The 51,427-nt window shown below is 58.2% G+C and carries 49 protein-coding genes and 6 pseudogenes; 23 read left to right on the top strand and 32 right to left on the bottom strand.

The annotated features are described in order from the left end of the window. Positions 1 to 149: 149 nt before the first annotated feature. Positions 150 to 575, top strand: a complete 426-nt coding sequence (locus AC0L3U_RS35655) for a transposase (RefSeq protein WP_374762373.1) — start codon at positions 150 to 152, stop codon at positions 573 to 575. A 31-nt stretch (positions 576 to 606) separates the two neighbouring features. Here AC0L3U_RS35655 and AC0L3U_RS35650 read toward each other — a convergent pair. The 4 genes and pseudogenes from AC0L3U_RS35650 to AC0L3U_RS35635 form a co-directional block, all read right to left on the bottom strand. Beyond that, positions 607 to 1,388: pseudogene (locus AC0L3U_RS35650) on the bottom strand (IS630 family transposase); the annotation flags it as partial. A 304-nt stretch (positions 1,389 to 1,692) separates the two neighbouring features. Continuing rightward, entirely contained in the window at positions 1,693 to 2,988 is a 1,296-nt protein-coding gene (dctA, locus tag AC0L3U_RS35645; protein ID WP_259218632.1) for a C4-dicarboxylate transporter DctA, read from the bottom strand. 541 nt (positions 2,989 to 3,529) lie between these two features. Then, positions 3,530 to 4,744, bottom strand: a complete 1,215-nt coding sequence (locus tag AC0L3U_RS35640) for a TlpA disulfide reductase family protein (protein ID WP_259217527.1) — start codon at positions 4,742 to 4,744, stop codon at positions 3,530 to 3,532. Between the two features lie 222 nt (positions 4,745 to 4,966). Further along, positions 4,967 to 5,248, bottom strand: a complete 282-nt coding sequence (locus AC0L3U_RS35635) for a hypothetical protein (protein WP_259217528.1) — start codon at positions 5,246 to 5,248, stop codon at positions 4,967 to 4,969. Positions 5,249 to 5,481: 233 nt separating this feature from the next. Between AC0L3U_RS35635 and AC0L3U_RS35630 the strand changes: the two genes are divergently transcribed. Both AC0L3U_RS35630 and AC0L3U_RS35625 read left to right on the top strand, forming a co-directional pair. Continuing rightward, entirely contained in the window at positions 5,482 to 5,637 is a 156-nt protein-coding gene (locus tag AC0L3U_RS35630; protein ID WP_204513371.1) for a hypothetical protein, read from the top strand. Positions 5,638 to 5,647: 10 nt separating this feature from the next. Beyond that, positions 5,648 to 5,812, top strand: coding sequence for a hypothetical protein (locus AC0L3U_RS35625; RefSeq protein ID WP_204513370.1), 165 nt, complete (start codon positions 5,648 to 5,650; stop codon positions 5,810 to 5,812). Positions 5,813 to 9,506: 3,694 nt separating this feature from the next. Here the strand turns inward: AC0L3U_RS35625 and AC0L3U_RS35620 are convergent. The 3 genes and pseudogenes from AC0L3U_RS35620 to AC0L3U_RS35610 all read right to left on the bottom strand — a co-directional run. Continuing rightward, positions 9,507 to 9,740, bottom strand: a pseudogene (locus AC0L3U_RS35620) (tyrosine-type recombinase/integrase); the annotation flags it as partial. Between the two features lie 92 nt (positions 9,741 to 9,832). After that, a complete protein-coding gene (locus tag AC0L3U_RS35615) occupies positions 9,833 to 10,087 on the bottom strand; it encodes a hypothetical protein (RefSeq protein ID WP_456652759.1) in 255 nt (84 codons plus the stop codon). Positions 10,088 to 10,469: 382 nt separating this feature from the next. Beyond that, a complete protein-coding gene (locus AC0L3U_RS35610) occupies positions 10,470 to 11,198 on the bottom strand; it encodes a hypothetical protein (protein ID WP_259217529.1) in 729 nt (242 codons plus the stop codon). A gap of 1,162 nt (positions 11,199 to 12,360) precedes the next feature. On the opposite strand from AC0L3U_RS35610, the gene AC0L3U_RS35605 reads away from it, so the two are divergent. Both AC0L3U_RS35605 and AC0L3U_RS35600 read left to right on the top strand, forming a co-directional pair. Next, positions 12,361 to 12,513: a hypothetical protein gene (locus tag AC0L3U_RS35605; RefSeq protein ID WP_219682157.1), complete on the top strand. Its 153-nt coding sequence runs from the start codon at positions 12,361 to 12,363 to the stop codon at positions 12,511 to 12,513. Between the two features lie 4 nt (positions 12,514 to 12,517). Next, positions 12,518 to 13,291: a YkgJ family cysteine cluster protein gene (locus AC0L3U_RS35600; protein ID WP_259217530.1), complete on the top strand. Its 774-nt coding sequence runs from the start codon at positions 12,518 to 12,520 to the stop codon at positions 13,289 to 13,291. Between the two features lie 49 nt (positions 13,292 to 13,340). Here the strand turns inward: AC0L3U_RS35600 and AC0L3U_RS35595 are convergent, their stop codons facing one another. The 6 genes from AC0L3U_RS35595 to AC0L3U_RS35570 form a co-directional block, all read right to left on the bottom strand. Continuing rightward, the gene (locus AC0L3U_RS35595; RefSeq protein ID WP_259217531.1) at positions 13,341 to 13,634 is read right to left on the bottom strand and encodes a hypothetical protein; all 294 of its coding nucleotides are present in this window, start codon (positions 13,632 to 13,634) and stop codon (positions 13,341 to 13,343) included. Between the two features lie 422 nt (positions 13,635 to 14,056). After that, positions 14,057 to 14,443 (bottom strand): LysR family transcriptional regulator, encoded by a 387-nt coding sequence (locus tag AC0L3U_RS35590; RefSeq protein WP_259217532.1) that lies wholly within the window; start codon positions 14,441 to 14,443, stop codon positions 14,057 to 14,059. A 373-nt stretch (positions 14,444 to 14,816) separates the two neighbouring features. Further along, entirely contained in the window at positions 14,817 to 16,163 is a 1,347-nt protein-coding gene (locus AC0L3U_RS35585) for an alpha/beta hydrolase (protein WP_259217533.1), read from the bottom strand. 11 nt (positions 16,164 to 16,174) lie between these two features. Then, positions 16,175 to 17,329, bottom strand: a complete 1,155-nt coding sequence (locus AC0L3U_RS35580; protein ID WP_259217534.1) for a S1 family peptidase — start codon at positions 17,327 to 17,329, stop codon at positions 16,175 to 16,177. 20 nt (positions 17,330 to 17,349) lie between these two features. Next, complete coding sequence (locus AC0L3U_RS35575) at positions 17,350 to 17,925, bottom strand: M12 family metallopeptidase (protein WP_231189440.1); 576 nt, start codon at positions 17,923 to 17,925, stop codon at positions 17,350 to 17,352. Between the two features lie 103 nt (positions 17,926 to 18,028). Further along, positions 18,029 to 19,111 carry a hypothetical protein gene (locus AC0L3U_RS35570; protein ID WP_204513360.1) on the bottom strand — a complete coding sequence of 361 codons (1,083 nt, stop codon included), beginning with the start codon at positions 19,109 to 19,111 and terminating at the stop codon, positions 18,029 to 18,031. A gap of 95 nt (positions 19,112 to 19,206) precedes the next feature. Here AC0L3U_RS35570 and AC0L3U_RS35565 point away from each other — a divergent pair, with 95 nt between their 5' ends. From AC0L3U_RS35565 to AC0L3U_RS35555, 3 genes are all read left to right on the top strand, one after another. Then, complete coding sequence (locus AC0L3U_RS35565; protein ID WP_259217535.1) at positions 19,207 to 20,724, top strand: carbon-nitrogen hydrolase family protein; 1,518 nt, start codon at positions 19,207 to 19,209, stop codon at positions 20,722 to 20,724. A 74-nt stretch (positions 20,725 to 20,798) separates the two neighbouring features. After that, complete coding sequence (locus AC0L3U_RS35560) at positions 20,799 to 21,752, top strand: helix-turn-helix domain-containing protein (RefSeq protein WP_204513358.1); 954 nt, start codon at positions 20,799 to 20,801, stop codon at positions 21,750 to 21,752. Then, a complete protein-coding gene (locus tag AC0L3U_RS35555) occupies positions 21,742 to 22,185 on the top strand; it encodes a hypothetical protein (protein WP_085351816.1) in 444 nt (147 codons plus the stop codon). The genes AC0L3U_RS35560 and AC0L3U_RS35555 overlap by 11 nt, the downstream gene beginning before the upstream one ends. A gap of 284 nt (positions 22,186 to 22,469) precedes the next feature. On the opposite strand, the gene AC0L3U_RS35550 is transcribed toward AC0L3U_RS35555, so the two are convergent. Further along, the gene (locus AC0L3U_RS35550; RefSeq protein ID WP_204513356.1) at positions 22,470 to 23,426 is read right to left on the bottom strand and encodes a response regulator; all 957 of its coding nucleotides are present in this window, start codon (positions 23,424 to 23,426) and stop codon (positions 22,470 to 22,472) included. A 1,187-nt stretch (positions 23,427 to 24,613) separates the two neighbouring features. Between AC0L3U_RS35550 and AC0L3U_RS35545 the strand changes: the two genes are divergently transcribed. Continuing rightward, complete coding sequence (locus tag AC0L3U_RS35545) at positions 24,614 to 25,504, top strand: radical SAM/SPASM domain-containing protein (protein ID WP_259217540.1); 891 nt, start codon at positions 24,614 to 24,616, stop codon at positions 25,502 to 25,504. Between the two features lie 91 nt (positions 25,505 to 25,595). After that, complete coding sequence (gene sugE / locus AC0L3U_RS35540; RefSeq protein ID WP_219682360.1) at positions 25,596 to 25,910, top strand: quaternary ammonium compound efflux SMR transporter SugE; 315 nt, start codon at positions 25,596 to 25,598, stop codon at positions 25,908 to 25,910. Positions 25,911 to 26,573: 663 nt separating this feature from the next. Here the strand turns inward: sugE and AC0L3U_RS35535 are convergent. From AC0L3U_RS35535 to AC0L3U_RS35525, 3 genes are all read right to left on the bottom strand, one after another. Next, positions 26,574 to 27,095, bottom strand: a complete 522-nt coding sequence (locus AC0L3U_RS35535; protein ID WP_259217541.1) for a thermonuclease family protein — start codon at positions 27,093 to 27,095, stop codon at positions 26,574 to 26,576. Further along, positions 27,083 to 27,478, bottom strand: a complete 396-nt coding sequence (locus AC0L3U_RS35530; RefSeq protein ID WP_219682358.1) for an SAM-dependent methyltransferase — start codon at positions 27,476 to 27,478, stop codon at positions 27,083 to 27,085. Before AC0L3U_RS35530 ends, AC0L3U_RS35535 begins: the two co-directional genes overlap by 13 nt. 67 nt (positions 27,479 to 27,545) lie before the next feature. Then, positions 27,546 to 28,289, bottom strand: coding sequence for an energy-coupling factor ABC transporter permease (locus AC0L3U_RS35525; RefSeq protein WP_246648894.1), 744 nt, complete (start codon positions 28,287 to 28,289; stop codon positions 27,546 to 27,548). Between the two features lie 375 nt (positions 28,290 to 28,664). Here AC0L3U_RS35525 and AC0L3U_RS35520 point away from each other — a divergent pair. Next, positions 28,665 to 29,026, top strand: a pseudogene (locus AC0L3U_RS35520) (RMD1 family protein); the annotation flags it as partial. Between the two features lie 823 nt (positions 29,027 to 29,849). Here AC0L3U_RS35520 and AC0L3U_RS35515 read toward each other — a convergent pair. The 4 genes from AC0L3U_RS35515 to AC0L3U_RS35500 form a co-directional block, all read right to left on the bottom strand. After that, on the bottom strand, positions 29,850 to 30,380 hold the full coding sequence (locus AC0L3U_RS35515) for a hypothetical protein (protein WP_246648893.1): 531 nt from the start codon (positions 30,378 to 30,380) through the stop codon (positions 29,850 to 29,852). A 573-nt stretch (positions 30,381 to 30,953) separates the two neighbouring features. Continuing rightward, positions 30,954 to 31,250 carry a ferredoxin family protein gene (locus AC0L3U_RS35510; RefSeq protein ID WP_085383486.1) on the bottom strand — a complete coding sequence of 99 codons (297 nt, stop codon included), beginning with the start codon at positions 31,248 to 31,250 and terminating at the stop codon, positions 30,954 to 30,956. 40 nt (positions 31,251 to 31,290) lie between these two features. Beyond that, the gene (locus AC0L3U_RS35505; RefSeq protein ID WP_204513351.1) at positions 31,291 to 32,598 is read right to left on the bottom strand and encodes an FAD-binding protein; all 1,308 of its coding nucleotides are present in this window, start codon (positions 32,596 to 32,598) and stop codon (positions 31,291 to 31,293) included. A gap of 11 nt (positions 32,599 to 32,609) precedes the next feature. Then, positions 32,610 to 33,725, bottom strand: a complete 1,116-nt coding sequence (locus tag AC0L3U_RS35500; RefSeq protein ID WP_374762368.1) for an electron transfer flavoprotein subunit alpha/FixB family protein — start codon at positions 33,723 to 33,725, stop codon at positions 32,610 to 32,612. 321 nt (positions 33,726 to 34,046) lie between these two features. On the opposite strand from AC0L3U_RS35500, the gene AC0L3U_RS35495 reads away from it, so the two are divergent. Next, positions 34,047 to 34,730, top strand: a complete 684-nt coding sequence (locus AC0L3U_RS35495) for a hypothetical protein (RefSeq protein WP_259217544.1) — start codon at positions 34,047 to 34,049, stop codon at positions 34,728 to 34,730. Positions 34,731 to 34,876: 146 nt separating this feature from the next. Here the strand turns inward: AC0L3U_RS35495 and nifW are convergent, their stop codons facing one another. The 4 genes from nifW to nifH form a co-directional block, all read right to left on the bottom strand. Continuing rightward, positions 34,877 to 35,209 carry a nitrogenase stabilizing/protective protein NifW gene (nifW, locus tag AC0L3U_RS35490; protein ID WP_219682356.1) on the bottom strand — a complete coding sequence of 111 codons (333 nt, stop codon included), beginning with the start codon at positions 35,207 to 35,209 and terminating at the stop codon, positions 34,877 to 34,879. A 50-nt stretch (positions 35,210 to 35,259) separates the two neighbouring features. Then, entirely contained in the window at positions 35,260 to 35,679 is a 420-nt protein-coding gene (locus AC0L3U_RS35485; protein ID WP_219682355.1) for a hypothetical protein, read from the bottom strand. A 227-nt stretch (positions 35,680 to 35,906) separates the two neighbouring features. Then, positions 35,907 to 36,635 (bottom strand): nitrogen fixation protein NifQ, encoded by a 729-nt coding sequence (locus tag AC0L3U_RS35480; protein WP_259217545.1) that lies wholly within the window; start codon positions 36,633 to 36,635, stop codon positions 35,907 to 35,909. Between the two features lie 66 nt (positions 36,636 to 36,701). Further along, positions 36,702 to 37,592 carry a nitrogenase iron protein gene (gene nifH / locus AC0L3U_RS35475; RefSeq protein WP_007600043.1) on the bottom strand — a complete coding sequence of 297 codons (891 nt, stop codon included), beginning with the start codon at positions 37,590 to 37,592 and terminating at the stop codon, positions 36,702 to 36,704. 534 nt (positions 37,593 to 38,126) lie between these two features. Here nifH and AC0L3U_RS35470 point away from each other — a divergent pair. Next, positions 38,127 to 38,681: a peroxiredoxin gene (locus AC0L3U_RS35470; protein WP_219682354.1), complete on the top strand. Its 555-nt coding sequence runs from the start codon at positions 38,127 to 38,129 to the stop codon at positions 38,679 to 38,681. A 122-nt stretch (positions 38,682 to 38,803) separates the two neighbouring features. After that, positions 38,804 to 39,217 (top strand): PIN domain-containing protein, encoded by a 414-nt coding sequence (locus AC0L3U_RS35465; protein ID WP_259217546.1) that lies wholly within the window; start codon positions 38,804 to 38,806, stop codon positions 39,215 to 39,217. Between the two features lie 210 nt (positions 39,218 to 39,427). Here AC0L3U_RS35465 and AC0L3U_RS35460 read toward each other — a convergent pair. Continuing rightward, positions 39,428 to 40,577, bottom strand: a pseudogene (locus tag AC0L3U_RS35460) (IS701 family transposase); the annotation flags it as partial. 215 nt (positions 40,578 to 40,792) lie between these two features. Here AC0L3U_RS35460 and AC0L3U_RS35455 point away from each other — a divergent pair. Continuing rightward, positions 40,793 to 40,960: a hypothetical protein gene (locus AC0L3U_RS35455; protein ID WP_219682353.1), complete on the top strand. Its 168-nt coding sequence runs from the start codon at positions 40,793 to 40,795 to the stop codon at positions 40,958 to 40,960. Positions 40,961 to 41,013: 53 nt separating this feature from the next. On the opposite strand, the gene AC0L3U_RS35450 is transcribed toward AC0L3U_RS35455, so the two are convergent. From AC0L3U_RS35450 to AC0L3U_RS35440, 3 genes are all read right to left on the bottom strand, one after another. After that, the gene (locus AC0L3U_RS35450) at positions 41,014 to 41,310 is read right to left on the bottom strand and encodes an ABC transporter permease (protein ID WP_246648890.1); all 297 of its coding nucleotides are present in this window, start codon (positions 41,308 to 41,310) and stop codon (positions 41,014 to 41,016) included. Next, entirely contained in the window at positions 41,274 to 41,447 is a 174-nt protein-coding gene (locus AC0L3U_RS35445; RefSeq protein WP_246648889.1) for a hypothetical protein, read from the bottom strand. The genes AC0L3U_RS35450 and AC0L3U_RS35445 overlap by 37 nt, the downstream gene beginning before the upstream one ends. A 725-nt stretch (positions 41,448 to 42,172) precedes the next feature. Continuing rightward, the gene (locus AC0L3U_RS35440; RefSeq protein WP_259217549.1) at positions 42,173 to 42,598 is read right to left on the bottom strand and encodes a hypothetical protein; all 426 of its coding nucleotides are present in this window, start codon (positions 42,596 to 42,598) and stop codon (positions 42,173 to 42,175) included. A gap of 16 nt (positions 42,599 to 42,614) precedes the next feature. Here AC0L3U_RS35440 and AC0L3U_RS35435 point away from each other — a divergent pair, with 16 nt between their 5' ends. Further along, positions 42,615 to 42,824, top strand: a complete 210-nt coding sequence (locus tag AC0L3U_RS35435; protein WP_259217550.1) for a hypothetical protein — start codon at positions 42,615 to 42,617, stop codon at positions 42,822 to 42,824. A gap of 45 nt (positions 42,825 to 42,869) precedes the next feature. Here AC0L3U_RS35435 and AC0L3U_RS35430 read toward each other — a convergent pair whose 3' ends face one another. From AC0L3U_RS35430 to aepX, 3 genes are all read right to left on the bottom strand, one after another. Further along, positions 42,870 to 42,992, bottom strand: a complete 123-nt coding sequence (locus tag AC0L3U_RS35430) for a hypothetical protein (protein WP_259217551.1) — start codon at positions 42,990 to 42,992, stop codon at positions 42,870 to 42,872. Positions 42,993 to 43,044: 52 nt separating this feature from the next. Continuing rightward, positions 43,045 to 43,824: a glycerophosphodiester phosphodiesterase family protein gene (locus tag AC0L3U_RS35425; protein WP_259217552.1), complete on the bottom strand. Its 780-nt coding sequence runs from the start codon at positions 43,822 to 43,824 to the stop codon at positions 43,045 to 43,047. Between the two features lie 315 nt (positions 43,825 to 44,139). Beyond that, positions 44,140 to 45,000 carry a phosphoenolpyruvate mutase gene (gene aepX / locus AC0L3U_RS35420; protein ID WP_259218636.1) on the bottom strand — a complete coding sequence of 287 codons (861 nt, stop codon included), beginning with the start codon at positions 44,998 to 45,000 and terminating at the stop codon, positions 44,140 to 44,142. Between the two features lie 185 nt (positions 45,001 to 45,185). Here aepX and AC0L3U_RS35415 point away from each other — a divergent pair. The 7 genes and pseudogenes from AC0L3U_RS35415 to AC0L3U_RS35385 form a co-directional block, all read left to right on the top strand. Then, positions 45,186 to 45,464, top strand: a pseudogene (locus tag AC0L3U_RS35415) (transposase); the annotation flags it as partial. Positions 45,465 to 45,518: 54 nt separating this feature from the next. Next, positions 45,519 to 45,968, top strand: a pseudogene (locus tag AC0L3U_RS35410) (transposase); the annotation flags it as partial. Positions 45,969 to 46,556: 588 nt separating this feature from the next. Then, positions 46,557 to 47,765, top strand: a complete 1,209-nt coding sequence (locus AC0L3U_RS35405) for a pyridoxal phosphate-dependent aminotransferase (protein WP_259217553.1) — start codon at positions 46,557 to 46,559, stop codon at positions 47,763 to 47,765. 25 nt (positions 47,766 to 47,790) lie between these two features. Further along, on the top strand, positions 47,791 to 48,567 hold the full coding sequence (locus tag AC0L3U_RS35400) for a phosphocholine cytidylyltransferase family protein (RefSeq protein ID WP_259217554.1): 777 nt from the start codon (positions 47,791 to 47,793) through the stop codon (positions 48,565 to 48,567). Next, positions 48,564 to 49,202 (top strand): CDP-alcohol phosphatidyltransferase family protein, encoded by a 639-nt coding sequence (locus AC0L3U_RS35395; protein WP_085398500.1) that lies wholly within the window; start codon positions 48,564 to 48,566, stop codon positions 49,200 to 49,202. Before AC0L3U_RS35400 ends, AC0L3U_RS35395 begins: the two co-directional genes overlap by 4 nt. Further along, complete coding sequence (locus AC0L3U_RS35390; protein ID WP_085398499.1) at positions 49,199 to 50,371, top strand: aminotransferase-like domain-containing protein; 1,173 nt, start codon at positions 49,199 to 49,201, stop codon at positions 50,369 to 50,371. Before AC0L3U_RS35395 ends, AC0L3U_RS35390 begins: the two co-directional genes overlap by 4 nt. Before the next feature lie 35 nt (positions 50,372 to 50,406). After that, positions 50,407 to 51,249 carry a class I SAM-dependent methyltransferase gene (locus tag AC0L3U_RS35385; protein WP_259217555.1) on the top strand — a complete coding sequence of 281 codons (843 nt, stop codon included), beginning with the start codon at positions 50,407 to 50,409 and terminating at the stop codon, positions 51,247 to 51,249. Positions 51,250 to 51,427 lie beyond the last annotated feature (178 nt).

The raw sequence follows: 51,427 nt of genomic DNA, 5'->3' as shown, positions 1-51,427 counted from the left end.
ACTTCCGCCGTATCCTCGCCTGGCTCAGAGAACTCTTGTGCCTCTTCATGATCCAGCTATGGCATACGCTTGCCTGTCCAGTCCCGCTCAATTCGGCTTCTTAACGGAAGTGAGTACAAACGTCACGGCACGCTCAGCCTGTTGGCGGGATTGACCTGCTCACCGGGAAGGTCCACGCGCTCGTCAAAGACCGCCACCGCAGCCGAGAGTTCATAGAATTCCTCAAGCTCCTCGATGCCGCCTATCCGGCCAGGGCCGCGATCAAGTTGATCCTCGATAATCATTCCGCCCACATATCGAGAGAAACCAGAGCCTGGCTCGACACACGACCGGCAGGCCACTTCCAGTTTACCTTCACGCCCGAGCACGGCTCCTGGCTCAACCCATCGAGGGCTTCTTCTCCAAGTTCGCCCGCTCAGTCCTGCGTCACATCCGGGCTACATCAAAGTATGAACTCAAGGAGCGCATCATGGCCGAAATCGACGACGTCAATCGCCATCCCGTCGTCTATACTTGGTCCTACAAGCTCTCCGACGCCGCCTGATATGATTCGAACCAAGCAAACGCTGACCTAGTCACGTGAGTCTAAAGTTCGCCACATAAAGTCTACTGGGCTTTGTGGCAGAACCGTTTGACGGAAGCCAATATCTGGTCTGCGGACCTGGTCCATTTGCAGGACTTCGGGTTTCTGTTGTGCAGGACGACGAAGGTACGGATGTCGGTCTCGAGCCGCCATGCGAAGGTATGAACACCCTCGCTGGATCTGCTTTCTGTTGAGTTCAGCGAACCAGCGCTCCACCTGATTGATCCATGATGCGGAAGTCGGCGTGAAGTGAGCATGCCAGCGCGGCCGGCGGGAGCCATGCTTTGTCTTGTGGGTTGCGTAGTCATCCATGACGATATGGACATCGAGCCCTTCGGGGACTTGGGCATCGTCCTCTTTGAGGCACTTCAAGAACTCGACGGCCCGTGACTCTTGTAGCATTTGCTGATGATAAACCCCGAGGCGACATCGAGTCCGGCAAACAGCGTGGTCGTGCCATGCCGCACATACCTGTGCGTACGACGTTCCGGTACGCCAGACATCGGTAAGACCGGTTGCTCGCGATCAAGTGCCTGGATTTGGCTTTTCTCATCCATGCTAAGGGACAGGGCTCGGTTCGGCGGAGACAGGTAAAGGGCGACGAGATCGCGTACCTGAATGTCTGGCTACGGTGTGGCTGCAAGACGAACGCCGCCCACATTCGGCAAATCGTGGTGTGGGAAAAGCCAGTTTCCTCAGCCATTGAGCGGATCGACCAGTGCGTCGCGTCGACCGGCATCGTGCGCAACGTCCGCTCGATTACGGCAGCAACCTCATCGTCGTTGATGGTTCGAGGGAGGCCGGGGGGGCCTCGTCGAGAGCGGCGCAATGGTAAACTCCGGACCCGAAGGGCTGTCTGGAACACCACCGCAAGCGTAGTGATACCTGCACCATCACCCGAGAATCTGGCCGCCCTACTACTGCACGACTCGCAACCTAAAATGGAGACCTTCAAAGACTGATCTCTAGTCCGCAATTACAGCAACGTCTGGAAATCTCAACGCCTTTCGCTGGGCGCTCCCGGACAGAATTGAGCTGCGACTTTGCTGGCCCGCGCATTGTGTTGGCGACGGCATTGGCCGTCGCAGGGCCCAGCTGAGCTCGCATATCTACTTGAGCTGCGCGTGTAGCGAGACATGATCGAGTTCGCCTTCCCACCAGGACACAAACACCGCGGCAATACCGTTTCCGATGATGTTGGTAAGCGCACGCACCTCGCTCATGAACTTATCGATCGAGAATACGATGGCAATGCCAGGGACAAGTTCAGGACTGACCACAGTCAATGTCGCGGCCAGGGTGACAAAGCCGGCACCGGTAACACCGCTTGCGCCTTTGGAGGTGAGCATCGCCACAATGAGTATCGTGAGCTGCTGGCCGAAATTGAGATCGACCCCGAGCGCTTGCGCGATGAACAAGGTCGCCAACGTCATGTAAATGTTCGTCCCATCCAAATTGAAAGAGTATCCTGTCGGCACTACTAGGCCGACGACCGCCTTCGAACAGCCGAGCCGCTCCAGCTTTTCCATCAACTGCGGCAGCGCGCTTTCGGACGACGATGTTCCAAGCACGATCAGCAGCTCATCCTTGATATACCCGATGAACTTTAGAATAGAAAATCCTACCAAGCGCGCGATCAGGCCAAGCACAATGATCACGAAGAGCCCGGCTGTCACGTAAAACAGGGCAACCAATCCGAGGAGTTTACCGAGCGCGGACGGTCCGAATTCGCCGATAGTGTAGGCCATGGCTCCGAACGCCCCGATTGGCGCTGCCTTCATTACGATCCTGATGACTCCAAACACCGCTTGCGCAGCATCGTCAACCAGACCGCGCATCCGCTTACCCCCCTCCCCAAGCGCCATCAGCGAGAACCCGAATAGGATGGCAAACAGTAGCACCTGGAGCACGTCACCTCGGGCCAAGGCGCCAACTACACTATCTGGAATGATATTGAGGAGGAAATCGACCGTCTTCTGCGCTTCCGCCGTCTTGACGTAGTTGGCTACGGCCGCGGCATCCCCCTTGGGAGCGAGCCCATGACCGACCTGAGCGAGATTGCCCATGAAAAGACCCAGGATGAGCGCGAAGGTTGATACGATCTCGAAGTAAAGTAGCGCCTTGACGCCGACTCGGCCGACCTTTCGTGCATCCTGAACATGCGAAATTCCGGAGACAACAGTGCAGAAGATGATCGGCGCGATCACCATCTTGATCAGCTTGATGAATCCATCACCAAGCGCTTTGACCCAGCTACTCGTCCCCACAGCGGGCCATAGCCAGCCAACGAGAATGCCAATCAGGATCGCTATGAGCACCTGGACGTAAAGCACTTTGTACCAGGGCCCAGATTTCCGGAACAAGGCGGCGGCTTTGACAGAGCGGCGCTGGCGCTGATTGTACATCATGGTCGACCCGGCGCTGTGCTCGCAAAGAGGGTGCTCATTAAAGGTACAGCTTCGCTCAGTGTTCCTGCACCGGCGGGCGCAGGGGAATCCGACGGCTCTGAACAGCACAGTCCAGAGCCACGGACTGGCGCCTCTCCCGAATCGGCTTGCCGTCCAAGCGGAACGAAGTTCTGAACCGCTTCCGACAGCAGCGATAGAAAGTAGAGAAAGTTTCCTTGAGAGCTGGAAAGCATCAGCGTCACCACCCATTTCTATTTTTTAGTTGTTCGAAGATGCCATCCAGCATCTTCTAGGACGCCAATCTTAGCAGCCGCCGACCACTCTTCACTTCAGCAGGCACTCTCGCCGTTATCGCGTCGGAGCGCGGCCAACCTTGAGGAAACATTCGCCATAAAGAACTTATGGTGGTGCGGCCTCGCCTGCGTTCACCGGCTCGCGACTCCTGTCCTCACTTCATGTGAATGCCCCGGCATTCCCAAGAGGTTTCGATTTCGATCGCAAAACCACGAGGCCGAAAAGACATGCCAAGCAGCATTGCTCACGCTGCCTCCCTTGGCGATCTCGGTTCCGGTTTTTCGAGAGCCGTGTTTTGCGGGGCTGAACAGCACTCCTCGTAAGAGAGCTTCTCACTCCTGTAGCTCGCCAACGCCTGGAGAGAGCACTGCACGACGTCCCGTTTCGCTAGATCCGAGGCAGGCGCTGCATCCAGCCATCTCAGCGCCACCTCGACCAATTCGATCGCGCGGTCCCTCTTACCGGTCTCGTAATAGTACTGAGCGACCGCCCCGTACGACAGGAACTTCGCGCCGTCGCTGCCGCGGGGCGGATTCGCCGCCAGGATGTGTTCGGAGAGCTCCTTGCCCATGGCAAAGCGCTCCGCATGTGGAAAATCGGAGTAGTCTTTCGCGGGGTCGAACAGTTGGCGGATCGCGACGCTCATCCAAACCACGGACTTCTTCTCGATCGCGTCGCGAACTAATTGGCGCAGCACCGGCAGGCCAGCCCCCAGGTCGCGTATCTTGTGAAGCAACAATTCCGCTTGAAGCCCACGGAAGGTGACCTCGTCCGGCATCACGGCGAGGGCCTCCTCGATAGCTGAAAGGGCTGTCGGCCAATCCTTTCTCTTCATGGCGGGCTCAAGTCTGGCAAAGATTGGCTCCACCAGAGCTCTCTTCTGCGATAGTTCACGCTTTCTGCGTCGGCCCGTGTTTATCCTTTCCGCATCCAGCGCTTTGGCTTCGTCGCTCATTGCCCAGGATCCGTTCAGAACTTTGGGCAAGGCATGATCGAGCTGCGTCGGATGGCCAATAAAGGCGATGTGGCCGTCACGGTCAACGACGAATGACGTGGGAATCCCGACAGAAAAGCTTGGATCCAGCCAAAGCTTGTTCATTTCGCCGGCATAGTCGAATGCGATCGCGTAGTTCAGATTTGACAAGCTTTTTGTCAACCAGGCGTCCAAGCTGGCTCGCGCTTCATTTTCCGTCGAAGCTTGTTCGTGAGCAGCGATGCCCACCACCTCAACTCCGTTGTTCCTGTATTTGTCTTGCAGGACCACCAGATTTGGCATCGAGGCGATACATGGTCCGCACCACGTCGCCCAAAATACGAGGATATATACTTTCCCACGTTCGAACTTTCTAACGGGCTGGCCGCGTAGCCAGTTCTCCACTTTGATCGAGGGGGCCCGCGAACCGACGCTCAGCAGGTTCGCCGCACCGACTTGACTTGCGCTCTCAGTCAGACTGGTCATTGCTCAAATTCGCTTTACCTGGCTCTGCGGAGAAAATAGCAAGTCGCATGCCAGCCAGCGCTCATTGAAATTACGCATTTTTTGTATCATTCCTGTCGAGCTTGCGACGCATGTCGCATATCCGACCAGTTGCTTGGAGCTTCTCAGGCAATCGGTCGGTCGGAGGTTCTTGACGCGCCTGTTATCCGATGAGGCGGGAAGTCAGGCAGCGCAAGGTCGAGTTCACCACTCCACGTCCTGATCGGCTTCCAGGATGACCATTTCGGCGCTCGGGATCACGACGTGAACTGACCTGCTTTGGCCCGTCAACTTGCGCTTGAGTGCGATCTGACATTTCCAATGTAACTTTTTGAGCCAAGGGGGATTGAGGGATAGTTTCCTTCCTTTGCGGCCATTGCTCGAGAATTCACCCCGTCGCGTACTGGACGAGGAAAGCCCACCCGAAATGCAGAAGTTGAGCACCTGCTCATTCCGATCGATGGCCGCGTAAACAAAAGCAGCCATAGGCGGCCCGATCCAGGAAGCGCTCAAGAGCCGCCTGGGCGACGACGCTCTCGCGCATTCCCGGGCGGTCAGCAAAATGCTGTTCTGAAACTTGAACCGCTATCTTTCTGGTCCGCGGAGCTTCGCTTGGGCTCAGCTGCGCGTCCACCTCAGCGTCATTCCGACTTGAGCTCGGTTTTTTGCGGCGCCCGGCGCCAATCTGCATACTCCAGCTTGCTTCTCTCTGCGAAAGCATGATGGAGCTGCTGCCGTCGATCGCGCTGCGCTTTCTCAACCACTTTGCATTCGAAACGTTTCCGACGATCACGGGCAACACACTGCAGCCCGTCGATAAAGGCTGGGTCTTCGAACAGCCTTGGTACCAATGCGTGGAAAAACCCTGCACATAGGAGAACTATAGTGGACAGGCTAAAGCGCATAACTGAACTCGTCGCTGAAAAAACATCGATAGATAACGAGCTTAAAACGCTGAAGGAGCAGATCACTCAGGAGACTGCGGCACTCAAGAAACCCCGCGCGACGCGCAAGAAGAAAGGGAGCGAGCTCCAACTGGTGAACCAATGAGTAAGGTCGACCTTGAAGGATCGGACAAAAGAGGACTGCCATGAGCGACCTTCTCTGGTGTCCCGAATGCCGTCACTCTCGCATTAGCGAAGAACACTCCTGGCTCTTCGTTCAGCGCTGCGAAAGATGCGGAACCGAGTTGGAGGACGATGCGCCGCCTCTCGAATCGATTTCAGAGAAGTCGATTTCGGCTACAATGTCGAAGAAGAAGAGGACGACGGAGAAGCCGAGCGGGACGAAGCTGAGGGCGACGAAGCCGACCCGCAGTAAGAGGAGGAGCCGCGCGAATGCGGCTCTATTTTGGTGTCACTTGAGTTACGCCACGGATTTAGCGTCTAAGAATATGCAGCATGTCCAGGCGATCACCGGTCATGCTCATTCGTACCGGCGCGGCCCTGTTTCGGCGGCCTCGTTCGAAGCCACGCAACGTCGGGCCCATTCGATTTGTGCGTCGGTAGCGCGCTGATTACGAGCGTACATCTCGGCCACCGGTGCCGAATATTTCGGGACGTAGTATCTGACCTCGCTGCATGATACCGCGATGTGGGTCTGTAGTGACGCGAAGCGAAGGCTTCGGAGCCCAGGGGCAGCAGCAACGTAACAATGGCCCCCGCGCGTACAATCATTCCCCCGCCGCCTGTCTGCTTCCCACGGAGAGCAGGTCTGAGTCGCGCACACGACGCAAATTAAGAATCGCGCACTGGTCAAAGCGCCGGGAAACTGTTGCTCCAACGCTTCGGTGTTGCAGATAATGGCTGCAGATGCAGGTGTTTTGAAGCGGCCTGGACGCGGCTTCGTATCAATGTCGACGCGGGGACGCGCGATCGTTGCATTGAACGGTAGCTATCAGCGCCGAAGAACTCTCCTTCTCCGCGCGGCCTTCGGGATACGCCGACCAAACCTTCTCGCGTTAGCGGCTTGCAGGCGACGCCTAAGCGTCTGCAGTTGCCCGAATAGTGCGATGAGCTCCTCGACCCGTTCACGCAGAATAGCCGAATAGTTGTAAACCTGACCTCGATTACTCATTACTGCCTCGAACAATGACTATTGAAACAATATGCAGGCCGCAACGGGAAGAGTATGCAATCGGAGGTAGGACCATACAAGCTCCAAAAGACGGTAGCGTGAACTTGGAAGGCCCCAGACACCAGAGGGGTTGTCGCTGCGCGTTCCTTTCGCTTTGTGTTTCGGGTCAGCTCCGTTCGAAGGTTCAGTCGATTGACAAGGCTGCGGGGGCGATGCTGCAATACAAGAACGGGCACACGCGCCGGCACCGGTGTGGCGGTTACTTCCCTACTGATGGGTCTGGTGCTCGCTCAAGAGGCGTGCGAGGCTTGCCCATCCCCGTGGTCCCGGAGGGAGCCTCGCCACCAGCTGTGGTGCTCCCAACCCGCTCAAACGTCGTGACGAATGCCGCGAACGCCGCGACTATCACGGCAATCGCGAACAACAGGATCACAGGGTCGGGATTCCGCTCAGTACTCATGAGCAACTCCACTCAGGCGGGCCGGCAGCTGAGCAGCGCCCCAAATAAGCCGCGCATCGCGGCGTATCAGCTTTCGGTCGAGAGCTTCGGGCCCAGCGCTCTCCAAATTATCACGTGCGCTTACAAACGGCGCAGTTTATTGCAGATTCAAAATATTTGTTGGTCAAACCGGGGCGTTGGTTCGGATGGGTTAGCGCCCCGAACAAGCGGGTGCTCCCGCGAAGCATCATGCCATGTTGGCTGAGTGTCCTGAGCGCCGTCGGGGTTGAGGAGCATGGGCAGGTTTGCTGTCGTAACCCGCCAGCGCTGACGGCGCTGCTTCGACGGTTATTGAAGGATTACGTCAAGCTGCGAAATCCGCGCGCGACAATGCCGCATCAAGTGGCATTCGAAACTGATGTGAAGCCTGAAGCGAAAGCAGTTCCGTTTCGATGCTCTGACGGAACCCAATTGGATGCCCTCAAAGGGCAAATTTAGTTATGTCCGATAATCATGATGACTCCACCGCAGTAATAAAAAATAGGATTGGGGAAAACAGAAGCAGGGAGTTTTGCGATGGAAGCTATGCGCCGCTTTCGCGCGATGGCGTTGCTATGCCGACAAGCCGCCGCGCGTGATCCCGAGAGAAGCTGGAAGCTGCTCGCAGAGGCAGAGTACTGGGAGCATCTGGCGGCTACAGCTCTAGCCCACTAAACGCACGAATTAGCGATTGCTCAAATGTCCTGTTTTATCGTGGCTCCTTAATCCAAATTATATTCCGGGGCAGGTAATGACCAATATTCGCGAGGGCTACAGCTGTGCTGTTCTGCACGCACGCCTCCAAACGCTCATCGCCGAGCTTAGAGAGGTGGAGAAGCTTCGAAATAGGCTTCGAATCGTAGGGGCGAGAACAATCGGCAGAAGACGGCGGGCTGGAGCGGGCAGCAGAGCAAGAGCCGTTTGGAGACCATGTTAGATGAACCTGAGCATTGATCCGCATCAGCCTACGGCGTAAAGAATGAGAAATAGCCGGGCACGGGGAGGCCAATCTCTTCCCAAAATCCTGGCCACCTGTTCGCCTCGCCGGTGCAGCGGCAACCGGAGTTTGTGCACTCCATCCAGTCATAGATAGCCACGAGACGAGCTTGCCATTTGTACGCCGTCTTGGGCTGCAGCGTCACGGCTGTTGCCCCTACAAGTCGAGAGCAATCGTTTGGAAGACATCCTGCTACGGGAGACAGGATATTGGGTTGATACGTAAACTGTTCGTGCCCTTCTCTGATTTCGAATTCGACGATCCCCCTCGGCGGGCAAATATTGGGCGAAGGATCTGGATCGCCGCCTACTCGCAGAACTACTCGATTGGTCTTTGCGGTGCCCGCCCAAGGAATCTGTGTCCCATCATGGCTCATTTGCTCCACAGACACATTTTTCGGCTCGTGCCTTAAGAGGGTAATCCCGAAAAAACATCTTTGCCGTTCAAGCAATTTGGGCGCGTCCGCCGACCGGCGAGGTCGCTCGGCGAGAACCGGCCAGCAGCCAAGTGCGACTAGCGAGAGTAAGATTGCTATGGAAAACGGCTTAACGACAGCATGCCCTCGAAGCATTTTTTGATCCTTCTCGACAAATTGGATCGACAACAACTGAAGCTAGGAAAATCCACGGCCCAAAAGCCACACCTGTCCTATAACGATGATCGTGCGACAACCAATGGGTGTTTCTATTGCAGAGCAGCATCTGTTGCAGCGCTTTGAGGTTTCATCAATGTCAGCCGCTGGGGGCCGTGGCGTCAACGCGCTCTGTGAACGCTGACAGCAAACGACCACTATGAGTGCGGCCATCATTGCTGTGACGCTGCCAGGGCAGCGGACAACGGCGGTCGCGTTGTCTTATTGTGCGAAAATTAGATGTGTGCGGGGTCCAACCAGCCTCGCCCGAGGAAATATAACAATCGGTAGAAATTTGGAGAGGGGGCGCGACGAGATGTCTACGCTAGGATGTGCTTATGAGCGACGAACCGAAGTTTGACCTGCTGCCCAGACCGCCTTCGTTCGCCGACGAAAAGGTAATCATTGTACAGGCGACTACAGGGCGATACTGTTCGAGTGGTACAAGATCGTGGGCAGTTTGAACGTGGTCGTTGCCCACATACAACGCGAATCGCCCGCCTTCAGACCGATCCCTGACAAACAATTCAGTGTACTGGTGGGCCTGCTGAATCGGTGTGCTCGTCTTGCCGGTCGTCAGCACAATCGCGTCCTCGCCAACATGAGACCAGGACAAACGCAGCAAGTCGCCTAGGCGCAAGCCAGTATGCCCGGCCAGATCAACGGCGTGGGCGATTTCGGCAGAGCAGGCCTTCCTGATCCGCACGACGTCAGAGATCGGTCCAGATGATCTCCGAACGATCGTTGTTGTAGAGGTGCTAATGCCTTCACAGGGATTGCCTGCGATCTTGCCGAGCTCGATGGCGTGCGCACCCGCGGGCTTCTAGCGCTGCGGCGCCAGCATTCAGGCGGCGTCTGAGTGCTGGCTTACGCATCTGCTCACGCATTTCAGCAAACCATCTGAATGGTCGCATTTTGCACCAGAAGTTCTTGGCCGATAGCTTCGTGCGCAAGCCTGTGATCCCCGACAGTCCAGCCGCCGCCGGCAGGCACCAAATTGAACAGCGTGCCTGAGATTAGACTGAAGGATCTTGCGTCGGCGAAGGTCTTGGAGGTGATCTTTCGGCGATGAGGGAATCGGTCGGTCGACCTCAGCATCTTGACGGCTTCCCCAACCACATCTTCGAATACTAGCGAGATCATACCCGTTCCCTCAATCCGCGGTCGCCTGAACCGCACGCGGGCGGGTGTTTCCCGGTGGTAACGGTGATCTTGCCGCCGCGATCAACTTCAACACGCTGGATTCCAGGCAGCGATTAGAACGTCCACGGTCTTCCGAATGTCGGCGGGCTTCACGCTGTGCGGTCCAATAGACATGCGAGACTCCGTGTGTTGCTGATTTGGCGTTAGCCGGGTTTAGGCCCGCAAAGCCACATTCTCAGCCTTTCATTCCGTTGTCCCCAGCTCGCCCACAGGTTCACTCGGAAACAGCCCTGTCGGGAATAGCTGCCACAGTTTGGGCGGACTAGACGGTCGAAAGCCCGCAGGCGCGAACCGGGCATCGATTCATCCAAGCCGGTGGGCGTCAGACGGCAGAGCCGGCTGAGTGGTCACGAAGGCAATCTTGCGCGCTGACGATGACGTTCAAAAGGTCGTTCCTGTCAAAAGCATTGTCCGGCCGTCCGCTCGCCGAATACTTTCCGCTGGAGACGTCCTCGACGTAGGTCAGCATCGCGAGCAGTCCGGGCAACGTTGTCGGAACGCTTGTGGCGAGTTCGTGCCGGACTTCAGCCTCTCGGTCGCCGAACGTCTCTTCCTTCACCGTATCCGGATCAAGGGTGCCTGGTACCACATCGCGAATTGCAGCCGAGTAGTCTGCACTCGCTTTCTTATGAGCCTCGATTTCTGCGAAGGTCGGGTCGGCCTTGACGCAGCTGGCGCCCAAAGCGCCTCCACGCGGGGATACTTTCGCCAGCCTACAAATCATTCCAGCGAGATCGCCGTCGTGCGCCCAATCGAGAGATTGACCATGCGATCTGAAGAATTCCAGCACGCGAGTGAATTCAAGCGTGTCCTCGTCTTCGTCCTTGAAACCGGGCCCCTCCACATGCCGACGGAAATAGTTCAAAGCGCGCGCTGCCCCGTCCTCGTCCATTTGCCAGCCTTCGCAAATATAACGGGTCCGCAGCACGTCGACGATTTGCTCAACCCGGGCCAAAATGCCCTGGTGGTCGACGACAGGCTCATGGGGAGCCAAGTTCATGGCGACGGCTGGCGCGCCCGCCGCTGCCGCAGACGAGACGAACATGTTCATAAGGAGCCTCCGACTCAAAGTTGGTGATCCAGTCCCGATCAACGAATCCGCGGACCCGGCACCCGGTTCGATGCGCTCGCGGGCGGGCAGGGATGCGTCTGGATAGCTGGTCGGAATCAGCGGAGGGGATGACAATCTGGCGGCGCCTGGGGCGCTGTACGGTCGTTTGCTGATCATGGTGGTGCTCTGTGGCTCAGGGCTTTTGAGGGCCCTTCTACGCAGCGGGACAGCCGCTGCAGCCGGGGGGCGAAACTCGCCAAAGCGATGAGCCGAGCGCCTTTAAGGGTTGCCCCTCTGGACAGCACGCCCGACACCGGCCATAAAGGCAGGGTTCGGAGCCGCACCGCCAAGTGCGTCCGTCGCAAAGGTCCCGGCGGGATGTCTGCATTCAGCCGTCACCCCCGACGCCGATCGGGAGCATCCTGACCAAAGATGTGCGGCTATAGCTCTGGTCCGGGTTTCGACGCCCACGGACACCCTACCCCGCTAACCAAATCAGCCCTTTCGAGGGGCGCTTCGGCGCGTCTGTGCACCCGTACTTTTTCCCAGGGTACGAACGGGCTGTGCTGCTTGCGCCGAATCGTTTCGGAGCTAGGGCCTGTCTTTCGCTCGATTGGACATTCCGTGCCCTATTTCCACTGCTCCTCGACGATGCTCGAACCCGGCGCTGTCGACTCCCGGCAACTGGGGGCGCATTGTTCGCCTAACCGGCTGGCCTTACAATCAGGCGTTCCGGAAGGCGGTTTTTGAGTACGTCAGGAACCAAGAGTTCGCACAAAAGCCATCGCGCCTCGACTCGCTCTTTTTCTTGACGACGAATATGAGGCACGCTTTTACGCCACTTCGGATGGCCGACAGGCCACGATACTGCCCTATGAGATTGAGCTGCTCGACGCCCAAGCCCCGAAGCACTTTGCTGACTGGCGAAGTCTCCAACCACAAACGCCTTTGGTCGACCTCAACCGGGTCCGTGACTATTGGTCGGGGCAAATGCTTCCTCCGCACCGGATTGACGACAACGCGACTGCAGCGTGCCGTGAAGTCATCGCTGTTACCCCGGCGCGGATCATTCGGCGTATTTAGCGCGTAGGACTTGCGCTCGCGCTTTGGTTGCGATCTGATGCCTGCTTTCTAGATATGGCATTTTGCGCCGGAGGATTTCATGTCAGTAGCGGCAGCAGCAATCATGCGGGTGATTCGTCGAGAGCTCGCAGACGTTCAAAACCACATCGAGAATAAGGAGACTGACGAAGCGCAAAGCGCGCTCGATGACGCCATTCGCAAGTTGAAGCGGATAGCGAATGAGTTGGGATGAGGGTATGGATCGAAATCAACGTCGCCTAGCGAAGAAGCAAGCGCCAAAAGCCGTCGCGGGCGGGATCGACCCATCCGCGCTCAACGAGTTTATTGTCGCGGAGTTGGCGCGACAGATTCATGGCCATCTCGGTCGCGCCAAGCAGAGCTTCAGCGTCGATGAAACGCTGGAGTATTTGTTCTCGAAGATCGATTTGACGGTGAAGGGTATGGCCGACATTCCTATCGCTTGCGGTCGCGGATGCTCCCACTGCTGCAACATTTGGGTGAGCGCCACAGCACCTGAAGTCCTTTTTCTTGCAAAGCGTCTATCGTCGCGGGCCGGCGCTCGCGTGCGGGAGGCGCATGAAATCACCAAGTCGTTCTCGCACGAGCAACGACCCTACAATCCTCACCCGTGTCCTCTCCTCGAAGCGGATAAGTGCTCCGTCTACCAGGACCGCCCCCTGTTTTGCAGGCTGGCTTCGTCTGCCGACGCAGAGATTTGTCGGCGCTCGTACACCAACCTCACCGACGAGAACATTCCCACCCCGATGATGTACATCGTCGGGCGCGATGCTTACTCAACTGCACTTTCTGTCGCATTGAAGGGAGCGGGCCTTTCGCACGTCTGCTACGAGCTCAACAGCGCACTCCAGCTCGCGCTAAATACGCCAGACGCGGAGAGAGCTTGGCTATCCGGGGAGGACATCTTTGCGGCAGCACTCACTCAAGAGGACGCCGTCCCCTTCGAAGAATCGCCCGGCCACGCCATGCTTTATGAGATGGTCTTCAAATAGCGGATGACGAAGAGAAACGCGCCTTGCACATGCGGCTCTGGCAAGAAATTTAAGCATTGTCACGGGCGTAAGGGGGCAGACGAGCGAAATGAAGTCCTCCGCCGCCGGCGCGAGGCAGAGATGCGGGGGCAGGCTCAACAAGGGCTCGGCAAAGCGGGATGCAGGCCGCGAGGAACGTAGCCTCGTGTTCCGGAAGTTCGTTGGCGAAATGGGCAGCCCATACCAGCTTGCAGATCGCGTCGAGATGGTCCGGCGATTCGCAGGGAGCAATGTCGGCATGCAGCTTCACCGCCGCCGCAATCTGCAGCGTCGCGCCGGGCGCGGTCTCCTCCGCAACCGTCATTGCGGCACCGCCCGGCCAAAGGCGAGTTCCGCAACGGCTGCCGCAGTCGCTGGCGGCAAATGGAAGTCCGCCCTCAGGCGACGCGCCTGCAACGCTTGTAGGGCCTGCGCGGGGGTGCTATTTGTGTCGGTGCTGAAGTTGAATTTGCGATTGGGGGCTGCCTTTGCCGAGGCGGCCCTTCGCATTTCAGGAGGCGTGGCGCCTCCATTCCAGCTTCAGCGAAGCTACGCGTCTCGAACGGACTGAGGGCGCCATCGCTCACCCCGATCTGGAACATTCCGTCGTCGCGCTGGATGATCAGCGCTCGGTTTTTGCGAGCACTGCGTAAGGTATTGATGGGATTGGGGCGAATTGGCGCTGGTTTTGCAGCTAACACTTTGAATGTCCTTGAGAACATCGAGCTTCCCAAGCTGAGTACTGGCTTATGGCTGTCCATAAGGACTGCTACGCGCCAATTCGGCTAATCCAACAAGGCGGTCCTCGCCGGAGGGAGACCCGGCCCCGAGGAAATCGGGATAGCGGTTGGCCGCGATGATCTGGACGTCGAGCTTAGGGTAGAGCTTGCGAAATGCCGGCAGCATCGGCGCCATGTAGATCATCGCAAACGACAGCGAACTCGTGACGCGCAGCATGCGCTTGGGCGACAGCGCGCGGTCTCTGACGCCATCCTTCAGGAGCGGGCTGCAACGCTGCAACAGATCCTGCCCTGCCTGGGTCAGCCATTGCCGGCGCGTGTTGCGCTCGATCAGCCGCACCGCGAGCCGCTCCTCCAGTCCGCTCAGGTGTCGGCTCGCGGCCGCGTTCGACATCCGCCGAATGTCCGCAGCTCTTGGACAGGCTGCCGAGCTCGGCGGTCTTGGCGAAGATCTCTAGCTGGAGCAGCCGATCCAGTTTTGGCACATATCGGAAAAGAGACCTACGAATTTGGTTGCCGCTTTCCGCAAGGCAAATTATTCGACACGCCGAACTCACACGTGACTCGAGCCAATGGCGCGCCAGTAACTGCGGCCCGTTATTTTGATGGGCGCACCAGACTCGAACCTGGGACCCGCTGATTGAGAAACCACATCCGCCGTACAATCAATCAGTTTTCGCCTCCGTGCGTTTTCATTTTCGCGTTGAACGCGCACACATCTGCCAGGTTTGTGGCCCACAACTCTGCAAACAGCCGAAGAGCGATTCTTAATATGGATACATCCAATAAGTCGTATTCGAATCGTCGGGCATCGATCGCAGGGTCGGCGTCCGCTGCGGGGGTTTAAGATGCGTCGAAGACGAGATGATCCGGCCTATGTCATCGAGAACCGCGCGGCTGGTTGAGTACGTACTGTGATTTAGAGCAAACATTTCGCTTCCCACAGCAGAAACATCGACCGTTTCGATACCGGGCACGAGAGTTGGCCCGCTCTTGGTTACGAACCCCATTCGCGACGCGGATTGCGCTTTCTCCATGGAGGCGAGCAACGCGAGATCCGTCGAGGACGCGTATAGCGTCACCGCGCCCGCCGCTGCCTTGATTTGGCTCGCGCGCTGAAGATAAATGTCGCGATCCACGTCCGGGGCCGCAAAAATCAATTCAGTAATCCCGAGCGCCGTCTGGCTCAGCGCGGCTTGCTGCAAGGCGCCCAAAACCACCTCGCTGCCCAGACTATGCGCAATCACGATAATCCGTGACACTTTGCCCGCCGTTTTAATGAGCTGGAGGAGATCGAACAAGCCATCCGGAGCGTACAAAGCACTCTCCCGATCGTAGTCATAGTCCTTCACTCCGCCCTTGGACGGCCAGGAGTACATCATGACACGGCCTTTGTAGTTCGCGTCGAAAGCAATTTGAGCCGCCTTGAAGGCTGCGTCCGAAAAGGCAACGTTGTAGCCGTGCACAAAGAGCATCAGGCTGTCGGCCGGATTTGCGATAGCGGAAGCAAACTCCTCACGAGAAAGACGATCGAGCTTCTGGATTCGGAAGTGCTTTCCATCGGCCTCCGCCTCCTTGCGCATCCCGAACCAGCTTGTCTTCGGCGTTTCGACTTCTCCCATCTTGTGAACGATGGGAATGCTAACCGTCACGCAGCCAAATGTGTTGGTGGCCGCACGACTATAGGAGATCTGGGTCAATTCCAGACCGGACCCACCGGTCACCACGCGATTGGTGGCGAAGTAGACGGGTACCAACCCCTTAATCACAGATCTATTGACCACCACCGCGGCTCCGGTGCTGCGTTTGTCGGGAGGCGCCTCCTCGCTCGCCTCACCGGTTGTCCGTCGCCACGGCCGATAGGCATGATAGTGCCGGACATGGTGGTAGTACCCGGGGCCATAGCGATAGCCGTATTTCTTGAACGCGCTCTCATGTTTCTGGGGCGCCTTCTGTATATGCCGGTTGGCCTGCTGCGAGGCCGGACCCTGGTGGGCGCAACCGGTCGCGAGCGCGCAAAACAAGACAATGAGCACTGTTCGAAGCTGCTGGAACGCGTGGCCGAGCCGATGCAACCGGTTCGAACCTCGAATTGGCAAGACGAGCATGACCATCGATCAGCTACCTACTTTGCAAGGGTTTGGGAAACGTTGACCGTAGCGCCCAGCCATCCGCGATACCTGTCGACAGCAGGTCCGCTGGTAAGCTTGTAGGTGAAGCGAACCTCCGCCCCGCCGCCGTTGATCGCGCAACCGATATTGCTGGCACCATTGGCGGTCTCAACGTGCCACGTGCACCCTGTGATGCGGTAGCCGGGCTCAGCAGGGAAAGTCTCGGCGTAGTCCGCCGAATGCTCCGCAAATACGACCGGGTGATCGTCCTTGATTTTGTCCACCGTATACGCCCGCTCGATCAGCTTCGGGTCGACGAGCTGCGACACCGGGACGTTCACGATGAGGCGGCGGTCTTCGGGCAGAAGCGTATGGATCGCTCCGGAGAGGATTTCGGGGATCTTCACGCCGGCATTGGCTTGCGTCTGCACATGCGTGGAATTCAGTTTGGTCCAGTTCTCAAACGAGATCGTTGTCTCGACCCACTTGGTCCAGCAAACAGACGGCTGCGGAATGGCCGCGATCATGCTGTACAGGGGGCTTGCAGTAATCACGGTGGCGGGAATGATGAAGTTGACGCCAAAAACATCCGCCTCGTTCCACTTGACGATGCCGCCAACTGCGATCCCCAGCAGGGCGCCGAACTCGTTGAATGCGGGGCCGCCGCTGTTGCCGACGTTCATGACCGTGTTCGTTTGCCAGCGACCGTTCGGGCTAGTCTGGTTGCTTATCAGACCGCTCGATATGCTCAGATCCAGATCGAGCGGATAACCGAGCAGATAAAGCTGAGTCCCCATCGGGGCTTGCTGGTTGTCATCGATCACGGGCATCGGACAACGAGAGGCGCCTCCGCTGTTTCCGGCGGACTGCGACAGCTCGAGAAGAGCCAAGTCTCTGGCATCGTCGCGATGAACCGCAGTGACTTTGATCGGGTTCGCATTGCGCGACCCGAGACGGGCATTGACTTCGAAGCTCTTATAGTTCTCCTCGCGTCCGATCACATGGCTGTTGGTCAGCACGAGGCTGTCGCCGATGAGCAGCCCGGAGCCGCCGCCGACTTCCTGCTTGTCGTTGTACATCACGCCAACGAACTGGACGTGAACCGTCCTGACGTTGTAACGCGCAGCAATTTGCACTGCCGCACGATCCGCCTGCGCGGGAGCGCCCATGAATACCAAAGGGCCGAGTGTCAGGAGGGATAGAATGTCCTGACAGCGGCGATATCGAGAGGGCTGAGCTGTCCGTTTCCGTTCCATGCTGGATTACAATAGTTCATTATGGAATTGGGGTCGTACTTGGTGACTTTATAATCGCCGACCGAGCCAGAAGCTTTCTCGTTGCGGCACTGCTCCGGCGCATCGTCGCGGTTCTGTTCATGGGTGAAACCAAGAGCATGTCCGAACTCGTGGACTGCAACCGCACGAATGCAGAACTCGCGTCTATTTCGACAGCCCTTGCTCCAATGATCGAAACTGAAATTGAGAGTCATGCCCGATGGCTTGCGGTCGAGATACTTGCCGACGACGTCGGTGTGGGCACCCTCATCAGAGACTCGCACGTGCACACCCGGCGCGCCGTCGGTACAGGACGGCCAGGTCTTCGAAAACCGCACGCCACCTTGCGCCGCAGTCTCCCACGTTTCCGCAACCGCTTTTCGAACAAGATCGGCATACTTTTGATCCTTCGGCTGCAGGTTTTCCCAGCAGACCGGTATCTCTTTGATGTCCCATTTCGAGCCGCGAATGACCGTGCCGTACAATTCCATTTCGGAGACTCCCGAAGGAAGCGCAGGTTGAGCGTTCGCCCCCCAGCAGAACAAGAGGACGAGCAACAGAACGAGTCTGGGCGGCCACGGGCGAAACATTTTCCTACTGCGTCGGTGTAGGGGTCGGCGGGAACACAGGCACTGGCGCCACAATGAAACCATTTGTCCGAGGCCCAGCGCCCGTACGGCGCCCGGTGGACCCGGCTGCTCCCGGGAATTCCTGCGACTTTTCTCCTCCCGGCGAGGGTGCCGTGTAAATTGGATTGTCCTTTGATCCAAGCGGCGGCGTTTTGTCCGCATAGCCGGCGGACCCGGATTTGGCTCCGTTAGCAAGGACGGCATTCGGACCGTTGATGTAGATTCCGAGATTACTGAATTGCTGAGCGGAGGCCGACGCCTGGACTGCAGCAGGCGTCCAGCGCGACGAGGTGAGAGAGTATTTTGCCTCGACGCCGCCAGTAACCTGGACTGAAAACGTGTACGTCATTTGCGCCGGCTCCGCGCTCTCCGAAGGCATGGCCGGCGTGAGATTGTTGGCGGCTATGAGGATCGCGTTGTCCCGTAACCAAGCTGCGAGCGGCTTGGATGCATCGACAATGATGCGCTTGTAGGCGGCGCGGTCCGGATACTTATGCTCGGCGAGGCCCTCGAGTTCGATCAGGTCCGCAGGCGCTCCTCGATAGCAGCCACGCTCATACCTTGCTGGATCCGCCGGCGCCGGCGCCGTATCGGACGCTAGCTGGGCGTTCTGCTTCATCAGAAATGACCAGATCAGGTCATAGGTATCCTGGGCTGAAGCAGTGGGGCCCACATGGGTCACGTCATTACTGCTCACGCTCAGAATCCTTTTGTAGTCGAATGCTGTACCGGATCCGAGCCCGCCGGTATCGGTCACCTTCAACTCCAGAAAGAATGTGCCGTACAGGAAGGGGTCGATGTCGAAATGAGCGTACCTATCGAACGCCTCTTCAGGCCGCCTCTTGTAGATCTTCAGGTATTCCTTTCGCCTCTCGCGTTCGAGCTGGTAGAAAGTCACGACCTCACACCTGATCGACTTGAGAAAGTACGGCAGCTCACCCACCGTGATCACACCTGTCTGCGGGTCATGAATATGATACAGGCTGGTGCACCCGCCCACGGCAAGGCAGATGCCAATGCCAGCCGCGGCTCGGCTGAATATCCCCATATGAACGCCCCCGTCCGCGTGCCTGAGCACCCGCGGATCTCCCGTGCACATTGAAAAACAGTCCGCATGGGTTCGTCAATAGCATCGTGACAACAATGCAGCTTTTCGTTGTCCCCACTCGGTTTTGCGCAGATTTTCACTGCGGTCGTACACTTCTGCGAAAGCGAGTCACTTGTGGCGGCTCGGCACCGGCCGACAAGTGTGAGCAACTGGTCGGGCCGATTGCAAAATCGTCGGCGCACGCCTATCGATGGAATATATTGGTGGTGGTGATTGGGACGAAAATTTTGCCTGGGCGCGTGGACAGCCGAGCCGAAACGTCAGTTTTTGATGCCTGGAAGAAGGAGGCGCGGGAGCTTGCCGCGCGGCAGGAGCTAGTCACGAAGGCCAGTCGGGATGATCTCAGGAAAGCTCTGATCGAGCTCGATACGCTGTTTCGGAATGCTCCGGGAAGCGTGCACAAGGCCTACCGAAATCTTACAGAAAAGCGAATCGAGGACGCACGAGAGAGCTTCACCGGCGCAATAGGAGATGGCCATCTCTCTTGGTCGCTGTCCGATGAGACGCCTGAACTCGCGGCCGTAAGAATGGGCGGCCTGATACGGGAACTCGATCGTGCGCTTGCTGATCGGCGGTCTCATTGGCCGATCGCGCCGAGTGAGTGGCACGTCGAGCAGCTTAGATGTTGGTTCATTCCGCGGCAGGGCGTGAGCGCATTGCGTCCGGCTCGAAGGCTGCAGGCCTACTCAAAACGAGGCCTGCTCTTTCATCGGATCTTGCCCTCAGTGATACAGGGCTATCCTGTCCAGGTCGTGGATACTCGCACATTGCATAGTACCGCACCGGATGTGAGCGAATGGAAGATGGGCGCTTGCCTGTTCAAGCCACTAGAGCTCGAGCCAGAGTTCTGTTCAACAGAGGGCGATAAGCGCTTCATCATCTCGGGCATTGAGGTGCCGTTAGCTGAGGACACGATTTCTCAGCAGATCAGTCAGGCTCTGAAGGAGAACTGCATCGCGATTGTGTGGCCCGAGTTAACCGTCTCGCCGGAATTGCGCGAGAAGATCCTCAAGCTCGTTCGAGATCGCGACATCACGGACGAGCTGGAAGCTCCCGAAATTCTGATTCCAGGGACCTGGCACGAGACAACCGACCGTGGGATCGTCAACCGAGCCCGGATCTACAACGGCTATGGAGAGGAGCGCCTGATCTACGACAAGATCGCCCCGTACGCGGACGATGGTTGGGGAACGGAAAACATCGCTGCGGGTGACCGCGTATGTGTCCTGGCAACCGAAGGCGCTTTGATTGGGATCGCCATTTGCCTGGATTTCTGTGACGTCTGCGAGACACCCTTCAGCGAACTCGATGTGGACGTGATGCTTGTCCCATCGATGGGAAACGACCGCACGATGCACGGCCACCAGATCACTGCGGCTCAGGTTGAGGTGCGGTTCGGCACCCGTAGCTTCGTGGTGCAGCATCCGACCCAAACAGCGCTCAAAGATCACAGAATAGGTAGCATCCTACCGCTTCTGAAGGAACCCAGCGCGGTTTCTCTCGAGGAACTCGGTCAAAAAAGCGTTTGGGCTGCCTACAAATGGGGCCCTTGAACCTAGATTCGGGGACTAAAATCAGAGTAAATCGTTGTAAAACGTTCTTAATGGTTGTGGTGTAGGGCTAGCCCATGTCGGACGTAGCATTGGAAAAGATAGAGACGGGCGAAGCGACGGCGAGCGAGGCACGGCGTGTCATTTCGGACCTCCTCAAAGAGGGCTCCGAAAGAAGCTTGGAGCGCCTCTATGCAACACTCGGGGCGTGGGTTTGGAACGCCCTTGAAAGCCGTCGGCGTGACCCTGAGCTGCGGGAATGGTTCGATATCTTGCGTCGGATGAGCGCAACACTCGGACCAAGGAATGCTGCCTATGCGGAGCGCTTCAGAGCATTCTACGACCTTCTGCAGATGTCGATCAATACCTCGAAGCTCGCGCGTCCAGACGAGGTCATGCATCGTCAGCACGTCGTCGCAATACTTGCGTTACTCCGCGACACACCGTCGGGCCAGATGGAAAAGGCAGCGATCGCAAAGAGGTTGTCTCTGAGAGATGCAAATCTCAGCCGTATCCTCCGCCTCATGACGAATGCGCGTTTCGTGGAGCGAACAACACAGGGCAAATTCGCTCATTTCGCGCTGACGCGTGACGGCTTGCTTGCGTTAGAAAAGCGCGAAGCGAAGGAGCGTGGCGGGTCAACCCATCTCGTTCGAGACAAATTTCCGGTAGCCGCCCACCCGCTCCACCTAGCAGCAGATGCAGACACGGTTGTTCGCACCTTTATTGATTTGGCAATGCAGGGCTCATCGCACGCCACAGCTGGGACGCTGAACGCGAGCGCTGTCGGCGTCCGGCGAGCGATGGAGGACTATCTGCTCCATTTCCATGGGCCGGCACCCGCCGCGCCCGGATATATGAAGGCGAGGACGAAAAGCTCCTATCAAGCTCTTACCGTCGCTGTCGTACAGGCAAAAAAGGCCGAAGCGCACGGCTCCTACACGATAGAACCCATGACGAGTGCCAAAGCCGTCTCATTCCCCGTGGGGATCCTGCATCTGCAGGGAGAGGACACCGAACATGTCGAATGAAGATCTTAGTGCTTCGAAGCCGGATGAGGTGCAAAGCGATCCCGACGCTGTCATGTTGTATGGAAGCGCCCTGGTCGACCGGCTTACATATATCTCGGCGACATTCAGCTCGCTGGTCATGAGTATGGGCAGAGCTGCGCGTGACAATCGCGATGTCCTAGTCCCGCTCGTCGAGGTGAAGTTCGAGGGGCCGACCGGCCAGGACGACACTGTATCCAACACCTTTTTTTCGGGGCTAGTGCCGCTCGAAAATATAGCTTTCGTTCTCGAGGATATGTCTAGCGATCTCACGACTGTTTGCCATCACTTAAGCGCGGTGGGTGCCGGCCCGGTGAAACCTGACTTCAAGCGACTGGGCGAGACGAAGAGGCTTTTAAGCGAAGCCAAGGATAACCTCGAAAAGTGTCTGGCCGATTTGGAAAGAATCGGCTGACGCTCGCGAAAGCGAGGGCTCGAGGTGGTCGGCTGCCAGCCAGGCACCAGGCAAAACCACCTACTTCTTCGAATGGCAACGAGAGTGGTGGCACGTCGGCGACCTAGACTTTATACAAGAGGACGCCGCTTTCCTGATCATACCTGAGGAGTCTCATGGTGCGGCTCGGATCTTCTTTGATGACGCCGAGAGGGAATATATCGGACCCAACTACAAGTGCCCGTTCATCGATCCGTATTGGGATCTTCAAAAATTGAAAACTACACTCAAGGCGCCATAGCAAACTATAAGGAGAACACTTCTTCAACGTCCAAGAGCCTGTAAATCCCCGTTCGCCCTTGGGGAACCAAGTCGATCGTGTTGTTCAACTTGGCGCGAAGCCTTGGCACGAAGACGTCCAGTCGAACGTGCTTATCACCTTTCTCTCTACGCAGCACCTCGATGTTGAAGACTTCGCTATCGATAGCATGACCCTGCACCGCACAGAGATGGCGCAGGAAAATGTGTTCGGTTATCGAAAGCCGCTTGGAGATCCCCAAACGATCGGTAATCTGACGATCACCAATCGTGAACATCCAATTCCCGATCCGAAACCTCCGGCCGGAATGCGATTGCTTGGAACGCCTCTCGGTATGCGTTCTTCGCCAGACCGACATTGCCCGGGGTGCGATTGCCATGAAGCCGTAGGATTTTTCGACGTAATCATCTGCTCCATACTCGATGAGAGGTGGCGCCTCCTCGTCAATCGGCAGATTAGAACATACGATGATGCCAGCATTCGTATTGTTGATTACAGCTTTCACGAAAGCTTTGCCCGTTTCCTTGTCGGTCGGCTTTCCCCAGTATTCCGAGATATCAAGGTCAAGGAAATACAAGTCGATATCATCTTTCTCGAGATATTGGCGAGCGCTTGCTACGTCGTTGACCCACTCTATCTTGCAATCAAGCTGCCCAATTTTCGTCAGGGGATTTTTTAACGCCGTTCCAATGCGATCTGCATCAGCCTTATCGTCATCGACGATTAGGATGCGGGGGGCACGCATCACATCGGCCGGACCGGAAGGACTCTTGTCTGCGAGATCGGTAGGCTTTTTGGTCGAAGCCATCACTCGGTCAGCCGCCCCTGCATCAGCATCGACAACAGAAAGCACGGCATGATCGCGATCTCCGGCTTGTGCCCAGCGTGAAGCAAAACCGTGGAGAGCGTGATTACCGTCAAGAAGGCGATCAACATCTTCCAAGATGGCTCGTCCGCAGTCATAGCGACCTCCACAATTAGGGCACATAGCCCCCATACCCTACATAACGCACAATTTCCTACCTGAGATTGGTAAACGAAACACTAAGCTGCCAGGGCATCGAGGACATGACCAAGCGGCAAGCGTGCGGCTATCGAAGTCGCTTGAGGACGTCGTTGTACGCGACACCGAGCGAGAAGCGCATCAAGGTCGGCAGGACGCTCGGAGTCGAAGCGAAATTGCGCGTGCCACTCGAGCTTTGTCCGATGAACACCGCAATGGGGTTGTCGGTGAACTGCCCCCCGTGAAAGACGATGAGCGAACCGCGCCCGAGCCAACCGTGAAACTGCCCATCGCGATATCGTAGATATAGGTGAAGTCGCCCGTGCCCTACTAGCGCCGCCGACTTGCCAGCGGTTTAGAAAAAGTCGGAAGCCAGTAGGGCGGAACATTCGTACGCAAGGCCAGCGCGGCCCCACTCCTGTTCTGGACCATCATCGAGAAGACGCCTCGCAAGTCCGGCCGTAGCGCTGGCGCCCCGATATTTATCCAGCCGCCTCCCGAGCATGGGAGAGCATGACGACGCCGCTCCCTTGTATAGCGTTTCCAACTATTGAAATTCACGACTTGCTGCATGAAGTCGTGTAAAGAATTCGCACTCTTGACTGCGGCAAAGTGCACTCCCAGTCGGCACTTCGCGCGGCCGGTCCCGATGCACGTCGATGATGATGACATGGCCCTCGGGGCGGCGGCAACGGCCTCACATTTCATAGGAAGGCTGCCATTCAACTCATTTCGAGAGAGCTTGAATCGTACATAGCGTCATATTGTACGCTTTCGATCGCAGTTGCGCCTCCGTTGTGCCATTGCGAAGACAGTTATCGCGGATGTGTCGGCTTATGGACAATACCGCCAATGGCATGAGTGATGCTTGTTGGAACAAGCGAGAGGTTAGATCGACGCCGTCGATGCATGTGCACTCGGCAGCCACCGGATCCTGCTGGACTGGGGGCGCTAGGGTGAGTGAGCCATCGGCGCTGTCTTCATCTATCGCGGCCGCGGCTTGCGACCGTGAAGTGTCGCGGTGATGGGCGACGAACCGAGGATGATGCATGAGCGAACCGACATGAGGGATGCAACGCGAGGGTGCCCCCTCAAGATCTCTTTGTTCCCAATGGCGGAGCGCCGACGTGGATAATATACAATCGATGACTGCACAGGAGCTGCGCTCTGCAATTAGTGGCGGCAGGGTCTTGGAGGTAACCACGACAACGGGCTGTGTCGTCGGATGTTCTTATTGCCCGCAGGACAAGTTCGCCGAACGGCAAAGAGCTATATCCGACGTGAAGCATCTTTCTTTGCAGGATTTCAAGCGATGCCTGGCGCGCGTACCAGCAACTGTGGACATCAGCTTTTCCGGGTATTCGGAGCCTTGGCTCAATCCGGCTTGCACCGAAATGGTTGAGCATGCCTACGCGTGTGGCCATGGAATCCGGATTTTCACAACCCTCGTAGGAATGAATGGGCGGGATCTAAAACGCTTGCGTGCGTTGCAGTTCCGCGGTTTCCTGGTGCACGTTTTTGACGACGGCACGCATATGGACAGTGGTCTCGTCAAGCGCAACTATGTCGATTTGATGCGCCAACTTGTCGATGCCGGCATTTCGTCACTGCTCTTCATAGTCATGGGCGAGGTGCATCCTGAACTACTCGACATAATACCTGACGAAGCGCTCGTTCGCTCGCGTCCCCCGCGCAGCAGGCGTGGGAGCGGCGAGCTTAGGATGGTTGAAGCACGACAGCCAATCGTTGGAGCGTTGAGATGTCCAGACGAACGACAATACCGGAATGTTCTTCTCCCAAACGGCGACGTTACCTTCTGCTGCATGGATTTTGAGCGACGCCACGTTCTGGGCAACCTTCTCCGCGACAGACACAAGGATCTCTTTGAAGGGGCGGCTTTTTGCAAGATTACCAGTCGCATGAACGGCGCGGACGGTTTTCTACTTTGTCGATCGTGTGAATTCGCTGAGCCACTGAGGTCGGAATGCTCATCCTTGAGAGCAGTTGACCCTGACTGATCGAAACGAATCGGGAGCCCAGGCGAGGACGGCCTTGCCGCTCATCATCACATCAGCCGCGGGGACGACCCCGCCATAACGGAGGGTTGCCATGGCCTGGAGCATTTTGTTGGTCGCGGGCCTCCTGGAAGTCGCCTGGGCAATCGGGCTCAAATACACCGAGGGCTTTACCAAGTTCGTTCCGTCCGTGCTCACGCTCGCGGCCATGGCCGGCAGCGTGATCCTGCTCGGCCTTGCTCTGAAGACGCTGCCGATTGGAACTGCCTATGCGGTCTGGACCGGCATCGGTGCGGTCGGCACCGCAGCGCTCGGCATCATCCTGTTCGAGGAGCCGGCCGCCGCGTTTCGCTTTGCCAGCATCGGACTGATCGTGGCCGGCATTGTCGGGCTGAAGCTCGTGTCCTGACGAAAACATCGAAAGCATTGACCCCGACCAGGTCAGCGCCGCAACGATCGCCGAGACTCTGGCCGCCGTAATTGTCGAGCTGGCCTCGTTTGCAGCGCACCGCCGAGGGGCGCGGCACCGACAACGGCGCGGTGATAATGTGGCCGCAGAAAGTCGCCGTGAACCAGATGCCGATGCAGGCCCTCTGGGCCGAGACCTGTTGACCGCGAGCCTCAGTCTCGCAACGTGAACGCCCGTGGTACGGACGATACGCCCGTCGCCAATCGGCGTGCCCACGGCCATTGCGTCTGGCCCGATGCACCACCTGGAGCGGCACCAACAATTGGCTGCCAAGCTCGCCAATGCGACCAGAACAGTAATGGACCCAGCTATGCCGCTGATGCTCATGGCGGCGGCCAAGAAAGGTCGCTTGCTCGAGTCATGCGATGCCTGCTCTACGGAGCTGCAGGGGAGAAGGTGCATCACAGGACGACATGATCGGCAGAGCGTCTTCGTTTGCTCCGAACTGGTTCCGACCATCCCGCCTAAGAGTACGAGACCATCCTACTCGTCGCATGGTTGGGCGGCAGTGTTGAGGACTTACTCCCGATCGAGCCAGCTCGCTCGTGACTGTCACCTCACGCGGGAGCCGATCGCGGCGTATTCTGGTGTAGGGGCCAGCCATCAAGGATGTGCATTCGCGTCGTCCGAACAGCTGGCTGGTCGACCACCCAACCGAATGCACGCTCGATATAACGAAGGTACGGCAAAGCTGCCCGACCATAAGCCCAGTCCGGCACGATCGGCGGCGCGTTGCGCGGCCCGGTATGGCCCTGTGGAAGATTGCGTCTGATCGAACGCGAGACCATTGCGCACCAACCATTCTCCGACATCCATGCCATCAGCTGAACAGGTCGCAATCGTCCGTCCAGACTCATCCTGCAGCACTGACAGGCAACTGACTTCGCGCTCTGCAATGAAGCCTTCAAGGTCGCGCACGGCCCTGAGGCCACATCGATATGGATTGCCGTTGATATCTCTGCACATTTGGGACTTGTCCGGCGCGTCGATGCCCCAGAGCCGAACGCGAGTCCTGTTGATTTCAACGGTGTCGGTGTTGATGACCTTTGCCCGCCCGGTCAACTGGCCGGCCAACACGATGCTGCACAGTGCGAACATGGTCAACACCACGATCAATCCGGGCATAGCGATCTTCTTTTCCGAACTGCGAACATTCCGGCCGAGCGCAGCAGAGCATAGGCAAGTGGCCAAAGGCGCTCGATCGCAGTGCCCAGAAGGGTGCTAATGTTGAATAGGTAAGCTCGCTCGACAGATGAATCTCCCTGAATGAGCAGCGCAACACCTCCCTCGCGTCCAACCTCGCCCACGATGGTTTGTGACGCGCCTGCTGCGCTGACCGAATGGGGCCATTGCTCCACGTCATTGCGGCAGTCCGCCTCGACTGCATCGCGCACCGGCAGGACGAAATCCGTCGTGCGCGTACGCTGATTAGCCATCAAGCAAGCGCAGACCGCTGCCCGCAAGTCCGCGTCATACGAATTCCTGATGGCCTTGTCCGAAATGAGCATAAGCTCGCCGCCTTTCTGGCACCGATAGCAGCGAGCACGCGCCGTCCGCGGTCGCTGCTCACGGCAACTATAAGGGAAAGTGTATGCATCGCTGGAGCAAAACGGGCGCTCCGAGGGCCATCGTTGTTATCAACGGCAACATGCCTTCTACAGGCGGTTGGCGACGACTCCGCCCGTAGTCACGCCGCCCAACTTGTTTCGCGAGCGCCAGCACAGCCATCTCAACCCCTAGCTGGACGAGGGCCACAAGTGCGTAGGAAACCGCGAACCATGCGATGTTATAAAGATTGGCGGCGCCGAAGCCCGCGCCGTAGAGGGCCCAAAACGTGACGCAGACAACGATACCAGACTGATACGCCGTCGAGAGGGCAAGCGCCTTGCTGTACTGCAGATCGCGATGCGCGGTGTTGGACGGGATGAGCCGATTGGCGAGCGCCTGGATCGCAAACAGCGGCACCAGAAGCGTCGTGGCATTCATACCAAATTGCGGCAGGTCGGCCGGAACAAAGAGTATGTTTTCCAGCAGCAGGCCGAGCGCAAGACCAAAAGCAGCCGCCGCCGCGCCGAACAACAGAAACAGCATCGAGCCGGGGACGAAACGCACCTCGGAGACCCCAACCGCAAAGTGCGGCAGACTCTCGAAGAACATGAACACAAGCGTCGCGGCGATGGCTTGCAGGGCAAATGACAGAGCGCCCCGCTCGCGCATAGTCTCGACCAGAAGCTTGGCGGCGACGCAGCACGTCGCAAGGCCTAGCACGCAGCTTAGCACAAGCTTGGCGCCTGTTACTATTCCCGGTTCGATATGCATGGTCCAGGTCCCTCTTGCCTTTGTACTCGGGCCTTGTGTGGTAGACCGCTCGAAACGGCATTTCAGTTTCCGCACCTCGGTCGACCGCTAACGTCCTGCTTCCGCCATATCGGACCGGGTGTGCACACAGCCTCCGCTCGGTCTGCGGGACTTTGATAGCAACAGCTATGCCACCCCCGCCACCGCGCTTAAGCCTCTGATTGCGCGTTGAAACGTTTCCGTCCCCACAAGGCTCGCCGTGTGAGCTAGCTGACATACTCTGGATGAAATTGAACACACATGGGTGCCCCGTCTTTGCTCAACCTGTGCCGTTTCGAACAATCGTTCTACCTCCCTTCTTGAATTGGAAATCCTGCGGCCGCCGGCGCGAAGACACCCTTTGCACGCGAACTAGCCGAGCGCGGCCGACCGCGCGAGGACCAGGGCATTCTCCAGCTGATCGGCGATGCGCTCCTGGTCCAGCAGCGTGTGGCGGGCCGCGCAGCCATTGCCGAGAAGCCCGACGCACTCTGGGGCAAGCCGGCGCTGGAGCGGCTCTATTCGCGGCTGACTGACGAATACGAATTGAAGGAGCGTCTTGAGATGCTCCAGCGCAAACTGCGGGCCATTCCGGACGGCCAACGCCCCGGCGGACATCATCGAGACACGGCGCTCGCTGCGTCTGGAAGGTTATAGTCGTGCTGATCGCGACGAAAGTTGCGATCGGATGCGGTCAGATTATTGCAGCAGCTCAGTGAAGTGCGGCTGGTCACAGCAGGCGAGGCGCTTTCCTGGCCTTTGAGCGGGCTCACTAACGTATCAGGCCGGCTAGTTGCGAGGAACACGCTGTTCGGCGCACGCGGCGGCGTGTTTTGGCGAAGCCTTCGCCGTGCTCGTGCACGCGAGGTTCGACGAAATCCCGGTGCGGCTCGCGACCGAGCAAATAGGCGAGGCGACTTCCGGCGCAATTCTCCGGAAAATCGATCAACGATCATGCGTTTATGGCAGACGCGCGGCAGAGCGTTCACCCCGACGATCCAGCGTGATCCGAGAAGACCCTTTGTCAGTTTGCGGCGGACCGCAACTGAGCTTGTCCGCTGTTGCCGAGTAGCTCGCGGAATACTTGCGCTTCCCCCGTCGTTCGCCAGCGCGCGGCCAGTGACGACCGGAACAAGGACGGTCGATTTCACCAGAGCGCCTCGCTAAGAGCGAACGCCTTTCGCCGCGTTGACACATCGCCGCGGCTCGGTCGACGTCGCCTTCGGTGATTTCCCTTGCTTGGCTGTTAGCGAAAGGCTCCGTGATCGAGGAGCGCAGCGCACCGCGCGTGCTACAACTGAACATGAAAGCTCCGAACCGCGGTCCTCGGGTTGACTAAGGGGACGGTCGCCGAGCTATACGCGCTCGGTACTGCCATGGAGCGTGCATGGCAGCTCCGCGTCAGCGATAAACGGACGACAAGGAACTGCGCCGCGAATTTCAAGCGGTTTTGACCTCGCAAGCAGGCGCCGAGATATCCGACGTCCCGGTTGCCTGTAGACATTCCATCTGCAGGGATTGTCCTCAAAGCGCCCTCGCCACTCACGTGCGGGCGGCAACTTCCCCCAAATCCACTTCTGAACAGAACCCGCCATGGCGATGCTTAGCTGGCTCGTTCAGAAGGCCGGCGAGCCTGAGGCCTTCAAGGACACCTTCGAGCCGCTGTTCGCGAACGATTGCGGCGAGCAGCGAAACGGCCTCCTCCCGATGGACGGTGAAGCCGACGTCAGGCGCTCGCTGAACCAAGAGGTCCATCAGGGTGGGAAGTTCAGAAACGTGGTCGCGTAAGGTCGAGACCACATCATTGGCGAGATAGGTCGCCAAATCCCCTTTCGCCGGCGGATCAAAGTCCAACTCGACCGCGGCGCGCTTCTCGATTGCCTCTCGTATCAACTCGCGCTGGCTTCGTGCATTCATCGAGAGCATGAACGCCGCATCCGCGAGCTTCTCGCGCCGCAAGCTTCTCAGTTCGACTATGCGAGCCTGGATGTCGGCAATCGAACTCTCACGCCCTGCATCTGCTCGCCACGCGTTAGCTCCTGCCCTGCTCTTTTGTACCCGAACCATCATCATGCTCTCCGGCGGACGATATATCCCGGCGATACAGCGGAATGAAAGTGCAAAGTTGTGTGGTGCATGCGCGCAGTCCGCCTGACGAACGCGGAACCGGCGGTCGCGCGAAGGACTCAGAATGCGCTATTTTCGTGATGCGCTCGTGCTTTTCTCGTCTACAAGGCGCGGGATGGCATGTTGTCGGGTCGTGGCTACGGCCGAGCGAAGGCCTGCTTCCAACATTCCGTCAGTAGGTGATAGGCAGCGAGGCGGTGGCGGCGGGCGGATCACCGCCAACCTTCCAGGGAGGACGAAACCGGCCAGATATTCCGGAAGACAACCAGACCGTGGACCAGATCCGAGACGGACGACGTTGCGTTTGCACCCTTGCTTCGGATCCGCTCGCTTTGGCTATCTTCGGGAATATTATAGCGGAAACCGGAAACTGCGTTTGTCCACCATGCAAGGGCCCGCCGGGTAGATGGAAGATTGGGACACCGCTTGAACGTGACCGGGTTAACGCCGATTTCGCGCGTGATCTCGTTGCATCGCGAGAACGACGTAGCCGCCGTGGCAGGGCTCTCACCTGAAGATTTAACCGAACTTGAATAGGACACCGTAACCGCCGCGTGGGTAGCTCCACTCGATATCACCACTTTCTTCGCAGATCACCCTGCAGGTGCCGCACTCGATACACCCATCGACTGTCACCTCAACATGACCTTTATCGTTGAGCTCGTAGCACCGTGCAGGGCAGGCCTTCAGCATCGACAAGAGCCGCGAGGATGGCGTGGTGTGCGGACGTACCTTGATGTGGGCGCGGCCGGAATCAACGAGATAACGGTTGTAGAATAGTTTATCCTCGACACGTTGGGATGGCTCGCTCGGCATTGTTTCTGGCTCCGTCGTTCGTCATTGTCTTAGGTTTGGATCATCGCCAGGCCCGGGCAATGCGCAGGGCATCGCTAAACAGCCCACTCCAAGACCGGGCCTTGATGAACGAGCTCAGCATCAGCTTCTCTTTCTCGAGCTTTGGTGTGCCGTCGACGCGCACGTAATCCTGCATCGCCTTGGAGAAGAGCTGCGGATATGTGAGAAAGAAGTTCTGCGAGTGGGTATGCATGAGTGCCGGCATATCTTTGTACTTCTTCAGGTCCTTGATCACGAAAGAATCAGTTAGCATTTTCTTGTAAAGCGAAAGATTTTTGGCCGTCATCGGATCTTTTCGCGATCTGATAAGGCAGATCGCTTCCGCCGCGATACGGCCCGACGTCATCGCCAAATTGGACCCCTCGCGATGGATGGCGTTGTTAAGTTGGGCGGCGTCTCCGACGACCACCCAGCCCTCCCCGCAAAGCTGCGGGATTGCCCTGTACCCACCTTCGGGGATCAAGTGCGCGGAATATTCCTTGACCTCCGAACCTTCGATGAGCGGCGCGACGGATGGGTGACGCTTGAAACCCTCGAGCAGGCCGTAAGGCGTCTCGCCGGTACGCTGGAAGTCGGCAACAAGACAGCCAATACCGAGCGAGATGCATTCCTTATTGGAATAGATGAAGCCCATACCGGTCATGCCGCGGGAGATGGTTCCGACCGCTTCGATGACGAGCCCCTCGTCGCCTTTGAGATTGAAGCGAGCGTCGATTGTCTCGCGTGACAAAAAATGCATCTCCTTAACCGCGAGTGCGACCTTGTCCGGTTTCGGCCGCCCTCTTAAGCCCGCGCCCGTCCCGAGCACTCCGTTCACCCCCTCGGCCAGCACGACAACATCTGCATGGATTTCACCCCCATCGCGGTCTGTGCGCACCCCGACGACCCTGCCATGGGAATCCTGGAGGAGCTCGGTCACCGTGGTCTCGCACAGCACGGTAGCGCCGGCGTCGCGGACCTTCTGCGACAACCATTTATCGAACTGGGCGCGGATGATGGTGTAGCGGTTCGGCTTCTCCTCGTTGAAATCATCGGATCGATAGTGAATCCCTGTGTGCGAACGCTCGTCCAGGATCCAGAAGCGTTGCTCGACTAGATGCCGCTCAAGCGGCGCATCTTCTCGGAAATTCGGAATCAGCTTCTCCAGCATGTCGGCATAAAGGATGGCCCCTTGCACGTTCTTCGACCCGGAATACTCGCCGCGTTCCAGCTGCAGCACTTTCAGACCCCGCTCGGCCATTGTAAGCGCCGCCGCGTTCCCGCCCATGCCAGCACCGACGACGATGGCGTCGAATCTTTCCTGAATCATAACAAGCTCCCCTAGCCAGCGATGCGGTCGTGCGAGTGCGGCGATAGCTGCGCGCGGAATGCAGAGGTCAACGCCGGCAACAGTCGAATGGCGTCGGTGACGATGCCGATATGGGCAAAGTCGAAGATCGGAGCGTTCTTGTCAGTGTTGATGGCAACGATGAGGTCGCCGCCCTCCACGCCGACGCGATGCTGGATAGCGCCGGAAATGCCGGCCGCGATATAGAGCTTTGGCCGGATGGTTTTCCCGGTCTGGCCGATTTGTCGGTCGGAGGTGGCCCAGCCCTTCTGGACCAGCGGCCGCGAGCAGCCATATTCGCCGCCAAGCACGTCCGCGAGCTGGTGTACAAGTTGGAAATTTTCAGGCGATCCCAGACCGAGCCCTCCTGCGACGACCACGTCGGCATAGGCAAGGTTGGACTTTGTAGACTCGCGGTCTGGCAGGAAGGACAGGACCTTTGTGACGATATCTTCTTCTACAAGCCCGAGCGGATGCGAGATGACGCGCGAGACGGCGCCTGTCACGCGCTCGGGCATCGGCATCACGCGCGGACGGACGGTTGCCATCTGTGGACGATAGTTGAGTGTGTAGATCGTGCACAACAGTGAGCCGCCAAACGTCGGGCGGGTCGCTGCAAGCGAGCCGTCGGCATCGACATCGAGCTCGGTGCAGTCCGCAGTTAGGCCGGTGAGCAGTGTGGTGGCCACTGAGCCGGCGAGGTCGCGGCCGAGTGTTGTTGCCCCTAGGAGTAGGATTTCCGGCTTATAAGTGTTGACCAGCTCTGACAGGGCCTTGGTATAGGACTGGTTGCGATAATCGGCCAAGAGATTGTCTGCGACGATATAGGCGAGGTCGGCGCCGTAGCAGAAGGATTCGGCGACCGCCTGCTGCGTTGTCTCCCCGACCGGGCCGATGACAACCGCGGCGAGGTCAACATTGAGCTTGTCGGCGAGCCGGCGGCCGGCCCCCATCAGCTCCCATGAGACGGGGTGCACAACCCCGCGTTCCTGCTCGATGAAAACCCAGACGTGCTTATACGGCTTAAATCGCGCGGGCAGCTCCCTCTTGGTCGCCGCGCGACCACCACCCGCGGCCGGAGCTGCACTTTTCGGTGCGGTGCTCATCATCTGTACTCCCATTCGCATTCAGTAGCGGCTCGCCAGGGCAGCATGCTCCGCCTCCAGGTTGGAATTTGCGCTTGAAGATTTCTTCAGTTAAGCGTCGGGCCGCAAGCCGGCCGGCATCCCGTCAGCACCGCCTGGCAGCAGCGCCGGACCGATACAGCCGTTGCTGGACCTTGACGACGAGCCCGGAAGCATGCGCCTCGGGTTCGTTCCGGATGCGGCATTCTGGGACGACGGTTTGGTTCCGGGCACTGCTAAGGCACCGACCGGGCCGGTCAGGCGTGCCGATCGATTGGTCCTCCTCATCTTAGAGATGCAACCGAGGTGCAACAGATCGAGGACCTGCGAGGGGCTCGGCTGGTAGGATTGTCGGCCGCGTCGTTGCCGGTGGAAGCGCGATCCCATTGCTCCGAGTGCGCTTGTTTCTTGCCGATCATAGCGACAGGCCCGCAACTCCTGGCGAGGACAGGAGGGGCGGCGCTCAAGGCGCCCGGTCAACAGCGCCGCACGGCCGGCGCTGTTGAGCAACGGCTCCCCCCGCGAAACCTCGGCCAGGGATCGGCCAACGGGGGCGCACGAATCAAAGGCACCTTTCAGCTCAGCCAGGTATGCGACGATCGCTTTGGCGTCGCGGCGCATTATGGTGCCGGCAGGCAGCGCGCGCGAACCGGCGCGGCGTCAAAAATAAAATCGATGCGGACCAAAACGAGCATGCGCTTCTCCAGACTAGCTGAGCATATGTCAGCAATTGTCGTACCAATTGCGCAGGCGATGAAAATTGACCGTTATTTCACAATCTTACTGAAGAACGAAGTCGGATCGGCGGCCTCTCACGAGGTCGAAACATTCGAGGCCGTACTGACCCGTGTCCGGAATGCGACAGAAGACACTCATCTGAACCTTGCTGAGCTTTCCTGGCGACGTGTGCGGTCCCGCTGCCGGCGCATGATTGCAGGAGATAGGTACAGCATGCGTACCAGCTTAAAAGGATGGAAATATCAGCGGTGAGTCGTGATTGGCCTCTAACGAGCCGAGGTGCTCAAGCTGCGGATCCGCGAGGCCGCGACTGTAACTTTCCGCTTGAATTCGAAACCATGGCTTGCTGTCAGGCTCTCGGGACCTTCACGGTCCAGAGCACGACATATGAGCTCAATTCAGTCCAACAAATCGAGCTGGACCAATGCTGGATGCTTGTTCGCTTGTGGTGCGGCCGCATCCTTCAGCACCTTGAATACGCGCTGTTCGATCGGGGAGGACGTGACGAAGTCGGCATAGGCGCGCTCAAGCGTGGCCTTGCAACGCGCGGCGATCTCAGGATCAGATGCACCGGTCAACTCCTCGCCTGCGAGATATTGGCCCATGCGACGCAGGATGTGAAGCCGCGCCACATCGACGATTTTCGCATCGTACTCGACGCCGAGGAGTGAAAAAAAATCCTCTGCGGCCGAGGCCTTGTTCAATCGCGCAAGGATCCCATCCGTCGCCATTCTCAACCTCCATCTCGATCCGCGCCCAGAAACGACCAGGCTAGAATGTTTCAATCCGATCGCGCGACGCGCGTGGCTGATTCGCTGTTGACGAGCGAGCTGTCGTGAATGTCGCGCCAGATCGCCACCACCGTTTCTTGCGCAACCAGACCTTGGTGCTCGATGGCATGCTTGCGGACGGGCGCGGGGATGGTTTCGCTTTGCTCGGTGCCGAAAGAAAGTTGCACGACAGCAGCAAGGTGATCGCGGCGAACCCTGAATGCTTGCCGATCACAATCCGGGGGGAGCGCTCGAGCAGCCCCCAGTCGAGCCCTTCGTAGCTGCGCCGGGTCCTTTAACAGCCCGTGGACGTGGATGCCGGATTCATTGGTAAAGACATGCTCGTCGACGATCGCCTTGCTGAGCGGGATGGTACGGGACGCAGCGGCTGCAACGACGACCGCGGCTTTTTCCAGTTCGGATAGCAGCACGCCGGTATCACCGCAACAGAGCTGTCTGAGTGCGACGGCAACTTCCTTCAGCGGCGCATTGTCGGCTCCTCGAGATATCAACCCACGATCATCAGACGCCGCCTCGGCCCTAGGTCGGGTGCGCGCAATCGTTTGCCCCGGCCTGTTTTCACCCCCCATGCGACAGGTGGCCGAAAGCTCGTCGGATATACCTGCAATGGCGCCAAAGAGGGGTATCAATAATGAACTCAGCCTTTCAAGCTTGGGACGGCTTGGACGGCGTCATCAAGGCGGCGCAGATGATCCCGCCGACGTCCGGCCATCCGGCTCTCCCCGCTCTCTTCGCCGAAGCAAAGATCAAAATCATTGCATTCCGTGCAGACCGGCGTGGTACACATCACCAGGCCGTCATCTTCGCATAGCATGCGATAGAAGAAGCGCTTCCAGCGCATGTTCTTCGTATTGCGAGCCGCCAGCGGCCCGAAATGGCGCATGAGGACACGGGACAATTCATCCCGCTTCCGCAGCCCGAGATCTTCCCACAAGTGATTAGGCTCCATGGCGCGCCGGGCGATCATCGTCGCGAGCCAGCCGCCAACCTCGCCATGAGTGGAACGTTGCGCAAGCAGGAGGTCGCGTACCATAACTGTCTCGTCAGGCGCCGGTAAGGCGGACTGATCGCGCCAGGTACAGCTCCTGACCGGGGTGGATGGGAAGTATTGCACCAACAGCGCATTGAGCTCCTGGTTGGTTAAGCCAGCCCGTTCGGGAAGTTGGCCGCCATCCATGGCTGATGTGGCCAGAATGCAAGCGAGCACATGGTGATCGAAGTCATCATTGTCGCTGATATCGACTTCTGCCGGATGGCGCCCGGTCAGAAGCTGGTAGAGCTCACTCGCGTCGCGCTGCTCGGCGGCGTGAGCTACCGATACGCGAGATGAGATCGTGTCGGCCGTTTTTCCTTGTGTGCCGATCATAACTTTCGCACAGCTTCTGAGTGGACGATGTCGGCCTTCCCGGATCGAGAAGGCCGACAACATGAACTATGCCGAAATAGCGGCAAGCTCGGCAGCGGTCTTGCCGACCTGGCTCTCGTCGACGGGCTTGATGATGCCGTGTTCCATGAGCATATCTTCGAGCTCGTCCATGCTGATTGGGGTGGGGATAGCGCCTTGTCCGGCATTATTGTGGATCTTGGTCGCGAGATTGCGATAGTGATCCGCCTGCTTGGAGTCCGGCGCGTATTCCAGCACCGTCATTCGGCGCAGCTCCGCGTGCTGCACGACATTGTCGCGCGGCACGAAATAGATCAGCCGGCTGCCGAGCTTCTTGGCAAGAGCGTCGGCAAGCTCCAGCTCCTTGTCGGTCTGCCGCTCGTTGCAGATGAGGCCGCCGAGACGCACGCCGCCGGAATTCGCATACTTCAGAATACCTTTGGAGATATTGTTGGCGGCATACATCGCCATCATCTCGCCGGACATGACGATGTAGATTTCCTGTGCCTTATTCTCACGGATAGGCATCGCGAAGCCGCCGCAGACGACGTCGCCGAGCACGTCGTAAGAGACGTAGTCGATGTCCTCATAAGCGCCATTCTCTTCCAGAAAGTTGATGGACGTGATCACGCCGCGTCCAGCGCAGCCGACCCCCGGCTCCGGACCACCGGACTCGACGCATCGAATGTCCCTGTAGCCGAGCTTGATGACGTCCTCGATTTCGAGGTCCTCGACGCTGCCGGCATTCGCCGCCAGGCTCAGAATGGTGTCTTGCGCTTTGGCGTGCAGGATGAGGCGAGTCGAGTCCGCTTTGGGATCGCAGCCGACGATCAGAATCCTTTGGCCCAGCTCAGCAAGGGCCGCCAACGTATTTTGCGACGTCGTCGATTTGCCGATGCCACCCTTGCCATAAAACGCGATTTGTCTCAGCGAAGACATGTTGCTCTCCATCAACCGATTACCAATTTTTCGCGCCGAATGCGCGAGCCTGTTTCTCTCGTAGAAACCATGGGCACACGAGTTTCGGGAAGGAGGCCATCGCTCGCCATCAGCGTCGGCGTGCCCTCAGCCCTCGCTCGTTGTTGCTCCATCCAGTTAGCAACTGGCGTGCCATTTCATTCGCACCTGCGTTAAGCCTTTGATTACCCTCAACTAACAGCGTGGCCTCGGACGCCGGCGTGCTGTGGCGGACCGGACAGCCGCAAGGGCTATGACAGAAACCCGACAAAGGCTCGGCGCTCCGATTCCACTACGAGCGCCGGCCAAGGAGCACAAACGGGAAATCCCGCGCCTTCCGCCCGAGACGATTGAGGAGACGACATGTTGCAGATCGGGCTCGAGGACATCGCCACCATCAAAGGCGAATGTTCCACGATGGGCATGGCGGGCACTTGCCGCCGGATCGGGTGGCATATTGCTTGCTCAGTCAGTCGCGGAACGCTGTTCCGTGTAACCCGATGTTGTGAGGACATTATGCTTGGAATTGGAAGTAAGTTGCCGCCGTTCGACATCATAGGCGTGAAGCCCGGCTTTCACCTGCAGGAGGAGGACGGGCAAAGCGCTTTCGAGACGCTGACTGAGAGAAGTTTCCCCGGCAAATGGAAAGTCATCTTCTTTTACCCGAAGGATTTCACATTCGTCTGCCCGACCGAAATCGCCGAGTTTGCCCGCCTGTCGAAGGATTTCGCCGATCGCGACGCAATCGTGCTTGGTGGGTCGACCGATAACGAGTTTTGCAAGCTCGCCTGGCGGCGTGACCACAAGGACCTGCACCGTCTATCCATCTGGCAGTTTGCCGACACCAAGGGCGCACTGGTCGATGGCCTTGGAGTGCGCTCGCGTGATGGCATCGCACATCGCTATACCTTCATCATCGATCCTGAGAACACGGTCCAGCATGTCTATGCGACCAACCTCAATGTCGGCCGCAGCCCGACTGACACGTTGCGGGTTCTGGATGCGATACAGACTGATGAGCTCTGCCCTTGCAACCGCGAGATCGGCGGCGACACACTTAAAACTGCCTGAGGCAACATGTCGATCGTGCAGTTGAAGGAGGAGCTCCCGCATTCTAATGACGTCAGACTCGGTACCGTCTAACGTGGAGGCTATTTCCTAGAACCCCTACCCGTTTGCCTTTCGAGTTCGCCGTGCCCGACCTGCTTTTTGATAGGGAGCTGACAGGCGCTCTCGGCGACGAGCTGGTGCAGTTGGGACTTCGGGTGGAGGTCCTGACACCCGACGAGTTAAGCCGCGCCACAACAGTTCGGCGAGGCAATGCACGTCTCTCTGTTCCGGATACCTTCGCCTTTGGGATCGCTGAGTCCCGCCAATGGACCTTGCTTACCGGCGACGGGATATTGTGCGAGCTCGCCCTCGCCGAACAGATCGAGATCCACGGCGTCCTATGGTTGATCGACCAGTTCGCCGATGGAAATCATGTCACTTTTAGCCGATTGCACGAGGGCTTGAACACTCTACTGGCCCATCCGAGATGCCGCCTGCCTGTGCAGGAAGTGCGTCGCCGATTGGCTCACTACACGGAGCAAATTCGCCAGGGCTAGCACTACAGTTGCATTTTTTGCTTGAGGTGCGCTCGCTTTGCTTCGGCTTGGTGAGCGCGTCGCCAGAGCGACCATGCGATGATGCGAGCGGGTTGGATGCGCCGTTGCGCGAGCTTGAGGGTGATCCGACGGATTTCCTGGATCGACCAGCGGATCAGGAGCGGCGTTTGATCTATCGGCGCGGCAACTTTTTTTGGGCCCCCCAACGGTGGCGTTAGCTCGGTGACGGATCGCGGCCATCATGGCGAAGGCCAGCATGACCAGCGAGACATGACGGCCACCCGTGCCAGGATCGGGTCTCATTGTGATCGAGACCAAATTCGTTTTTGGCGGTTTCGAAGCCATCTTCGATGGACCAGCGGCTGCCTTCTACTGCAACCAGCTTCTTCGCCGACGTGCCTTTCGGACACCAAGTGGAGAAGAAGGCGAGTTCGCTGTGCCCGATGTTGCGGCGAATCAGCAGGCCTCGCGTCCAGGTTCCGGTCAACGTGCTGTTGTAGTCTCCAGCCTCGAGGTCGGCCAATTCGAGATAGGCCCAATCATACAGCCGCGGCCCTTTGGTGCCGTCGCCCGCTGACAGTCGTCGCCAGGCCTTGCCAGGAAGGCTCTGCGCCACATTGCCAGCGGTGTCGACCAAGACCTGCGCCTTGCCCCAAGAGCGGATCTGATGGTTAGACGCAATGCCCAGGACGTAGCCCTTGCCGGCGTTTCGCAGCATGGCTTCGATGTCGCCCGTTCCATACACGCTATCCACTGCAACGAAGGAGAACGGCACCTTGGCTCCGATCGCCTGCGCGATCATCTTCCGTGCAAGCTGCGGCTTCGTCGCGAAGCACATGTCCTTGGGAACCCGCGCCGCCTTCATCCGAGCGGGAGCGTCCGTCCACTCCTTCAGCAAGTAAAGCCGGCGATCGATGAAGGCGTGGCCGTGACGCGACGCATAGCAGGCAAACACGCCAATCTGACAATTGGTGATCTTGCCTGCCGAGCCGGTGTACTGCCGCGCAACCCCGCACGATGCTTTGCCTTGCTTCAGAAACCCGGTCTCGTCGATCACCAGAACCGCATCAGCGTCTGCCAGAGTTTCCAGCGCATAGTCCCGCACCAGTTCACAAAGGGCATCAGCATCCCAGCTCCCGCGGCCCAGAATCGCCTGCTGACGCCACGGCCCAGCATCCCCTGCTGCTTCCGCCCGCATCCAACCAGTCTTGCGCGGCTCATTGCCTAGCAACCCGTCGAGAAAATGCCCTGCCGACGCCGCCAACCGATCCTGACTAAACAGCGGGCGCATCCGCTGCTTCACATCCCGTAATGACGATGGCCACAGTTCAAGCGTCGTCTCAATCGATGCTACAGCCATCCATGATCTCCCGAATCATGGTTGCCTATCGATTCAGAAGCCACTCAAAGATGCAACTGTAGTGCTAGGTTACATTCCCCACCAAAAATCTATCCCGCGCGACGCCGCAGCGGGATGCAGCGCTACAAACGGATATAGATCAGTAGGACTACCGGGGGCCACCGCCAATCTTCAGGCTCACCGAATGAGAGGCGACTTACGTCGAGTTGCCCGTCATGCTCGGCGCCCGCCATCTCCTCATGGATAACCAAGGCAACGGCGTCAAAGGCGCCGCCCGGCACCTTTTTGGTGAGGACGACGTTGTTATCTACGCCCGCGCCAACATTCCGGTCGGATCGATCGGACGCGGCTCGTCGACCGGCAACAATGTGTGGTTGACGTAAAATGCTCCACGGCGCGGTGAATCAGGCGACGCCTCGAAACAAAACCAACCGCCCTAGGCCGGGGCTTGGGTCTTCCAGCGCATTAAGTGCCTCTCCAACGCTTCGAGGATGGCGTTGAACGTCAACCCGATTAAGGTGATGGCCAAGATACCAAAATACATCTGCGGGATCAGAAAACTGTACTGGCTGTTGATGATGAGGTAGCCAAGACCGGCCTTCGCACTGACCATCTCTGAAGCGACGAGCACCAGAATGGCGGATGCGCTCGCGAGCCGAATACCGACGAAGATAGGCGGAATCGCCGCAGGAAGGATCACCTTGCGGAACAGTTGCGGCGGCGGCGCGCCCATCGTCCGCGCCGCTTGATCAGGAGCGGATCGACCGGCTTCACCGCGGCGATGGTGTTGAGCAGCAGCGGCCAGGCGCAGCTATAGATCACCATGGTAATCTTCGACAGCTCGCCGACGCCAAGTAGCAGGATGAACACCGGTAGCAGCGCCAACGGTGCAGTGTTGCGGCAGATCTCGATGAACTGATTCAGCGCTTGCTGAGCCGGGCATACCAGCTGACGCTAGATTAGATAATCGAGACCTTGCCGAAGGTACTAAGAGCGGAGGAAGCGTGGAGCGCTCCTTCGAACTCGCGGCTTAGGCCGCAAATCCGTCAGCGACCTCAAGCGAGATCCAAAGCCGGCGGCGAAGGATGGCTTTCTTGGGGCGCGTCCCCTTCATCGTTGCTTGATATTGCGTGCTCACTCCCAAGCGTTAAGGAGTCAGACAAGCCGGTTCAGGCCGATCCAAGAATTCAGTGCCACGTGTTCAGTGTTGTGGTGATACGCCACAAGCTTTTGTCGGGTAAGTCGAGATCGATGCCCGAGGAAAGTCGAACGTCCGGCGCGTTGGCGCTGGCGCTGGCCGATGGTTATTGAGCTTATCGGTGACGGAACGATGTGATGGTTAGGTAACAATGGTTGCTGCATTTCTGCTCTCTTGCACGAGCTTAGCGCTCCGTGCTTCTGCGTGAATGCGGCGAGCGGAGGTCAAGCGCGGTCTCGTCCGCCGATTCACGATGGCGGGCCGCCAACTGAGGCGGTCCTACTCTTGCAGGACTTCATGTTTGGATTTCCTCGACTGGCCAGCTCATCACATCCCTTCGCAGCTTTCTGCAGGTGGCGTGCAACAATTGTGGTGCGGATCACCAGGGGCCAGAGGCTCACCGATGACGTGGATCGCTCATCCAGCTCGGCTTACCACTGATATACTTCGGTGCGTCGATAATGGATGCCGGGTTGTGGTGGGCATCTGTCGGAAAGGCATAATCCGCATCACTGCCCTCAGTGATATAGCCGGTGGCATAGAGCGTCTCCAAATAAGCATTGTCGGACAGCAGCACGTCGGCATAGGGCTCAAGCGCGCCGAAAGTGGCGCGGAACTCCATGTCGGGACGGCCGGGCAGGGTGATAGGCACACCCTGAGCACTATAGTAAAATTTTTGCCCGTTAACGGAGAACGCTTCCGAGATATAGGACGTCGTGACAGGCGTACTGGCGAACTTCTTGCCCGCGGCCTGGAATGTCGCGGCCACCTGATTCATCTTGTCGAAGTTGTCGGTTCCCTTGAAACGGGAGATTTCCACCATGGTGAGATGGCCCAGCTTGTCGAAGGAGGTCAGCCAATCGCTGGCCTGGGTCGCCTTGGTCTTTATCGATGTGAGACGACTGGACGTCTTCCGCCTTGATGAGAAGCGGAATCAGATTGAGCTTGTTATCAGGCTGGACAGTCACATTGGCCTGGTTCAGCGCATCAAGTACATTGGTGGTCTTGCTGTCCCAGCTCGCAATAACCCGGTCGGTACTGGCACATAGGTTGAATAGATCTTGATGCCGAGGTGCCTGCCCACGTCAGCATTCTTAGGCGCTGACAGCGCCTTGATTGTTGCGATCGTCGATACCTCGTCCTTGGGGGTCGATGATAACGTTGAACTCCTCGCCGTTTCTATTCTTCTCACGAACATAATTGATGATCTTCTGCAAGTCTTCCATCTGTTGCGGATTGCCGTTGCGGTCAAGCGCCGGAAGTCGTTCATTATTGATGGGATTCCATATCGAGGTTCATGTTCTTGATTTCCTCGGTAGAGACATCCGAAATCGGGCAATTGTTCGGATCGTTGGTAACCCGCCCGAGTGTAGTGTCATGCATCATCCAGGCATGACCGTCCCTATCCGCGCGAAGATCGAGTTCGACACCGTGGAAACCGTGCTTAAGCGCGTTGTCGGCGGCTGAAATGGTGTTTTCGAGAATGCCCTTGGAATTATCGAATAGACCGCGATGCGGCAGTATTTGCTTCCGATGCGGATCAATGCCGCGGGTCGTGGCTTCGGGGCCCGTCAGGAAAAGATCCTTCCCGTAACCGGAGGTGTCGATTTCGGACTCTGCGTCGCCAAGAGCGGGCCCATCCAGACCGAAGCTGGATTTCCAAGCGGCCTTGTTGCCGGCCGCCAGCCACTCGGTTATCGTCGTGTTGACGGTGCCATCGACGGGATCGTCCGGATCATTGGAGCCAAATTTTTGGGTTGTCTCGCCACATGCGGGAACCGGTAGAGAGATGGCTTTAGCGCCCAGCTGCACCCGGCCGATTTGGGTTTGCATGCCAGCCTTCGCCCCGTCTCCCGCGATCGCATCGGTGACACTGCCAGCTACAGTTGAGGCGACAGCCATGGTCCCAATCAACCCTAGCCGGGTCAGCTGCTTGCGCCAGCGGCGCGCACTGAAAGAGAACACGTTGCGGACGGTGCCGCCACGCAGATCTGTCACGTTGGCGGCGGTGCCCGAAGAGTTGAGCAGAACTGTCCGTTGCCTCAACATGAGCGCTCTCCGTCGGTCTCAAATGTTACTTGTGGTTGCTGTTGCGGTGTGGAGTCTACCGGCTTTCTTGAAGAGGAAGACGGATCACTGTCCGCGTTGGCGCTTCTTCAAGAGAGAAACAAGCTTGTAGATCTGAAGCATGTTCGGATCAGCCGCGCAAGAGCTGTCGCGCCCGTCTATGGCGCATCCAATTTTGGGAGGGAACGCCTGTGCTTCGCTGAAAAATGCGGTGGAGCGTGACAGTAAGGCGGCCGATTGCATGGCGGTGGTCCTTCGAGAACGAGTTTGTTGCGTGTAAATGAGAGGTCATTGCCCTCAGTCAGGAGGGTGAAGATAGCGCGCTTCCGCGCGGGCAAGTTCGTCATACCTCAACAGTTCGAAGACCTCGTCGAGCGTCGCAACATTGGGCTCGATACCGGCAACGCCTTCTTCAGCAATGATGCGACGGCAGATCTGCCGCATTGCCGCTATCGCAGCTCGCACTGAGTGGTTGGCCCAGATCACTGTTGAGATGCGGGCATTACGATACGCAGAGACCGGTGTTCGATAGTATGTCGTTGGCACGATCACGACGGGCAATCGGCTTTGCCAGGTGCGCGTGAAGGAAAGAACCTCGTCCGCGGTGCTCTTTCGCGAGTGAATGAGGATCGCATCCGCACCCGCGTCTGCGTAAGCGTGAGCGCGTAAAATTGCTTCGTCCATTCCATGCCCCGCGATCAACGCCTCGATCCGGGCCACGAGGACCAAGTCTTCCGCGACTGTATCCTTAACTGCCCGCAGGCGGCCGGAAAATTCGTGGATATCGGCGAGGGGATGACGATCGCCAATGAGCGAGTTCATCTTCGGAAAGCAGCTGTCCTCCAGCGCAACGCCCGCAGCGCCTCGCTGACGGAGCTTGCGGGCGAGGAGGCGTGCATTGTTGAAATTCCCGAAGCCACCATCCCCGTCAACCAGAACAGGCAGTTTGGTTGAGTCCACGATCCGCTCGACCGCATCGACAAGTTGGCTCCATGACGCTTCGTTGACATCACGATAGCCGAGAGAGCAAGCAATTGAAAGACCTGACGCCCAGAGACCTTTGAACCCTGCGCGCTCGGCGATCGCAGCGGAGAGGCCGTCATGCGCTTCCATGAGGACGGAGAGTTCAAGATTGGAGCAAACCTGTGCATGCAGCATTTCTGCGGGCGAGGATGCGGTGCATCGATCAGGACCGTTGGCGAGTACAGATTGTGGTTGATGTTTCATGCCGAACGCCCCAGGAGCGACGGTTGAGCAACCCGACTGAGCAGCCCAACCTTCATTCGGCAACCAGTGCCCCTTTCTGACATCTAGATCAATTAGCAGGCTTGATAGTTGACGGGGCATTCCTCGCCCGTCCGGTCGAGGGCGATGGCTCTCTCTGTGGATCGACGCCACCTACGTGAAGGTGCGCCAGCAGGGGCGCATTGGCTCGGTCGCGGGGATCGTCGCGATCGGCGTACAGTGATGGCCGGCGCGAAGTTCCCGGCATGGATGTCGGCCTGCGCAGGCTCGCCAGCCGGGGTCTGCGCGGCCTCAAGCTGGTGAATCTCGGACGCCACGAGGGCATCAAGGCCGCCGCCGCCAAGGTGCTGAACGCCACGCCGCAGCGCTGCCGGGTGGGAGATCGTTGAAAAAGTTCGCGCAGACTGATTCCGTTTTCCTTGTGATTCGCGATCGGAGGGGCGCCACATGCTGGGAAGGAACAGGATCAGCTGGAGCTGTTCGTCACCGGCTCGCTTCGCCAGCTAATCCCCGACGATCACGTGGCGGTTCGGGTCGATCGCGTACTCGATTCTTCTTGGCTACACTACGAAGTCTCACTGTTATTGCCTCGGCGATGGCCGGGCGATTATCCGGAAGTCGCTGTACGGTCGATGCTCGCTGGGCTGTCACTGGGCATCGACGACGGTCGGAGGCTCAAGTCAATGTCGCCATCCGATGGTTCGTCGGCTACGGACCGCATGACGCTCTTCCCGACCAGCTTGATACGCATCCGCCAGCGGTGGGGTGCAGAGCGCCACCGCATGATCTTCAAGCGGACGGTCGGGGCCCGTCTCAAGGCGAAGATCGCCACCGCTGAGGTCGTTCACATCGATGCATCGCTTATCCGCGCCACTGTGAGCTCAATAGGCCTCGTCGGTGGCGCGGGCGGCACTCTCAGCATCGGACTGCGGCATGTTTCAACCGCCTCGTGCATCGACATGCTTGCAAATGATAGAAGCCATCGCCAATGGCAACTTGAGACGTGCTCGACTCCGAGCATCATAGAGCCGCAACTCTCGTCTCAATTCTAACGACTTACGTTTGCGCTCGGGTCAACTACCAACGCTAGTATTTGATCTAGTGATGGGAGCAAACTATTTGGCGGATGAGCATCGGGCTACGCAAACATCAGCTGCAAGGAGTTCAGTATGCAAACACACTCACAATCTGTTCTGGCCGACGGCCGCGATCGACGCGTTGGCTCCTCGGTTGCAAAATACTGTGTGCTCAGGTCTGCTCCAACCGCGCCCCTCCTTCCTCGTGTAAGTGCATGAAGGGCACCTTGGCGCGATGAAGAGGTCGCCGGCCTCAATGAACTCTTAAGCCCCATTTGGCTACGACGCGGTTGTCGAACGGAAGAGTGATATCCGCCGAGGCAGATCGCGTACCGGCGGCGAAGCGGTTGCGATCACTTAACAAACTCGACAATCGATGCAGGAGGAGCGCGCATGTTGGCGCAACGGATGTCTTTGCTGTCAGGTTCGGGCACTGCCGTCGCCCGTGAGGCGGCTGAGATAGCTGCCGCGACCGCCCGTCAGATCATCGATCTGGCCGCCGGCGAAGTCATCATCGAGCCACCATCATCCGTTCGCGAAGGAGCGATTGCCGCCATCAATGCCGGGGCGAACCGGTATACCGATTCCATCGGCCTGACGCCGCTTCGCGGCGCTGTCGCCGCAAAGCTGTCTGCGGAAACAGGCATCGGCTGGAATACGGATGACATCGCTATCACTGCGGGCGCAAAGCAGGGCCTGCTCGACGTTGCCTTGGCCCTGTTCAATCCCGGAGATGAGGTCATCATCATTCGCCCCTGCTGGCCGACATTCCCGTCCCAGGTTCTTCTCGCTGGCGCAAAGCCCGTGTTCGTTGATGTTCGCCCCCCGACATATACTCCTGATATCGTCGCAATTCGCGCCGCTGTCACACCGCGCACGAAAGCCATTATCATAAACTCGCCGAACAATCCGACTGGCGCAGTGTATGATCGAACGACTCTACAAGCTATCGGCGATCTCGCGATCAACTATCAGCTCTGGATCGTTTCCGACGAATGCTACTCCAGCTTGGTCTTCACCGGTTCGCGCCATGAGTCGATCGTCATGGCGCATCCCCGCGTCCGTTCAAGGACGATCCTGGTCAACGCCTTCTCAAAAGAGCTGGCGATCACCGGTTGGCGTCTGGGTTACTTCGCAGCTCCTCCGGAGATCGTTTCCGCGGCCAAGAAACTGCAGAGCCATACGACCTCGAATGCCAATGTAATCGCACAGCACGCGATCCTGCATCACCTTCAAGTCGGCGACGGCAGTTTTGAACGGAAGATGCATGAGCGTCTGTCCGACGCTCGCAACAATGGTCTTCGCATCCTCTCTGGTCTGCAGGACGTGCCCCCGCCGAGTGCCGATGGCTCGTTCTTCTTCTATCTCGATCTGAGTAGGCTTGTCTCAGCTCTGCCGGCAGGAGGTCCCGTTCGATCGACCGACGACATTGCACGATTGCTCCTGGAGGAAGCCGATGTGGGATCCGTTGCCGGCGGTACCTTTGGCGACGTGAATGGCCTGCGTCTCTGCTTCGGTGCTCCACCAGACCTGCTGGAGTCGGGACTAAAACGCGTCGTCGAGACCCTGAACAGCCTGAAGACCAGGCAAGCAACGGCCTGAAGCTTGCCAGAAGGACGTTTCAAAAATGCTCAATGGTACACGGGCGGTGATCCTTGCCGCAGGAATGGGCTCCAGGCTGCGCCCCTACACGGAATTCGTTCCGAAACCTTTGGTGGAGGTGAACGGAACCCCGATGCTGCACAACGCGCTGCATCAGTTGTCTGAGCTCGGGGCTCGCGAAGCAACCATCGTCGTGGGTTATCGCGAAGAAGCCATCGAACAGTCCTGCGGCCATCGGTTCGAGGAGGTCGACATCGAGTATGTCCACAATCCCATCTTCGATCGGACCGGCAGCGCCTATTCCTTATGGCTAGCGCGAAATACAATGCTTGCCGGCGACACCGTCTTTCTCGAAGGCGATGTGTTCTTTGAGCGCGAAGTCCTCGAAAGAACACTTCGAACGGTCTCATCTACCCAGCAGAGCGTAGCGGCTGTTGCGGCGTTCAACGCAGCAATGAGTGGTTCCGCCGTCAAGCTGGTTGACGATGGTTCTATCGTCGCGTTCGTCATGAACCAGACGCCCGTCGAGGCCCAGGCCAGGGGTCTCTTCAAGACCATCAACTTGACGCGCTTTTCCGCAGACGCCTCGCGCGAACAGCTGGTGCCAGCATTGCACCAGGCTGTGGAAAGCGGGCATCGTACGGCCTATGTTGAGCAGGTCCTCGCACGGCTTGTCGAGCAGCGAGAGCTGCAGCTTTCAGCGGCGGATTGCAGCGATACCCGCTGGTTCGAAATCGATTGCGAAGATGATCTGCGCCTAGCGGAGAAGATTTTCGCGCCGTCGACGGGAGCAAGGCGATGATCGGGTATCTCCGTGACTACGCAAATGCCATCACCGCCCTCGCCTATCTGTTTGCCGTCATCGGGCTGTTCCTGGCCCTCAACGGCAAGATCGAGCTCGGCGTTGCGGCAATGCTCTGGACCTGGTTTCTGGATCATTGGGATGGGCATGTTGCCCGCAAGACGAGCCATCTTCGCCGTCGAGGTGTACCGGAGTTCGGAAAGAGCTTTGATGGATTTGCCGACTTCTTTCATGGAGTCGTGTTCCCGGCTGCAGTGATCATCCTTATCAGTCAAGGAACTGCCCTGTCGCTCGTAGCGAGTGTGCTTCTCGTTTTAGCGGGCGCGATTAGGCTCAGCTATTTCGAGAACGTCGGACTAACGGCCGAAGCTCGGTTCATCGGGATTCCGGTTTCGTATGATACTCCCCTACTCGCTGTGATGTTGTTGCTTCGACCGTTAATGTCCGTGGAGACATTCGAGACGACACTGCCCCTACTTTTTTCAGTGCTTGCAGTCCTCCACGTATGCGCCTTCGTGAAGGTCCCGGCAATCCGAGGCCTGGGTATCCCGATCGCCACGGCCGGAGCAATTGCGGTGTCGTTTGCCCTCATGGCCATCAGTGTGATCCAGGACCGCCTAGGAGGTTCAAAATGAAGAGTCCGTTTGCAGCAACACCTGCCGTGAAAATCCCGCTTCAAAGTCAATTTGACGAACGCCTCAAAAGCCCGATCGCACTTAGGCTGAATCCGCCACCGCCAGTATCACATGTTTTTGATTCGGTCATGAGCACTGCAATCACTGGTATTTTGGCAAGGGAAGCTCTCAGCGAAATCATTGGGCATCATCGTTGGTGCGGGACCGAAGCCGACCGACGAGCGGGTGCTGATCTCTGCGCCTCGCGCCTGGGTTATCGAGCTGATGAAGCGCGTATTGTCCTGACAAGCAGCACACAAAGTACTCTGAATATGCTCATTCCCGGCCTTGTCGGCGCAGGCGGGATATTGGCTGTCGATGAGCTAACCTATCCGCCAATCAAGGCGTTTGCAGCGCGTTACGGCGCAAAGCTCGCGCCAGTCCGGATGGATGACGATGGCATGATCCCGGACGCGTTTCGGCAGGTGTGCCGGACGCATCGTCCAAAAGCGCTATATCCGCTCTCGACGCTTCAAAACCCGACCACAGTCACCATGTCCTTGGAAAGACGCAAGACAATCGCAGAGATTGCCAGAGAGTTTGGCGTCTCCATCATCGAGGATGACATCTATAGCCTTATTCCCCGAAATGCGCCAACACCGCTATCTGCCCTTGCCCCAGAAATTTCCTGGTATCTGCTCGGGTTGGCCAAGAGTGTGGCGCCGGGAATGAAAGTAGCTTATGTCGTTGCGCCGTCCAAGGAGGCTGCGGCGAACCTGTTCTGGCCGGGAGTCCGGGCTACGTTCTGGATGACGGCACCTCTTAGCGCCGCGCTCGCCACAGAATTGATTGAGACTGCATCGATGGGAAAGATGCTCGACGCTGTTCGTCGCGCAACCGCCGCGCGGCATATTTTGGTCCGTCAGTATCTCACGAACATCGATCACCGACTTGGGGATGGCGGTCTCCATGTCTGGATGCCAACGCCGCCTAGCGTCACAAGTGCCGATCTAACCGCGAGACTTGAGCAAGCCGGCGTGCTTGTTTCGACGAGCGATGGCTTCGTGATCGGTGAAGCGGAGCCGCCGCGAGCGATCCGGTTCGGCCTCGGCAACCCATCAGACGATTCAACCCTCGAAAGGGCACTCACGACTATCGCGGCGGAGTACGACAGGCACCGATCGGCCTAGGCGCAGCGTGATCTAAGATCTTGGGTGAAATTAACATGTCCACAGAAAGCACGACAACCAGTCAAGCTGCATCGGGCCGGATTCATAGGCCCTGGGACGATTTTGATGGCCTCGGGCACTTTTACCAGTTTCGCCCGGAGTACCCACCGCGCATCGCAGAACAATTGAGGTCCGTGCTCCGTGGTACCACGGGCGGCCGCATCATCGAGGTCGGCGCGGGGACAGGGCTATTCACGCGAAGCCTTGCCACGGTTTTTGGCTCGAGCTTCCAGATCTTCGCACTTGAACCGAATGAACATATGCGGCGGCATGCTGAATCTCAGACGCCAACCGGCATGCTCGTGGACTATGCGGATGGGGTCGCCGAAAATCTGCAAGCGGTGGACGGCTCTGCTCAATTGGTGACGGCTGCTAGTGCAGTGCATCGCTTCAATCGCCCTGCCTTCTATCGAGAGGCCCAGCGTGTCCTTGCGCCTGGTGGTCTCCTCGCGATCGTTCAATATGAGCCTTACGACAGGGATAGTGCCTTCGCGGATGGTTTTCTGTCAGTCATCGAGGCAGCACTCCCCAATTACCACCGGCGTCGGCACTCCAGACCTGAGGGCGGCTACTCTGAGATTGATATTTCGGCCGAGTTAAGAGCCGAATCCGGCCTGAAAGACATCAGGCGAGACGCGTTCGTTTTTACCGAGCTGATCGATCGGGAGCGGTTCGAGCATCGCGCGCGATCGTTCACAATCGTGCAGAAGGCGATCAATAACCGGGGAGAAGAGGCGCTTCTTTCGGCGCTCCGCGTCGTCTTTGAACAGCACCGCGACAGCAACGCATTTGTCGAGATGCCTTACGAGGCCGAAATCATCACAGCACGTCGTACCTAGATTGTCGGGCTTTCTTCCTTCTGTGACGTTGGCGATCAGAATACGGTTTGCTTGTCAATCGGCGTTCGACTGGGGCTCTGACGCATATTCGATGATCGTGATTGTTTTTATGGCGCGCCAATCAGCCTAGCCTGAAGGAGATCGAGCTTAGCGCGCCCGTACATCTGCCGCTTGACCA

Source organism: Bradyrhizobium sp. Kon69 (genome assembly GCF_055807515.1).
The sequence above is the reverse complement of the archived record's forward strand: the minus strand, read 5'-3'. Positions and strand labels throughout refer to the sequence as shown.

Bases quoted from the DNA above. Each gene is read 5' to 3' on its own strand.
- AC0L3U_RS35470 (WP_219682354.1), top strand. From the start codon at position 38,127: ATGCTTGGAATTGGAAGTAAGTTGCCGCCGTTCGACATCATAGGCGTG.
- AC0L3U_RS35570 (WP_204513360.1), bottom strand. From the start codon at position 19,111: ATGGGGATATTCAGCCGAGCCGCGGCTGGCATTGGCATCTGCCTTGCC.
- AC0L3U_RS35565 (WP_259217535.1), top strand. From the start codon at position 19,207: ATGCAGCTTTTCGTTGTCCCCACTCGGTTTTGCGCAGATTTTCACTGC.
- AC0L3U_RS35610 (WP_259217529.1), bottom strand. From the start codon at position 11,198: ATGAACATGTTCGTCTCGTCTGCGGCAGCGGCGGGCGCGCCAGCCGTC.
- AC0L3U_RS35595 (WP_259217531.1), bottom strand. From the start codon at position 13,634: ATGACGGTTGCGGAGGAGACCGCGCCCGGCGCGACGCTGCAGATTGCG.
- AC0L3U_RS35600 (WP_259217530.1), top strand. From the start codon at position 12,518: ATGGATCGAAATCAACGTCGCCTAGCGAAGAAGCAAGCGCCAAAAGCC.
- AC0L3U_RS35575 (WP_231189440.1), bottom strand. From the start codon at position 17,925: ATGGAATTGTACGGCACGGTCATTCGCGGCTCGAAATGGGACATCAAA.
- AC0L3U_RS35480 (WP_259217545.1), bottom strand. From the start codon at position 36,635: ATGATCGGCACACAAGGAAAAACGGCCGACACGATCTCATCTCGCGTA.
- AC0L3U_RS35440 (WP_259217549.1), bottom strand. From the start codon at position 42,598: ATGGTGGAAATCTCCCGTTTCAAGGGAACCGACAACTTCGACAAGATG.
- AC0L3U_RS35530 (WP_219682358.1), bottom strand. From the start codon at position 27,478: ATGCTCATTTCGGACAAGGCCATCAGGAATTCGTATGACGCGGACTTG.
- AC0L3U_RS35455 (WP_219682353.1), top strand. From the start codon at position 40,793: ATGCTCGGCGCCCGCCATCTCCTCATGGATAACCAAGGCAACGGCGTC.
- nifW (WP_219682356.1), bottom strand. From the start codon at position 35,209: ATGGCGACGGATGGGATCCTTGCGCGATTGAACAAGGCCTCGGCCGCA.
- AC0L3U_RS35505 (WP_204513351.1), bottom strand. From the start codon at position 32,598: ATGATTCAGGAAAGATTCGACGCCATCGTCGTCGGTGCTGGCATGGGC.
- AC0L3U_RS35510 (WP_085383486.1), bottom strand. From the start codon at position 31,250: ATGCCGAGCGAGCCATCCCAACGTGTCGAGGATAAACTATTCTACAAC.
- aepX (WP_259218636.1), bottom strand. From the start codon at position 45,000: ATGCTGCATGCACAGGTTTGCTCCAATCTTGAACTCTCCGTCCTCATG.
- AC0L3U_RS35515 (WP_246648893.1), bottom strand. From the start codon at position 30,380: ATGATGATGGTTCGGGTACAAAAGAGCAGGGCAGGAGCTAACGCGTGG.
- AC0L3U_RS35555 (WP_085351816.1), top strand. From the start codon at position 21,742: ATGTCGAATGAAGATCTTAGTGCTTCGAAGCCGGATGAGGTGCAAAGC.
- AC0L3U_RS35585 (WP_259217533.1), bottom strand. From the start codon at position 16,163: ATGGTCATGCTCGTCTTGCCAATTCGAGGTTCGAACCGGTTGCATCGG.
- AC0L3U_RS35525 (WP_246648894.1), bottom strand. From the start codon at position 28,289: ATGCATATCGAACCGGGAATAGTAACAGGCGCCAAGCTTGTGCTAAGC.
- AC0L3U_RS35615 (WP_456652759.1), bottom strand. From the start codon at position 10,087: ATGATCTCGCTAGTATTCGAAGATGTGGTTGGGGAAGCCGTCAAGATG.
- AC0L3U_RS35605 (WP_219682157.1), top strand. From the start codon at position 12,361: ATGTCAGTAGCGGCAGCAGCAATCATGCGGGTGATTCGTCGAGAGCTC.
- dctA (WP_259218632.1), bottom strand. From the start codon at position 2,988: ATGTACAATCAGCGCCAGCGCCGCTCTGTCAAAGCCGCCGCCTTGTTC.
- AC0L3U_RS35535 (WP_259217541.1), bottom strand. From the start codon at position 27,095: ATGCCCGGATTGATCGTGGTGTTGACCATGTTCGCACTGTGCAGCATC.
- AC0L3U_RS35425 (WP_259217552.1), bottom strand. From the start codon at position 43,824: ATGTTGAGGCAACGGACAGTTCTGCTCAACTCTTCGGGCACCGCCGCC.
- AC0L3U_RS35580 (WP_259217534.1), bottom strand. From the start codon at position 17,329: ATGGGCGCTCCCGCGCAGGCGGATCGTGCGGCAGTGCAAATTGCTGCG.
- AC0L3U_RS35405 (WP_259217553.1), top strand. From the start codon at position 46,557: ATGTTGGCGCAACGGATGTCTTTGCTGTCAGGTTCGGGCACTGCCGTC.
- nifH (WP_007600043.1), bottom strand. From the start codon at position 37,592: ATGTCTTCGCTGAGACAAATCGCGTTTTATGGCAAGGGTGGCATCGGC.
- AC0L3U_RS35390 (WP_085398499.1), top strand. From the start codon at position 49,199: ATGAAGAGTCCGTTTGCAGCAACACCTGCCGTGAAAATCCCGCTTCAA.
- AC0L3U_RS35640 (WP_259217527.1), bottom strand. From the start codon at position 4,744: ATGACCAGTCTGACTGAGAGCGCAAGTCAAGTCGGTGCGGCGAACCTG.
- AC0L3U_RS35500 (WP_374762368.1), bottom strand. From the start codon at position 33,725: ATGATGAGCACCGCACCGAAAAGTGCAGCTCCGGCCGCGGGTGGTGGT.
- AC0L3U_RS35395 (WP_085398500.1), top strand. From the start codon at position 48,564: ATGATCGGGTATCTCCGTGACTACGCAAATGCCATCACCGCCCTCGCC.
- AC0L3U_RS35450 (WP_246648890.1), bottom strand. From the start codon at position 41,310: ATGGGCGCGCCGCCGCCGCAACTGTTCCGCAAGGTGATCCTTCCTGCG.
- AC0L3U_RS35385 (WP_259217555.1), top strand. From the start codon at position 50,407: ATGTCCACAGAAAGCACGACAACCAGTCAAGCTGCATCGGGCCGGATT.
- sugE (WP_219682360.1), top strand. From the start codon at position 25,596: ATGGCCTGGAGCATTTTGTTGGTCGCGGGCCTCCTGGAAGTCGCCTGG.
- AC0L3U_RS35590 (WP_259217532.1), bottom strand. From the start codon at position 14,443: ATGTCGAACGCGGCCGCGAGCCGACACCTGAGCGGACTGGAGGAGCGG.
- AC0L3U_RS35630 (WP_204513371.1), top strand. From the start codon at position 5,482: ATGATGGAGCTGCTGCCGTCGATCGCGCTGCGCTTTCTCAACCACTTT.
- AC0L3U_RS35560 (WP_204513358.1), top strand. From the start codon at position 20,799: ATGTCGGACGTAGCATTGGAAAAGATAGAGACGGGCGAAGCGACGGCG.
- AC0L3U_RS35400 (WP_259217554.1), top strand. From the start codon at position 47,791: ATGCTCAATGGTACACGGGCGGTGATCCTTGCCGCAGGAATGGGCTCC.
- AC0L3U_RS35635 (WP_259217528.1), bottom strand. From the start codon at position 5,248: ATGGCTGCTTTTGTTTACGCGGCCATCGATCGGAATGAGCAGGTGCTC.